The sequence below is a fragment of the Streptomyces mayteni genome, assembly GCF_054783955.1.
This window is the reverse complement of the sequence record NZ_BAAGPR010000061.1, coordinates 1-47,897: the sequence shown is the minus strand read 5'-3', so window position 1 is coordinate 47,897 and position 47,897 is coordinate 1. Positions and strand designations below refer to the sequence as shown.

General features: G+C 73.3%; 42 protein-coding genes and 1 pseudogene. 17 read left to right on the top strand and 26 right to left on the bottom strand.

Annotation, left to right across the window (positions count from 1 at the left end; all coding sequences use genetic code 11):
• Window positions 1–356: 356 nt before the first annotated feature.
• Entirely contained in the window at window positions 357–1,469 is a 1,113-nt protein-coding gene (locus ACYVPE_RS24525) for a glycoside hydrolase family 53 protein (RefSeq protein ID WP_461035860.1), read from the bottom strand.
• Between the two features lie 46 nt (window positions 1,470–1,515).
• Entirely contained in the window at window positions 1,516–3,522 is a 2,007-nt protein-coding gene (locus ACYVPE_RS24520) for a beta-galactosidase (RefSeq protein ID WP_461035859.1), read from the bottom strand.
• 165 nt (window positions 3,523–3,687) lie between these two features.
• Here ACYVPE_RS24520 and ACYVPE_RS24515 point away from each other — a divergent pair, with 165 nt between their 5' ends.
• Genes ACYVPE_RS24515 through ACYVPE_RS24500 form a run of 4 tightly spaced genes read left to right on the top strand, consistent with a single transcriptional unit; the run spans window position 3,688 to window position 7,825 of the window.
• Complete coding sequence (locus tag ACYVPE_RS24515) at window positions 3,688–4,995, top strand: extracellular solute-binding protein (protein WP_461035858.1); 1,308 nt, start codon at window positions 3,688–3,690, stop codon at window positions 4,993–4,995.
• The gene (locus tag ACYVPE_RS24510) at window positions 4,992–5,918 is read left to right on the top strand and encodes a carbohydrate ABC transporter permease (protein WP_461035857.1); all 927 of its coding nucleotides are present in this window, start codon (window positions 4,992–4,994) and stop codon (window positions 5,916–5,918) included. Before ACYVPE_RS24515 ends, ACYVPE_RS24510 begins: the two co-directional genes overlap by 4 nt.
• The gene (locus tag ACYVPE_RS24505; protein WP_461035856.1) at window positions 5,915–6,772 is read left to right on the top strand and encodes a carbohydrate ABC transporter permease; all 858 of its coding nucleotides are present in this window, start codon (window positions 5,915–5,917) and stop codon (window positions 6,770–6,772) included. Before ACYVPE_RS24510 ends, ACYVPE_RS24505 begins: the two co-directional genes overlap by 4 nt.
• Before the next feature lie 18 nt (window positions 6,773–6,790).
• Window positions 6,791–7,825, top strand: coding sequence for a LacI family DNA-binding transcriptional regulator (locus tag ACYVPE_RS24500; protein ID WP_461035855.1), 1,035 nt, complete (start codon window positions 6,791–6,793; stop codon window positions 7,823–7,825).
• A 30-nt stretch (window positions 7,826–7,855) separates the two neighbouring features.
• Here the strand turns inward: ACYVPE_RS24500 and ACYVPE_RS24495 are convergent, their stop codons facing one another.
• A complete protein-coding gene (locus ACYVPE_RS24495; protein WP_461035854.1) occupies window positions 7,856–8,608 on the bottom strand; it encodes an ABC transporter permease in 753 nt (250 codons plus the stop codon).
• Window positions 8,609–8,617: 9 nt separating this feature from the next.
• On the bottom strand, window positions 8,618–9,397 hold the full coding sequence (locus ACYVPE_RS24490; protein ID WP_461035853.1) for an ABC transporter ATP-binding protein: 780 nt from the start codon (window positions 9,395–9,397) through the stop codon (window positions 8,618–8,620).
• A gap of 79 nt (window positions 9,398–9,476) precedes the next feature.
• On the opposite strand from ACYVPE_RS24490, the gene ACYVPE_RS24485 reads away from it, so the two are divergent.
• Both ACYVPE_RS24485 and ACYVPE_RS24480 read left to right on the top strand, forming a co-directional pair.
• The gene (locus ACYVPE_RS24485; RefSeq protein ID WP_461035852.1) at window positions 9,477–10,145 is read left to right on the top strand and encodes a TetR/AcrR family transcriptional regulator; all 669 of its coding nucleotides are present in this window, start codon (window positions 9,477–9,479) and stop codon (window positions 10,143–10,145) included.
• Window positions 10,146–10,147: 2 nt separating this feature from the next.
• Complete coding sequence (locus ACYVPE_RS24480) at window positions 10,148–10,453, top strand: DUF6204 family protein (RefSeq protein ID WP_461035863.1); 306 nt, start codon at window positions 10,148–10,150, stop codon at window positions 10,451–10,453.
• 90 nt (window positions 10,454–10,543) lie between these two features.
• On the opposite strand, the pseudogene ACYVPE_RS24475 reads toward ACYVPE_RS24480, so the two are convergent.
• Window positions 10,544–11,104, bottom strand: a pseudogene (locus ACYVPE_RS24475) (RDD family protein); the annotation flags it as partial.
• 100 nt (window positions 11,105–11,204) lie between these two features.
• On the opposite strand from ACYVPE_RS24475, the gene ACYVPE_RS24470 reads away from it, so the two are divergent.
• From ACYVPE_RS24470 to ACYVPE_RS24455, 4 genes are all read left to right on the top strand, one after another.
• Window positions 11,205–12,884, top strand: coding sequence for a serine/threonine-protein kinase (locus ACYVPE_RS24470; protein WP_461035851.1), 1,680 nt, complete (start codon window positions 11,205–11,207; stop codon window positions 12,882–12,884).
• A gap of 134 nt (window positions 12,885–13,018) precedes the next feature.
• The gene (locus ACYVPE_RS24465) at window positions 13,019–13,840 is read left to right on the top strand and encodes a lipase family protein (RefSeq protein ID WP_461035850.1); all 822 of its coding nucleotides are present in this window, start codon (window positions 13,019–13,021) and stop codon (window positions 13,838–13,840) included.
• 102 nt (window positions 13,841–13,942) lie between these two features.
• On the top strand, window positions 13,943–14,170 hold the full coding sequence (locus ACYVPE_RS24460) for a hypothetical protein (RefSeq protein WP_461035849.1): 228 nt from the start codon (window positions 13,943–13,945) through the stop codon (window positions 14,168–14,170).
• Window positions 14,171–14,317: 147 nt separating this feature from the next.
• The gene (locus ACYVPE_RS24455; protein WP_461035848.1) at window positions 14,318–17,110 is read left to right on the top strand and encodes an AfsR/SARP family transcriptional regulator; all 2,793 of its coding nucleotides are present in this window, start codon (window positions 14,318–14,320) and stop codon (window positions 17,108–17,110) included.
• A gap of 3 nt (window positions 17,111–17,113) precedes the next feature.
• Here ACYVPE_RS24455 and ACYVPE_RS24450 read toward each other — a convergent pair whose 3' ends face one another.
• Complete coding sequence (locus ACYVPE_RS24450) at window positions 17,114–18,091, bottom strand: peptidyl-alpha-hydroxyglycine alpha-amidating lyase family protein (RefSeq protein ID WP_461035847.1); 978 nt, start codon at window positions 18,089–18,091, stop codon at window positions 17,114–17,116.
• Window positions 18,092–18,184: 93 nt separating this feature from the next.
• Here ACYVPE_RS24450 and ACYVPE_RS24445 point away from each other — a divergent pair, with 93 nt between their 5' ends.
• Both ACYVPE_RS24445 and ACYVPE_RS24440 read left to right on the top strand, forming a co-directional pair.
• On the top strand, window positions 18,185–18,664 hold the full coding sequence (locus ACYVPE_RS24445) for an RrF2 family transcriptional regulator (protein WP_461035846.1): 480 nt from the start codon (window positions 18,185–18,187) through the stop codon (window positions 18,662–18,664).
• A gap of 148 nt (window positions 18,665–18,812) precedes the next feature.
• Window positions 18,813–19,214: a carboxymuconolactone decarboxylase family protein gene (locus ACYVPE_RS24440; RefSeq protein WP_461035862.1), complete on the top strand. Its 402-nt coding sequence runs from the start codon at window positions 18,813–18,815 to the stop codon at window positions 19,212–19,214.
• Between the two features lie 25 nt (window positions 19,215–19,239).
• Here the strand turns inward: ACYVPE_RS24440 and ACYVPE_RS24435 are convergent, their stop codons facing one another.
• Window positions 19,240–21,189 carry a PhoX family protein gene (locus tag ACYVPE_RS24435; protein ID WP_461035845.1) on the bottom strand — a complete coding sequence of 650 codons (1,950 nt, stop codon included), beginning with the start codon at window positions 21,187–21,189 and terminating at the stop codon, window positions 19,240–19,242.
• A gap of 170 nt (window positions 21,190–21,359) precedes the next feature.
• Complete coding sequence (locus tag ACYVPE_RS24430) at window positions 21,360–22,889, bottom strand: aldehyde dehydrogenase (NADP(+)) (RefSeq protein WP_461035844.1); 1,530 nt, start codon at window positions 22,887–22,889, stop codon at window positions 21,360–21,362.
• Window positions 22,890–23,002: 113 nt separating this feature from the next.
• Here ACYVPE_RS24430 and ACYVPE_RS24425 point away from each other — a divergent pair, with 113 nt between their 5' ends.
• Entirely contained in the window at window positions 23,003–23,776 is a 774-nt protein-coding gene (locus ACYVPE_RS24425; RefSeq protein WP_461035843.1) for an IclR family transcriptional regulator, read from the top strand.
• Window positions 23,777–23,785: 9 nt separating this feature from the next.
• Here the strand turns inward: ACYVPE_RS24425 and ACYVPE_RS24420 are convergent, their stop codons facing one another.
• From ACYVPE_RS24420 to ACYVPE_RS24405, 4 genes are all read right to left on the bottom strand, one after another.
• Complete coding sequence (locus ACYVPE_RS24420; RefSeq protein ID WP_461035842.1) at window positions 23,786–24,334, bottom strand: Uma2 family endonuclease; 549 nt, start codon at window positions 24,332–24,334, stop codon at window positions 23,786–23,788.
• A 98-nt stretch (window positions 24,335–24,432) separates the two neighbouring features.
• Window positions 24,433–25,842, bottom strand: a complete 1,410-nt coding sequence (locus ACYVPE_RS24415) for an NCS2 family permease (protein WP_461035841.1) — start codon at window positions 25,840–25,842, stop codon at window positions 24,433–24,435.
• Between the two features lie 140 nt (window positions 25,843–25,982).
• Window positions 25,983–27,179 carry a hypothetical protein gene (locus ACYVPE_RS24410; RefSeq protein ID WP_461035840.1) on the bottom strand — a complete coding sequence of 399 codons (1,197 nt, stop codon included), beginning with the start codon at window positions 27,177–27,179 and terminating at the stop codon, window positions 25,983–25,985.
• Window positions 27,179–28,120 (bottom strand): 5-dehydro-4-deoxyglucarate dehydratase, encoded by a 942-nt coding sequence (locus tag ACYVPE_RS24405; protein ID WP_461035839.1) that lies wholly within the window; start codon window positions 28,118–28,120, stop codon window positions 27,179–27,181. The genes ACYVPE_RS24410 and ACYVPE_RS24405 overlap by 1 nt, the downstream gene beginning before the upstream one ends.
• Window positions 28,121–28,263: 143 nt before the next feature.
• Here ACYVPE_RS24405 and ACYVPE_RS24400 point away from each other — a divergent pair, with 143 nt between their 5' ends.
• Window positions 28,264–29,115 (top strand): NAD-dependent epimerase/dehydratase family protein, encoded by an 852-nt coding sequence (locus ACYVPE_RS24400; protein ID WP_461035838.1) that lies wholly within the window; start codon window positions 28,264–28,266, stop codon window positions 29,113–29,115.
• A 656-nt stretch (window positions 29,116–29,771) separates the two neighbouring features.
• On the opposite strand, the gene ACYVPE_RS24395 is transcribed toward ACYVPE_RS24400, so the two are convergent.
• The 11 genes from ACYVPE_RS24395 to ACYVPE_RS24345 form a co-directional block, all read right to left on the bottom strand.
• Window positions 29,772–30,881 carry a serine hydrolase domain-containing protein gene (locus tag ACYVPE_RS24395; protein ID WP_461035837.1) on the bottom strand — a complete coding sequence of 370 codons (1,110 nt, stop codon included), beginning with the start codon at window positions 30,879–30,881 and terminating at the stop codon, window positions 29,772–29,774.
• A 115-nt stretch (window positions 30,882–30,996) separates the two neighbouring features.
• Window positions 30,997–32,295, bottom strand: coding sequence for a pectate lyase family protein (locus ACYVPE_RS24390; protein ID WP_461035836.1), 1,299 nt, complete (start codon window positions 32,293–32,295; stop codon window positions 30,997–30,999).
• A 41-nt stretch (window positions 32,296–32,336) separates the two neighbouring features.
• On the bottom strand, window positions 32,337–33,665 hold the full coding sequence (locus tag ACYVPE_RS24385) for an ABC transporter substrate-binding protein (protein WP_461035835.1): 1,329 nt from the start codon (window positions 33,663–33,665) through the stop codon (window positions 32,337–32,339).
• Window positions 33,666–33,880: 215 nt separating this feature from the next.
• The gene (locus tag ACYVPE_RS24380) at window positions 33,881–35,395 is read right to left on the bottom strand and encodes a glycoside hydrolase family 43 protein (RefSeq protein WP_461035834.1); all 1,515 of its coding nucleotides are present in this window, start codon (window positions 35,393–35,395) and stop codon (window positions 33,881–33,883) included.
• Entirely contained in the window at window positions 35,392–36,585 is a 1,194-nt protein-coding gene (locus tag ACYVPE_RS24375) for a Gfo/Idh/MocA family protein (protein WP_461035833.1), read from the bottom strand. The genes ACYVPE_RS24380 and ACYVPE_RS24375 overlap by 4 nt, the downstream gene beginning before the upstream one ends.
• Window positions 36,586–36,624: 39 nt before the next feature.
• Window positions 36,625–37,533, bottom strand: coding sequence for a carbohydrate ABC transporter permease (locus tag ACYVPE_RS24370; RefSeq protein ID WP_461035832.1), 909 nt, complete (start codon window positions 37,531–37,533; stop codon window positions 36,625–36,627).
• Entirely contained in the window at window positions 37,530–38,462 is a 933-nt protein-coding gene (locus ACYVPE_RS24365) for a carbohydrate ABC transporter permease (RefSeq protein ID WP_461035831.1), read from the bottom strand. Before ACYVPE_RS24365 ends, ACYVPE_RS24370 begins: the two co-directional genes overlap by 4 nt.
• 61 nt (window positions 38,463–38,523) lie before the next feature.
• Window positions 38,524–40,368, bottom strand: a complete 1,845-nt coding sequence (araD, locus tag ACYVPE_RS24360) for an L-arabinonate dehydratase (protein ID WP_461035830.1) — start codon at window positions 40,366–40,368, stop codon at window positions 38,524–38,526.
• Window positions 40,365–41,273, bottom strand: coding sequence for a dihydrodipicolinate synthase family protein (locus ACYVPE_RS24355; RefSeq protein ID WP_461035829.1), 909 nt, complete (start codon window positions 41,271–41,273; stop codon window positions 40,365–40,367). Before ACYVPE_RS24355 ends, araD begins: the two co-directional genes overlap by 4 nt.
• Window positions 41,273–42,079 carry a GntR family transcriptional regulator gene (locus tag ACYVPE_RS24350; RefSeq protein ID WP_461035828.1) on the bottom strand — a complete coding sequence of 269 codons (807 nt, stop codon included), beginning with the start codon at window positions 42,077–42,079 and terminating at the stop codon, window positions 41,273–41,275. Before ACYVPE_RS24350 ends, ACYVPE_RS24355 begins: the two co-directional genes overlap by 1 nt.
• A 168-nt stretch (window positions 42,080–42,247) precedes the next feature.
• Window positions 42,248–43,441, bottom strand: a complete 1,194-nt coding sequence (locus tag ACYVPE_RS24345) for a right-handed parallel beta-helix repeat-containing protein (protein ID WP_461035827.1) — start codon at window positions 43,439–43,441, stop codon at window positions 42,248–42,250.
• Between the two features lie 537 nt (window positions 43,442–43,978).
• Between ACYVPE_RS24345 and ACYVPE_RS24340 the strand changes: the two genes are divergently transcribed.
• Window positions 43,979–44,866, top strand: coding sequence for a class I SAM-dependent methyltransferase (locus ACYVPE_RS24340; protein ID WP_461035826.1), 888 nt, complete (start codon window positions 43,979–43,981; stop codon window positions 44,864–44,866).
• On the opposite strand, the gene ACYVPE_RS24335 is transcribed toward ACYVPE_RS24340, so the two are convergent.
• Complete coding sequence (locus ACYVPE_RS24335; RefSeq protein ID WP_461035825.1) at window positions 44,850–45,326, bottom strand: rhodanese-like domain-containing protein; 477 nt, start codon at window positions 45,324–45,326, stop codon at window positions 44,850–44,852. The two genes, ACYVPE_RS24340 and ACYVPE_RS24335, sit on opposite strands and share 17 nt — an antisense overlap.
• Window positions 45,327–45,419: 93 nt before the next feature.
• Here ACYVPE_RS24335 and ACYVPE_RS24330 point away from each other — a divergent pair, with 93 nt between their 5' ends.
• A complete protein-coding gene (locus ACYVPE_RS24330) occupies window positions 45,420–45,872 on the top strand; it encodes an Lrp/AsnC family transcriptional regulator (RefSeq protein ID WP_461035824.1) in 453 nt (150 codons plus the stop codon).
• Window positions 45,873–45,937: 65 nt separating this feature from the next.
• On the opposite strand, the gene ACYVPE_RS24325 is transcribed toward ACYVPE_RS24330, so the two are convergent.
• Both ACYVPE_RS24325 and ACYVPE_RS24320 read right to left on the bottom strand, forming a co-directional pair.
• A complete protein-coding gene (locus ACYVPE_RS24325; protein WP_461035823.1) occupies window positions 45,938–46,579 on the bottom strand; it encodes a class I SAM-dependent methyltransferase in 642 nt (213 codons plus the stop codon).
• A gap of 12 nt (window positions 46,580–46,591) precedes the next feature.
• Entirely contained in the window at window positions 46,592–47,215 is a 624-nt protein-coding gene (locus ACYVPE_RS24320; RefSeq protein WP_461035822.1) for a Vgb family protein, read from the bottom strand.
• On the opposite strand from ACYVPE_RS24320, the gene ACYVPE_RS24315 reads away from it, so the two are divergent.
• Entirely contained in the window at window positions 47,214–47,828 is a 615-nt protein-coding gene (locus ACYVPE_RS24315; RefSeq protein ID WP_461035861.1) for a TetR/AcrR family transcriptional regulator, read from the top strand. The genes ACYVPE_RS24320 and ACYVPE_RS24315 overlap by 2 nt on opposite strands.
• Window positions 47,829–47,897: the final 69 nt, after the last annotated feature.

Below are 47,897 nucleotides of genomic sequence, written 5' to 3'. Positions count from 1 at the left end.
GCCGACGTGGCGATGGTGGCCGCCGGCATCACCCGCCCCCTTTCCGCGCTTCGCGCGGATGGGGGCCCCGGCCGGGGCCGAAGGCGGCTGCGCCGCCGGGACGGGGCGGGTGCCCCGCGCTCCGCGCGGGGTTTCCCCCACCCACCCGCCCCTTTTCGCGCTTCGCGCGGTGGGGGCCCCGGCCGGGGCCGAAGGCGGCTGCGCCGCGCAAGGCCACCGCCAAGGGCGGGTGGGTGGGCGCGGCGCCGCCGCAGGCCGGCCCGGCCCGCCGGGGCCCCCGACCATGGCGGCGAAGCCGCCCGGTCAGGGCCCGCGCGGAGCGCGGAACGAAAGGGCGGGTGGGTGGGGGAGAACCGTCAGCGCCAAGTAGCGGCCGGCAGCGCGCGGTTGTCGTAGTCGAAGAGGGCCTGGTTCTCCCACGCGTTGCCCGACCTCGGGTCGTACGGGTCCCACCCGTTACCCGTCACGGCCGTCCACGCCGGTTCCCAGTAGAAGACGCCGAGGCCGCGACCGTTCGGCACCCGCGAGACCACCGTGGTGATCGACCGCATCCACTGCAACTGGCCCTCGGGGATGGCCGGCAGGCCCGGCACCGGTTCCTGGGCCGTGATGATCTGCGGGTGGGAGTCCTTGCTGTCGGTCCTGAAGGGGTAGGCGGTCTCGGCGACCAGCACGTCCTTCCCGTAGCGCGCCGAGACGTCGTTCATGTTGAACTGGAGGTCGTCCAACGTGCCGTGCCAGTAGCCGTAGAAGGACAGCGCGATGACGTCGAACGAGACGCCCTGGGCGCGCGCGTTGTCGAACCACCACACCGTGCCGGCGTTGTCGCCGCCCTCGGCGAGGTGGAGGGCGATCAGGATGCCGGGGCTCGCGGCCCTGGCCGCCTGGACGCCGGCGGTCAGCAGGCGGCCGAGCTGGGGCCAGTTGGTGTAGCGGCCGTCCGGCCAGAGCATGCCGCCGTTGATCTCGTTGCCGATCTGCGCCATGGCGGCCGGCGTGCCCTGGGCGCGCAGCGCGGCGAGGACGTCGTAGGTGTGGTCGTAGACGGCCTGTTGGAGCGCGGCGAAGGACAGGTTGCGCCAGGCGGCCGGCTTGGTCTGCTGGCCGGGGTCGGCCCAGGAGTCGGAGTAGTGGAAGTCGATCAGGGTCCGCATGCCGAGGGCCTGGGCGCGGCGGGCCATGGCGAGGAGCTGGGGTGTGCCGTGGTAGCCGTCGGGCGAGTTGACCCAGACCTTGAGGCGGACGTAGTTGGCGCCGCCCTCCTGGAGGATGCGGACGGGGTCGCCCGCGGTGCCGTTGGCGTAGCGGAAGACCGCGCCGTGGGCCTCGCCCTTGGGGATCGACGACAGGTCGACGCCCTGGATCCGCACCGGCGCGGCCTGGGCCGCGCCGGTGTCGAGGGCGCCTAAGGCGACGGGCGCGGCGATGGCCGCCGTGCCGGCCCGGAGGATGGTTCGTCTGCGCATCATGGGTCCCTTCCATGAGTGCCTGAGTGACATATGCCGGGTCGTGCCCTCACTCGGTGAGGTGTCGCACCACCCGCACGGATCCGGCGGGGACGACGAGGCGGCCGGCCACGCGTTCCCCGGTGAGCAGTTCGGTGCCGTGCGCCGCCAGGTCGACCTTGGCCTCGGTGGCGGTGTGGTTGATGGCGAAGAGGTAGTCGCCGTCCGCGCCGCGCCGCCGCACCAGTTCGACGTCGCGCGGCAGGTCGTCGCGCGGGGCGATGCCGGCGTCCGCGGAGGCGGCGGCCAGGACGTGGTCGAGGTCGTCCCGGCCGAGGCGGGACGAGACGTACCAGGCGGTGCCGGCGCCGAGGGCGTGCCGGGTGACGGCCGGGCGGCCGGCGGCCGGGCCCTCGGTGTAGTGCCAGACGGGCTCGGCGCCGCGGGTGGTCAGGGTCTCGGCCCAGACGTCGCCGGTGAGGGCGGGGCCGAGACCGTCGGTGGCGGCCAGCGCGACGCGTTCGCCGGCGCGCAGCGGCTGGAACTCCTCGACGGTCAGGCCGAGCACGTCGCGCAGCGCGCCGGGGTGCGGCCCAGGGTGGACGGCGTCGTGTGCGTCGACGATGCCGGAGAAGTAGGAGACGAGCAGGGTGCCGCCGCCCTCGACGTAGCGGCGCAGGTTCTCGCCGGCGGCCGCGGTGGCGAGGTAGAGCGCGGGGACGACGGCCAGCGGGCGGCCGGTCAGGTCGCCCTCCGGGTGGACGAAGTCGACGGTGAGGTGGCGGTCGTAGAGCGCCGCGTAGAAGGACTCGGCGCGCTCGCGGGTGTCGAGGTCCTGGCTCGGCCGCCACTCGAGGCGCTGCGCCCACCAGGACTCCCAGTCCCAGACCATGGCGACGTCGGCGACCGTGCGGCTGCCCCGCAGTGGCGCCAACGCGCCGATGTCGGCGCCGAGTTGGACGACCTCGCGCCAGACGCGGCTGTCGGTGCCGGCGTGGGGCACCATCGCGGAGTGGAACTTCTCGGCGCCGGAGCGGGAGGCGCGCCACTGGAAGAACATGGCGCCCTCGGAGCCGCGGGCCACGTGTCCGAGGCTGTTGCGGGCCATCTCACCTGGCCGCTTGGCGATGCCGCGGGCCTGCCAGTTGACGCCGCTTGTGGAGTGTTCGAGGAGCAGCCAGGGCCGGCCGCCGGCGACGGAGCGGGTGAGGTCGGCGGCCATGGCGAGGTTGATGTGGTTGCGGTCCTCCTCGGCCACCAGGTAGTGGTCGTTGGTGACGATGTCGACCTCGCGGCCCCACTTCCAGTAGTCGATGGTGTCGCACTGGGTGGGCGAGACCATGAAGTTGGTGGTGACGGGGATGCCGGGCGAGAGCTCGTGCAGGATGTCGCGCTCGCGGACGAAGTTGGCCAGGGCGCTGTCGCTGGCGAAGCGGGCGAAGTCGAGCCGCATGGCCGGGTTGGCGACGGTGGGGGTGAGCCGGGGCGGCTGGATCTCCTCCCAGTCGCCGTAGCCCTGGCCCCAGAAGGCGGTGCCCCAGGCGGCGTTGAGCGCGGCGAGGTCGGAGTAGCGCTCGCGCAGCCAGCGGCGGAAGTCGGCGGCCGAAATATCGCAGTAGCACTCGAGCACGGGCACGCCGTACTCGTTGTGCACGTGCCACATCCGCACGGCGGGGTGCCGGCCGTACCGTTCGCCGAGCGCGGTGGCGACGCGGGCCGCGGCCTCCTGGTAGGCGGGCGAGCTGTGGCAGATCGCGCCGCGTGAGCCGAAGGCCCAGCGCACGCCCTCCCGGCTGACCGGGAGCGCCTCGGGGTGGGCGCGGTAGAACCAGGCGGGCGGCACCACGGTGGGGGTGGCCAGGTCGACGCCGATGCCGGCGTCGTGCAGCTTGGCGATGATCCGGTCGAGCCAGTCGAAGTCGTACTCGCCGGGGGCCGGTTCGAGCCTGGCCCAGGAGAAGATCCCGAGGCTGACGAGCGTCACCCCGGCCTCGCGCATGAGCGCGACGTCCTCGTCCCAGACCTCCTCCGGCCACTGTTCCGGGTTGTAGTCTCCGCCGAACGCGAGACGGTCCATGACCACTCTCCTCGGGCCGCTTCCGGGCCACTCTGGGAACGTACACAGCCTCCGCCGGGCCGCATATCCCCAACATAACCGCACAGCAACAACCATTGACAAGTGTCGGAATGGTTTCTCTACTGTGAACGCTCACAGCCGAGCCCTCATGTCCCGGAGGACGCGATGCCCCCGTTCCCACGCTCGTTCGTGCCCTGCCTCGCCACCGCCCTGGTGGCCGTCGCCGCCACCGCCTGTGGCGGCGGCTCGTCGGACGACGACTCCTCGAGCTCGGGCCCCGTCGAGCTCACCTACTGGGCCTGGGCGCCGGGCATGGAGGCCGTCGTCGAGATCTGGAACGAGGCCAACCCCGACGTCCAGGTGACCGTCACGAAGCAGGCGAGCGGCGACGACCTGGTCACCAGGACCATCACCGCCGCCCAGGCCGGCGAGGGGCCCGACCTGGTGCAGGCCGAGTACCAGGCCATCCCGACCCTGGTCAGCAACGACGTGCTGGCCGACATATCCGGCGAGGTCGAGGACGTCGCCGAGGCGTTCGCGCCCGGCCTCTGGCAGCAGGTGACCCTCGGCACGGACGCCGTCTACGCCCTGCCGCAGGACTCCGGGCCGATGATGTTCTACTACCGCCAGGACCTCTTCGAGGAGTACGGCCTCGACGTCCCCACCACCTGGGACGAGTTCGCCGACACCGCGCGGGCGGTCCGCGAGGCGGCGCCCGACACCTATCTGACCACCTTCTCGGCCAACGACGCCGGCCTGTTCGCCGGCCTCGCCCAGCAGGCCGGCGCCCAGTGGTGGACCACCGAGGGCGAGACCTGGCGGGTCGCCATCGACGACGAGGCCACCCGCCGGGTCGCCGGGTTCTGGGGCGGCCTGGTCGCCGAGGACGCCGTCAGCAACGAGCCGATGTACACCCCGGCGTGGAACCAGGCGCTCAACGAGGGCACCCAGATCGGCTGGGTCAGCGCCGTCTGGGCCCCCGGCACCCTCACCACCGCCGCCCCGGACACCGAGGGTCTGTGGGCGATGGCCCCGCTCCCCCAGTGGTCGGCGGGCGAGAACGCCACCGGCAGCTGGGGCGGTTCGAGCACCGCCGTCACCAACGACGCCGAGGACCAGGCGGCCGCCGCCGAGTTCGCCAGCTGGCTCAACACCGACCCCGAGGCGCTGGCCGCCCTGGTCAGGGAGGGCGGCATCTACCCGGCCGCCACCGCCGCCCAGACCGGCGAGGCGCTCGCCGAGCCGCCGGCCTACTTCGCGAACCAGCCCGACTTCTACCAGCGGGCCGCCGAGATCGCCGCCGGCACCGCGCCCGCCGCCTGGGGCCCGAACGTCAACGTCGCCTACGCCACCTTCAACGACGCCTTCGCCCAGGCCGCCCAGAGCCGCGGCGACTTCGGCGCCGCGCTCGCCACCATGCAGCAGGCCACCGTCGAGGACATGGAGTCGCACGGCTTCCAGGTGGCCGAGTGACCAGGCGCCGCTCGGCGTACGGGGCGCGGCGGCGCGCCCCATACGCCTTCCTCGCCCCCGCCGTCGTGCTCTTCCTGCTCTTCTTCGCGTTGCCCATCGGCTACGCGATCTGGCTCAGCCTGCACCGGATCGAGGTCCAGGGCCTCGGCCTTGGCAGCGGCGCCCGCTCCGAGGTGTGGGCGGGCCTCGGCAACTACGCGGACGCGCTGGGCGATTCCGAGCTGCTGGCCAGCGCCCTGCGGGTGCTCGGCTACGGCCTGATCGTGATCCCGGTGATGCTGGGCCTCGCCCTGCTGTTCGCGCTGCTGCTCGACGCCGAGCGGGTGCGCGGCCGCCGGGTCGGCCGGCTGGTGATCTTCCTGCCCTACGCCGTGCCCGGGATCATCGCCGGCATGCTGTGGGGCTTCCTCTACCTGCCGTCGGTCAGCCCGCTGCACCACGTGCTCGACTCGGTCGGGCTGCCGGCCCCCGACCTGCTCAGCGGCGGCCCGCTCTACGTCGCGATGGCCAACATCGCGGTCTGGGGCGGCACCGGCTTCAACATGATCGTGATCTACACCTCGCTGCGCGCCATCCCCGCCGAGGTCTACGAGGCGGCCCGCCTCGACGGCTGCTCCCAGCTCCAAACCGCGCTGCGGATCAAGATCCCGATGCTGGCGCCCGCCCTGGTGCTCACCTTCTTCTTCTCGGTCATCGCCACCCTCCAGGTGTTCAACGAGCCGACCACCCTCCGGCCGCTCACCAACAGCATCCCGACCAGCTGGAGCCCGATGATGAAGGTCTACCAGGACGCCTTCCGCGGCGGCGACATCCACGCGGCGGCCGCGACCGCCGTGATCATCGCCGTCGTCACGCTGGCGCTCTCTTTCGCCTTCCTGCGCGTGGCCAACTCCCGTAACCGCCAGGAGGAGGCCGCCAGATGAGCCGCCAGACGACCGTCCGGACGCCCCGCCGGATCGCCCTGCTGCCCACCGCCGCGCTGCTGCTCGGCGCCCTGTACTGCCTGCTGCCCGTCGCCTGGGTGCTGGTCGCCGCCACCAAGGCGGGCGACGAGCTGTTCTCCACCTTCACGTTCGCGCCCGGCACCGGACTGCTCGACAACATCGGCGACCTGACCGACTACCGGGACGGCGTCTACTGGCGGTGGATGGCCAACTCGGGCCTCTACGCCGGCCTCGGCGCGCTGCTGTCCTGCGCGGTCTCCGCGCTCGCCGGCTACGGCCTCGCGGTCTACCGCTTCCGGGGCCGGGAGACGGTGTTCTCGGTGCTGCTCGCCGGCGTGCTGATGCCGCCGGTGATCCTGGCCATCCCGCAGTACCTGATGCTGGCCGAGGTCCGACTCACCGACAGCTACCCCTCGGTGCTGCTCCCGCTGGTCCTCTCCCCCTACGGCATCTACCTGGCCAGGATCTACGCCGCCGCGGCCGTGCCCGACGAACTGCTGGAGGCGGCCCGGGTGGACGGCTCGGGCGAGTGGCGGATCTTCCGCACCGTCGCGCTGCCGATGATGCTGCCAGGACTGGTGACGATCTTCCTCTTCCAGTTCGTGGCGATCTGGAACAACTTCCTGCTGCCGTACGTGATGTTGAGCGACGACGAGAAGTTCCCGATCACCCTGGGCCTGTTCACGCTGCTCAACCAGGGCTCCAACACCCCCGCCCTCTACACCCTGGTGATCACCGGCTCGCTGCTCGCGATCGTCCCGCTGATCGCGCTGTTCCTGGTGATCCAGCGGTTCTGGAGCCTCGACCTGCTCTCCGGCGCCGTGAAGGCGTGAGGTCGTAGAGTCATGGTCATGGGCATGAGCACCAAACCGGGAGAGCGCCGCCGGCGGCCGACCATCCACGACGTGGCGCGGGTGGCCGGGGTCTCGCGGGGCACCGTCTCCCGGGTGCTCAACGGCGGCCACCACGTCAGCCCGGCCGCCGCCGAGGCGGTCAACGCGGCCATCAGGAAGACCGGTTACGTCGTCAACCGGCACGCCCGCTCGCTGATCACCGGCCGCTCGGGGTCGGTCGCGTTCCTGCTCACGGAGCCGCAGGACAAGTTCTTCGAGGACCCCAACTTCAACGTGCTGCTGCGCGGTTGCACCGAGGCGCTGGCCGCCCACGACATCCCGCTGCTGCTGATGCTGGCCGGCACGCCGGACGAGCAGCGCCGCATCGTCCGCTACGTCGGCTCGGGGCACGTGGACGGGGTGCTGCTGATCTCCAGCCACGCTGGCAGCCCGGTGGCCGAGCAGCTGGTGCGGGCCGGCGTGCCGGTGGTGGTCTGCGGCACCCCGCAGGGCACCTCGGAACGGCTGGCCCACGTCGCGGCCGACGACCGGGACGGGGCCCGCACCATGGTGCGCCACCTGTTGGCCACCGGGCGCCGCCGGATCGGCATCGTCACGGGCCCGCCCGACACCCCGGGCGGCGTGGAGCGGCTGGCCGGCTACCGCGAGGTGCTGGCCGAGGCCGGGCTCGCGTACGCCCCCGAGCTGGTCGCCGCCGGCGACTACAGCCGGGACAGCGGCGCGCGCGCCGCCACCGAGCTGCTGGCCCGCCGCCCCGACCTGGACGCGCTGTTCGTCGCCTCCGACCTGATGGCGCAGGGCGCGCTCGCGGTGCTGGCCGGCGCCGGCCGCCGGGTCCCCGACGACGTGGCGGTCGGCGGCTTCGACGACTCGGCGGCCGCCGTCGCCGCGCGCCCGACGCTGACCACCATCCGGCAGCCCTGGGACCGGATCAGCGCGGAGATGGTCCGGCTGCTGCTGGCCAGGATCGAGGGCCAGGACACCTCGGCGGTGATCCTGCCGACCGAGCTGGTGCGGCGCGACTCGGCCTGAGCCGCCCAGCCGCGGGGCCGCCGCGCCGGCTCAGGCCGGCTGTCGGCGGAAGGCCCTGGCGCCCGCGAACAGGCAGAGACCGGCCAGGGCGAGGGTGACGGCCGCGCCGACGGCGACCGTGCCGTTGGCGTAGTGGCCGAGGAACGCCTCGCGCACCGCGTCGACCGTGTAGCGGAGCGGCACCACACGGGAGGCGCCGTCCAGCCAGCCGGGCGCCAGCGTCATGGGCAGCAGCAGGCCGGAGAGCAGCATCAGCGGCATGGCCGCGGTGTTGGCGACGGCCGCGAACTCCGGCACGGTGCGGACCCGCATCGCCAGGCCGTGGGAGAGGGCGGAGAGCGCCGCCGCGAGCAGGGTCACCAGGAGCAGGCCGAGCAGCACGCCGCCGAGCGGGGCCCGCAGTCCGAGGGCGAGTCCGAGCAGCACCAGGACGACGGACTGCGCGAGCAGTTGGACGGCGTCGCGCAGGGTGCGCCCGAGCAGCGGGGCCAGCGGGCTCACGGGGGTGGCGCGAATCCGGTCGAGCACGCCCGTGTTGCGGTCCATCAGCAGCCCTATCCCCACGAACGAGCCGCCGAGTAGGACGAGTTGGACGAGCACGCCGGGCACGAGCACCTGCCAGGACGAGCCGCCGGTGCCCAGGTCGAGTTCGGTCAGCAGCGGGCCGAAGAGGGCCAGGAAGAGCAGGGGTTGGAGCATGGCGAAGACCAGCTGGGTGCGGGAGCGGAGCGTGGCGCGCAGCGCGCGGCCGAAGATGACGCCGGTGTCGGTGAGCAGGTTCACGGTGGGTTCCTAGACGGCGAGGGGTGCCTCGGGCGCGCCACGCCCGGTGATGGCGAGGAAGGCGTCCTGGAGGCTGGCGGTCGGGTGGCCGGCGTACCGGCGCTTGAGTTCGGTGGGGGTGCCCTCGGCGACGACGGTGCCGGCGTCGACCACGACGACGCGGTCGGCGAGGGCGTCGGCCTCGTCCAGGTAGTGGGTGGTGAGGAAGACGGTGGTGCCGTGCCGGTCGCGGACGTCCCTGACCAGCTGCCACAGCTCGGCGCGGCTGCCCGGGTCGAGTCCGGTGGTCGGCTCGTCGAGGAAGAGCACCTCGGGTCGGTTGACCAGGCCGAGGCCGATCTCCAGGCGGCGGCGTTGGCCGCCGGAGAGCGTGCCGGCCGGGCGGTCGAGGAGGCCGGTGAGGCCGAGGTCGCCGGCGAGTTCCTCGGCCCGGTCGCGGGCGGTGGCCCGGTCGAGCCGGTGCAGCCGTCCCTGGGTGACCAGTTCCTCGCGGCCCGCGCAGGCGAGGTCGAGGCCGCCGGACTGCGCCACGTAGCCGATGCGGCGGCGGACGCCGGCGGGGTCGCGCAGCAGGTCGTGGCCGGCGATCTCGGCCTCGCCGCCGCTGGGCGGCAGCAGGGTGGTGAGCATGCGGAGGGTGGTGGTCTTGCCGGCGCCGTTGGGGCCGAGGAAGCCGAGGATCTCGCCGCGTCGGACGGTCAGGTCGATGCCGCGCACGGCGTGTACGAGGCCGGTCTTGAGCCGGAAGGTGCGGGTGAGCCCGCGGATCCGGATGACGGTGGTGGACATGGGGCCGATGGAAGCACAGCGCACTTCAAAATTGCAATCGATTCATATTTTGCAGCGCGGTGCGGTTAGACTTGGTCTCATGACCGAGGGCCTGCGGGAACGCAAGAAGCGACAGACGCGCCAGCGCATCGGCGAGGCGGCCAGGGCGCTGTTCCTGGCGCGCGGGTTCGACAACGTGACGATCGCCGAGGTCGCCGAGGCGGCCGAGGTGTCGGTGAACACGCTGTACAACTACGTGGAGGCCAAGGAGGACCTGGTCCTGCCGCCGAGCGAGCTGTTCGCGCGGCGGCTCGCCGACTTCGTCCAGGAGCGCGCGGTCGGCGAGTCCGCCGCGCGGGCGATCCTGTCCCGGCTCAGGGACGAGGTGCACCGCCGGGACGGCAGGCTCGGCCTCACCGAGGGCTTCGCCCCCGTCTACCTGATGATGCGGGCCGCCCCCACGCTGACCGCCAGGCTGGAACTCCTCGGCCGGCAGATGACGGCCGAGCTGGCCACCGTGCTGGCCGAGGAGACGGGCACCGTCCCCGACGATCCGCTGCCCCGCCTGGTGGCCCACCAGCTCGGCGCCCTGCACGCCCTCGTCTTCAGCGAGATCGGCCGGCTGATCTCCGCCGGGCAGGGGCCCGACGCGATCGCCGAGGCCGTGCTCGCGCTGCTCGACGCCGCCGAGTCGACCCTCGGCGACCCGCTGCTCGGCTACGCCACCCGGGAGAGCACCGCCCAAGAGAACACCAACGGAGGGGACTAGCCGTGTTCCGCGTGACCATCCGCGGCAGGTTCGGCGCCCTCAGCGACGCCGACCGCGCCCGACTGACCGCCACCGACCTCTTCCAGGTCGCCTTCACCGAGGCGGGCACCTTCACCCACGACAGCTCCCTGACCGCCTTCACGTTCCGCGCCCAGGTTCCGGCGGCGCGGGAGACGGACGGCGAACCGGAGGCGAAGGACCGCGCCGTCGCGGCCCTGGAGGCGCACGGGTTCCCGCACCGGATCCTGCGGGTCGCCGTCACCGACATGCGGGCCATCAGGATCCGCCGCAAGGGCGGCAGGCGCTGACGGATCCGGCCGCCGCCGCAGCAGCCCGCCGACCCGTCCCAGGGCGGCGCCGACCCGCCACGCGCTGCCGACCGTCGTGCCGGAGAGCCGGTCGGCCAGCGACCGGCGCGAACCCGCGAGCGCCAGCCAGGCGTTGAGGGCGAAGCACAGCACGGCGACGGTCCAGCACAGCACCGAGAGGGTGCCGGCGCCCCCGACCAGCAGACAGCAGGCCAGCGCGTACCAGCCGACGTCGGCCGCCGTCACCACGGCGGCGCGGACGGCGGACCGCCGCGGGCCCGGACGCCCCTCGCCGCCGCGCGGCACGACGGACAGCGCCAGCAACGCCTGCCCAGGGGTGCGGCCCGCCAGCGCCAGCGAGACGAAGTGGTAGACGAAGGTGAGCACGACCAGCGCGGCGAACGCCTGCCAGACGGCGGCGACCGCCGACCACCACACCGACTCCCCGACGTCCCGGCCAGCCCCCACCAGATCGCCGTCCGAGGTGACGACCTCCCAGGCGGTGGTGCCGGCCAGGCCGGTCGCGTCGGTGAGTTGGGCGCTGATCCGGTGGAAGGTGAACACCGCGAGCTGCACCGCCACCAGCACCACGACGGCGTAGTCCACCAGCCAGGCGCAGATCCTCCGCGTGCGAGCCGCACGTGGCACCATCGGCCCTCCCCCGCGAATGTGCCCCACAGTGTAAGCGCCGTAGCCGAACTGATTCATTTCACGCACCGGACGGTTTCCAGCCACGGCTAGATTGAGCGCCGTGGCTGCCCCGTTGAACGCTGAAGACCCGACCACCATCGCCGGATACCGGCTCACCCACCGCCTCGGCGAAGGCGGGATGGGCAAGGTGTACCTCTCCCATACGCCCGGTGGCCGGCCGATCGCCATCAAGGTGATCCGGCCGGAAGTCGCCGGCGACCCCGAGTTCCGACGACGCTTCAGGCAGGAGGTCCAGGCCGCCGAGCGGGTCCAGGGCCTCTACACGGCGCCGGTCATCGACAGCGACGCGGAGGGCCCCCAGCCCTGGCTCGCGACCGCCTACGTGCCCGGCCCCTCGCTGCACAGCGCCATCCGGGACCACGGCCCGCTGCCGGTGTCGGCGGCCGCCCGGGTGCTGGCCGGCGTCGCCGAGGCGCTCCAGGCCATCCACGGCGCGGGCGTCATCCACCGCGACCTCAAGCCGTCCAACGTGCTGCTCGGCGCGGACGGCCCCCGGGTGATCGACTTCGGCATCGCGCGGGCCGCCGACGCGACGTCGTTGACCCGCACCGGAGTGGCCGCCGGCACCCCCGCCTTCATGGCCCCCGAGCAGGCGATGGCCCAACCCGTCACGCCGGCGGCCGACATCTTCGCCCTCGGCCTGATCGCCGTCTTCGTCACCGCCGGCTCCCCGCCGTTCGGGGACGGCTCCTCCCCCGCCGTGCTCTACCGCATCGTCCACGAGGAACCCGACCTCTCCGGGGTGCCGGCGGAGTTGCGCGAACTCGTGACCAGGTGCCTGACCAAGGATCCGGCGGGGCGGCCGTCCCCGGCCCAGATCATCGAGGCGTGCCGGCCGCTGACGGAGGGCGGCCCGACGCCGGCGCGCGGTTGGCTGCCGCCCGCCGTCACCGCAGAGATCGACCACCACGCGGCCACCGTCACCTCCCTGCCGGCGGCCGCCCCGACGCCACCGCCCACGTCGGCGCCGGCCGGGTTCGCGGCCGGCGCGGCCGTGCCGCCGACCTACGCGCCGGGGACCTACGCGCCGCAGACCCACGTTCCGCCGGGCGGGGCGGCTCCGCAGCGGCGTCGCGGCGGGCGGATCGCCCTGCTGGCGGCGGTGGCCGTCGTCGCGGTGGTCGCGGGCGTCGGCATCGGCGTCGTGCTGATGAACGGCGGCGGGGACTCGGACGAGGCGAAGGGCGGCGAAACGTCGCAGACGACCGAGACGACCCAGGACTCGGAGCCCACCCAGGACGACGGGCAGGAGGAGACGGCCCCCACCGACACCGGCTCCGACACCCCGTCGGAACCGCCCGCCGATCCCGAACCGGCGGTCTACGAGGGCGTCTCCATCGCCGACAGCAACGTCATCTCGCTCTACCAGGACCCGCCGAGCCCGACGCAGACCGAACTCGGCCCCGGCTACGAGGGCGACCTCGGCTACACGGGCGCCAGTTTCGTCTCGCTCGATCGCCTCATGCGGACGACCGACGAGAACACCATGGTCCTGCTGCGGCAGGACGAGACCGGCTCGCTGGAGACCTGCCGCTCCGTGACGCGGTACGCCCAGAGCTTCTCCTCCGAGGAGGCGCCGCCCGGCTCGGAGATCTGCCTGACCACCGCCACGGGGGACATCGCCCTGGTCAGCGTCGTCGAGTACGCGCCGACCGACTCCTCCAGCCAGTACGTGACCGTCGACCTCACGGTCTGGCGGGGTGGCGCGCAGACCGGATGAACCGGTGAGCGACCACGCGTCGGGCGGCGGTCCGTCCTTCGGGTGAACCCCGGGGCACGCCGCCCGGCACCTGGCGCCTCCTCGGGGTACGACGGAGCGCGACCGCCTCCGCCCGCCCGAAGGGAGCCCCACCCGTGACCGTCACCGCCACGTTCGACCACGGCATCCGCTCGTACAGCGTGCCGCACGCCTACGCGCTGGCCCTCGCGTCCGCCCTCGCCTACCAGGACGACGCCACCGTCGACGACCAGCTCCACGAGTGGGGCTTCGACCAGGTCAGACACCACATGACCCGGTTCACGCCGCCGTTCCCGCTCCAGGACACCCAGGCGTACACGGCCGCCAGCGACCAGATGATCATCACCGCGTTCCGCGGCACCGAACCGTCCCAGATCAAGGACTGGCTGACCGACGCGACCACCCCGCCCTGGGCGGGGCCGGCCGGCATCGGCTACATCCACTACGGCTTCGGCGAGGCGCTGGAGTCGATCTGGCCGGACGTCAAGGACACGCTCGCCCGGTTCCGCGACAACGACCAGACCATCTGGTTCACCGGCCACAGCCTCGGCGGCGCGCTCGCCATGCTGGCCGGCGCCCGCATGCACCTGGAGGACCCGAGGCTGCGCGCCGACGGCGTCTACACCTACGGCCAACCCCGGGCCTGCGACCGGATGTTGGCCGACGCGTTCGACCAGGGCTTCGGCGAGCGGGCGTTCCGCTTCGTCAACAACAACGACATCGTGCCGCAGCTACCGCCCGAGCCGGCCTACACCCATGTGAAGGCCCTGCGCTACCTCGACAGCGACGGCGAACTCCACGACTCCATGCCGATGCTGACCGGCCTCGCCGACCGCGCCAAGGGCCTGACCGCCGACGCCCTCGCGCCGGCGTCCGACGCCCTCCGGGACCACCCGATCAAGCGCTACCTGGCTGCCCTGGAGAAGAACCTCGACTGAGAGGCGACTCCAAGGTTCCCACAAGGTTTCCTCCGTGCCGGGCCGTGAGACTTGCCGACGTGCCGGCCACCTCGGCCGGCGCGTAGGAGGATTGTGAGGACCATGCGTCTCATTGCCAAGATCTCCGTCACCGCCGCCGTCGCCGGCGTGGCCGTGCTCGGCCTCGCCCCGCTGGCCAGCGCCGATGACAGCCACCTCCCCCCGCCGCCCCCGGTCACCACACTGGAGGAGGGGCACCAGCCCCCGCCGCCCCCGGTCGCCACGGAGGAGGAGCCGCGGCCGGGTGACGGGCACGCGCCGGTCGCCCCGCTGGACGAGCCGATGCCGTAGCGGGACCGGTGCCGGCATGAGCCGGTGGGGCCGGCCCTTCCCCCGGGCCGGTCCCACCGTCCTTCGGCGACATCGGCCGCGCCCCCGGCAACCGCGCGGCGCGCGTTCGGCGTTTCCACTGCCGTGAGGTTTCAGATTCTTTCTCAGGTGGCCGCCTCGACGGCGAGTCGGACCCTCGACCTCGGGCCGCCGAAGCAGCGCGGCGTGCTGGCCGCGCTGCTCGTCGACGTGGGGCGCGTCGTGCCCGTCGAGCGACTGATCGACCGGGTGTGGGCGGACGATCCGCCCAGGACGGCACGCGGCACGCTCTACGGCTACGTGGCTCGGCTCAGGGCCACGCTGCGGGGCGGCGCCGAGCTGACGCAGCGGGCCGGCGGATACCTGCTGGACGCGCCACGGGACTCCGTCGACCTGCACAGGTTCCGCGACCTGGTGGGCCTGGCTCGCGCCGAGGCCGACCAGGAGCGATCCGCCACGCTCCTTCGTGAGGCGCTTGGTTTGTGGGGCGCCGAGCCGCTGGCGGGGCTGCCGGGCGAGTGGGCCGAGGGGTTGCGCACTCGCCTGGCAGAGGAGCGGATCGCGGCCTGGCTGGCCTACGGCGACATCCGGCTCAGTCAGGGGCGAGCCGAGGAGTTACTGCCCGAGCTGAGCGAGCTCACCGCGACGCACCCGCTGGACGAGCGGCTTGGGCAACGGCGGATGCGGGCCCTGTACCGGTGCGGCCGGCAGGCCGAGGCGCTGGGGTTCTACGAGGGGGTTCGCCAGCGACTGGCCGAGGAGCTTGGTGTCGCGCCAGGAACCGGGCTCCAGCAGGAGCACCACCGGATCCTGGCCTTCGAACCGGCCCTCGACGCGCCGAGCGGCCGGTCGTTCGAGGGCCGTCGGCCACCGGAGCCAACCCTGGTGCCGCGTCAACTGCCGCCGTCGCCCTCCCCGTTCGTCGGCCGCGAGGCGGAACTGGCCGAGTTGGACCGGGCGTCGGAGGACCGGCGCGTGGTGGCGGTGGTCGGCGCGGGTGGCGTCGGCAAGACCTGGTTGGCGCTGCACTGGGCGCATCGGCGCCTCGACCGGTTCCCCGACGGGCAGTTGTACGCCGATCTCGCCGGCTTCACGCCGGAGGGCGAGCCCGCCGCTGCCCCCGAGGTCATCGTGCGGGGCTTCCTCAACGCGTTCAGCGTCGCGCCGGCCACGATTCCGGCCGGTGCCGAGGCGCGGCGCGGCCTGTTCAGGTCGCTGGTCGCCGGCCGGCGGCTGCTGATCGTGCTGGACAACGCCCATGACGCCGAGCAGGTCGCGCCGTTGCTGCCCGGCGGCTCGTCGGTGACCGTCCTGGTCACCAGTCGGGACCGGCTCATCGGCCTGTCCGCCACGCAGGGCGCCCTGCCGCTGCCGTTGGACGTGCTCGGTCCCGTCGAGGCCCGGGGGCTGCTCGGCAGCCGCTTGGGCGCCGAGCGGGTAGCGGCCGAACCCGAGGCGGTCGCGGCCCTGTTGAGCCGCTGCGGCGGCATGCCGCTCGCGCTGGGCATCCTGGCGGCGCGGGCCGCCACGCACCCCGGATTCCCGCTCGCCCACCTGGCGGAGGAACTGCGCGACGCCACCGATGTGTTGGACGCCCTGGACGTCGGCGAGCAGCGCACCGGCCTGCGCGCGGTCTTCGCCGCCTCGTACCAGGCGCTGGATCCCGCGGTCGCGAGAGTCTTCGCGCTGGTGGGGCTGGCACCCGGCGGCGAGATCAGTCTGGCGGCGGCCGCGAGCCTCGCCGGCCACCCGCTGTCCCGTGCCCGCGAGGCGCTGCGTGCCCTGGAGGCCGCGCACCTGCTCCACCAGCACAGCCCGGGCCGCTACCGCATGCACGACCTCGTCCGCCTCTATGCCGTCGAGCGTGGCGAGCGGGAGCTGACGACCGAGGCGCGCCACGCGGCCCTGCGTCGCCTCATGGACTACTACCTCCACACCTCGCACGCCGCCGACCGGCTGATCTACCCGCACCGGCCGGTCGTCCCGCTGCCCGCGCCGCCCGAGGGCTGCACGCCGCAACCGCTCGCCGACCTACCGGCGGCCCTGGCCTGGTTCGAGGCCGAGCGGCCCGGGATGCTGGCGCTGATCGGGCTGCGTGAGACGGGGCGGGCCTGCCCACGCGTCTGGCAACTCGCCTGGACGCTCGACACGTTCCTGTGGCGGCAGGGCTACCACCCCGATCGGCTCGCCACCTGGCGGACGGGGTACGCGGCCGCCCAGGAGACGGCCGACCCGGTCGCGATGTCGTTGGCCCACTGGCGTCTCGGGCACGCGTACGTGCGGGAGGGGTCGCGGCCGGTGGCCTTCCGCCACCTCCACCACGCCCTCGACATGTTCGAGACGGCCGGCGACACCGTCCGGCAGGCGTGGGCCCACCAGGCGCTCGCCTGGGCCTGGACGCGCGAGGACGACCACCACCGGGCGCTGTCCCACGCCGAGTCCTCGCTCCTGCTCCACCAAGCGGGGAACGACCGGGTGTGGGAGGCGAACGCCCTCAACGCGGTGGGCTGGTGCCACGCCCAGCTCGGCCGGTTCGAGGCGGCCAGGACGCACTGCCGCAGGGCCCTCGACCTCCTCCGTGACCAGGACGACCCGTACGGCGAGGCCGCGGCGCTGGACAGCCTGGGCTACATCGCCCACCACTCGGGCAACCACGCCGGGGCGCTTGGCTGGTACCGCAGGGCGCTGGTCTTGCGCCGAACCACCGGCGACGCGATCAACGAGGCGGACACCCTGGCCAGGATCGGCGACATCTGCCAGGCCCTCGGCCGGCCGGTCGAGGCACGTCGCGCCTGGCGGCAGGCGCTCGAACGGTACGGGGCCCAGCACCGCGGCGCGGAGGCCGAACACGTCCGCGCCCTGATCGAGGCGTCGTCCGACCCGCGTCGGGAGCAGACGGCCACCGCGCTTGGCGGCGAGTAGTCGTCACCCGCCGTCGGACGACCGGACCCGGACCAGCTTCTGGAAGGGGCGGATCCGGTCGGGGCGTGGGATGCCGGGGAAGAGGTCGGCCCAGTCGGTGACGCCGACGTCGCCGACGTAGAGGTCGCCGTGCGAGTCGAGGGCGAGGGCGTGCGGGGAGAGGAACTGGCCGGGGCCGGTGCCCCGGCTGGGCTCGGCGGCCAGGGTGGAGACGACGGTGCCGTCCGCGCGGACGAGGGTGACGCGGGGGCCGAGGTGGTGGCTGTCGTGGTTGACGGCGAGGTAGGGAGCCAACTCGCCGACCAGGATGAGGGGTTCCGGGCCGCCGGTGAGGGTCATGCCGCTGGGGCGGTGCACGCTGGTGACGCTCGACAGGTAGGTGCCGTCGGCGGCGAAGATCTGCACCCGGTGGTTCTCCCGGTCGGCGACGTAGACCCGGCCGCGCTCGTCGCAGGCGATGTTGTGAGGCAGGTTGAACTGGCCGTGCCTGGCGCCGGGTTCGCCCCAGCCGCCGACGAGGCGGCCGTCGGGCGAGAAGACGTGGACCCGGGCGTTGCCGTAGCCGTCGGAGACGTAGATCTCGCCGCCGGGACCGACCGCGCTGTGGGTGCAGCGGTGGAAGGGGGTGCCGCTCAGGAACGGGGACGGCCGCCCGGGTATGCCGATCTCCAGCAGCGGTTCGCCGTCGAGGGTGAACCGCCGCACCGTGTGGTCGCCGTTGTCGGTGAGGAGGATCGTGCCGTCGGGGCCGAGGGCGGCGCCGTGCGGGTTGGTGAAGAGGCCTGCGCCCCAGGTGGCGACGAAGGTGCCGTCGCGTTCGAGGACCACGACCGGGTGCGGGCCGCGGTTGAAGAGATAGACCCGGTCGTCGTCGTCCACGGCGATGCCCGCCACCTCGCCGAGCGTGAGGTCGGCGGGCAGCCGGGCCCACGACTCCTGGGGCACGAAGCGGAAGTCGCCCTGTCCTACGGTGATCGTCATCGATCTCGCCCTTCTCCCCCCCCTGCCTCTCTGATCGCACGCGACCCGGGGTTGCGAAACCAATTCTGGATGTCTAGAGTCCAGATTGTGAGGATGAGCGAGGGCGTCGAGTGGGCGCTGCACAGCTGCCTGAACCTGGCCTGGGTCGAGCCCGGCGAGGCGATGACGGCGAAGCGGCTCGCGGCGTTCTACGAACTGCCCGCGGCCTACCTGAACAAGCAGCTCCAGGCGCTGGCCAGGGCGGGGATCGTCACGTCGACGCCCGGGCCACGTGGCGGCTTCCGGTTGGCGCGGGCTCTTGAGCAGATCACCCTCTTGGACGTCGTGACGGCGATCGAGGGGCCAGGCGAGGCGTTCCGGTGCGAGCAGGTACTACGCAAGGGGCCCGATGGCCGGGAGGACGTCGACTACCGGCTGACGTGCGCGATCTCGCAGTCCATGCGGCGGGCCGAGCTGGTCTGGCGCAAGGAGCTGGCCGGCCAGACCCTGGCCGACATCAGGGCCACGGTCGAGCGGCGCCATCCGCGCACCCCGCAGCGGACCCGCGACTGGTTCGCCAGCCGCCGGGGGTAGCGGGCCCGGCGGCGGGCGCTCGACGCGCGCCACCGCACCCAGAATTCTGGATATCAATCATCCTGGACATCCAGGAAACAGAAGGAGAGCAGGAGACATGCAGGCACGGATGAGCATCCGGAAGTCGGCGGCCAAGGGGATCCAGGGCATGATGGCGCTGGAGGCGTACGTCAGGTCCACCCCGTTGCCGGACGCCGTCAAGGAGTTGGTGAAACTCCGGGTCAGCCAGATCAACGGCTGCGGCTACTGCGTGGACATGCACGCCAAGGAGGCCAAGCAGGCCGGCGAGACCGACGAGCGGCTGTTCTCGGTCGCGGCCTGGCGGGAGGCGCCGTACTACTCGGACGCCGAACGGGCCGCGCTGGCGCTCGCCGAGTCGGCGACCAGGATCGCCGACAACCCCGAGGGCGTCCCGGCCGAGGTGTGGGACGAGGCGACGAAGCACTACGACGAGGAGCAGCTGGCCGGTCTCGTCATGGCCATCGCGGCGATCAACGCCTGGAACCGGCTGAACGTCACCCTGCGCCAGCCGGCCGGGGCCCCGATGTAGACGGCCCCGGCCGGCCCGGCAAGGGCTACGCGCCGATCACGCCGCCGTCGGTGCGGGTGATGACGACGGTGGCGGACCTGGGGCGGCCCTCCGGGTCGAAGTCGGGCCAGTTGCTGACCGCGCGGGGGTTCTCCGGGGACGGGGCGCCCCAGGCGGTGGTGGCCTCACCGGGGTGCTGGACGTTGACGAAGAGGGTCTTCTGGTCCGGCGTGAAGGCCACGCCCGTGATCTCGGCGCCGCGCGGGCCGGTCAGGAAGCGGCGGATCTCACCGGTGTCGGGGTCGGCGACCAGGAGTTGGTTGTTGCCGATGTTGTCGTAGCCCCTGGAGGGCAGGTTCTGCGCGGAGTTGGAGACGTCGGTGAGGATCCAGAGCCGGCCGTCCTCGTCGAACGCCAGGCCGTCGGGCGAGCCGAAGATGTTGCTCTCGTCCAACTCGACGGCCGGGTCGTACTCGGGGTCGCCCGCGAGCACGAAGATGTCCCACTCGAAGGTGGTCGAGGTGTTGTCGCGCCGCTTCTCGGTCCACCGCACGATGTGGCCGTACGGGTTGGGCTTGCGCGGGTTGACCGCGTTGTTCCAGCCGCTGCCGTTGGTCAGCGTGCAGTAGACGTCCTGGTTGCGCGGGTTGACCGCGATCCACTCGGGGCGGTCCATCCTGGTGGCGCCCACCGCGTCGGCGGCCTCGCGGGTGCGGAGCAGCACGTCGGCCTGGTCGGCCCAGCCGTTCTGCCGGGTCAGCGGGCCGCGGCCGTGGACGAGCGGCAGCCACTCGCCTGAGCCGTCGTCCTCGAAGCGGGCGACGTAGAGCGTGCCGTGGTCGAGCGGGCTGCGGCCGAGCGCCCGCTGCACCCGCCAGTTGCCGTCGCCGACGAACTTGTAGATGTAGTCGCCGTCCTGGTCGTCACCGGTGTAGGCGACGACGCGGCCGCGGGACTCGGTGACCGTGCAGCCCTCGTGCTTGACGCGGCCGAGCGCGGTGCGCTTGACGGGCTTGGCGTCCGGCTTCATCGGGTCGATCTCGACGACCCAGCCGAAGCGGTTGACCTCGTTCGGGTTGGCGGCCAGGTCGAAGCGCGGGTCGGCCTCGTGCCAGCGGTAGCCGCCGCCCGAGCTGCTGACGCCGTAGCGGGCCTGGCTGGGGGTGGGCTCCCAGTCGGCGTCCTCGGTGCCGAAGTAGTTGTTCCAGTTCTCCTCGCACGTCAGGTACGTGCCCCACGGGGTGTAGCCGTTGGAGCAGTTGTTGAGCGTGCCAGCGGGCTGGTCGGCGGCGCGGAGGCTGGGGTGCGAGGCGCGGACCGGGCCGGAGAAGTCGACGGGGGTGTCGCCGGTGATCCGGCGGGCGCGGCGGGACTCGGCGACCCGCCAACCGCCGTCGCGGCGCTCGATCTCGACGACGCTGACGCCGTGCGCGGCGACCGCCTTGTCGACCTTCTCCGCGGTCATCTCGTCGTCGCCGTCGGGGAAGAGGAGCTGCTGGTCGACGTACTCGTGGTTGACGACGAGCATGCCGCGGCGGCTGCCCTCGCGCCCGTTGCCGAGCGGGAAGAAGTGCATGCCGTCGTGGTTCATGCCGACCTGCTGGGCCTGCTCGGCCGCGGAGTTGGCGGCGTCCTTGCTCCAGCGCGGGCCGCTCGGGCGGATCGGGGTGCCCCAGGGGATCAGGACCTGGGTCTGGTAGCCCTCGGGGACGACGAGGGTGTCGTCGCGGCTGACCGGGACCGGGTCGAAGCCGAGCAGTGGGCGGCGGCCGCCGCCCCCGCCGGCGGGGGCCGCGGTGGTGGGCTCGGCGGCGACGGCGGTGGAGCCGAGCTGGGCCGCGACCAGGAAGCCGGCGGCGGCCACCGTGCCGCCCTTGAGGGCCGCGCGGCGGGACATCCGCCGCTCGACGACCTCCCCGAACGTGCGGTTGGCCGAGGGGTTGGAGCTCACCTCGTCCGGGTCGACCTCGGGAAAGACCGGGCGCTGTGCTGACATCGCGAGCCTCACGTCCTGATGAGTCTGGGGCAATCGGTGACGTGGAGGCTAGGAGGAGTCGGTGGCATCGAGAAGCCCTGAAGGTGAACGGAAGACCACCGTCATACATCCGGCCTATTCACCGGAATGGTGAACTCCGCCGTCTGTATGACGGTGCGTGGACATTCCGTTCAGTGCTCGCGGCGGCCGTCGACCCGGCGCGGCAGGCCGAGCGGGTTGTCGTCCCGCAGTTCGGGCGGCAGCAGGGCGGGCGGCGCGCTCTGGTAGCTGACCGGCCGCAACCAGCGCTCGATGGCGGTGGCGCCGACCGAGGTCGAGGTGGAGGTGGTGGCCGGGTAGGGGCCGCCGTGGTGCTGGGCGGGCGTGACGGCGACGCCGGTGGGCCAGCCGTTGACCAGGATCCGGCCGGCGACCGGGGTGAGTTCGGCGAGCAGCCGGCCGCCCTGGCCGCCGTCCCCCGCGCCCTCGGCCTCGCTGAGGTGGACGGTGGCGGTGAGGTTGCCGGGGAGCCGGGAGAGCACGGCGGTGATCTGGTCGGCGTCGGCGTAGCGGACGACGACGGTGAGCGGGCCGAAGCACTCCTCGAGCAGCAGGTCGTGCGGCCCTTCGGCGGCGAGCCGGTCGGCGTCGACGGTGAGGAAGCCGGCGGCCACCGTGTTCTCGTCACCCGGGCCGGCCGCGACCGGGGCCTCGACGCCGGCCAGGGCGGCGCGTTCGCCGACGCCGGCCAGGAACGCGTCCCGCATCCGGCCGTCGAGCAGCACGCCAGGGGCGGTCTCGCCGACCTGCCGGGTGAGCGCGGCGAGGAGTTCGTCGCCTGCGGCGCCGGCGGGCGCGAAGACCAGGCCCGGCTTGGTGCAGAACTGGCCGACGCCCATGGTCATGGAGCCGGCGAGGCCGCCGCCGATCTCGCCGGCCCGCTCGCCCGCCGCGGCCTCGGTGACGACCACCGGGTTGAGGCTGCCGAGCTCGCCGTAGAACGGGATGGGCGTGGGGCGGGCGGCGGCGGCGTCGAACAGCGCCCGGCCGCCGCGGATCGAGCCGGTGAAGCCGGCCGCGCCCACCAGCGGGTGGCTGATCAGCTCGACGCCGGCCTCGAAGCCGTGCAGGACGGTGACGACGTCCTCGGGGAGCCCCACCTGGGCGGCGGCGCGGCGCAGCGCGGCGCCGGTGAGCTCGGAGGTGGCCGGGTGGTCGGGGTGCGCCTTGACGACGACGGGGCAGCCGGCGGCGAGCGCGCTCGCGGTGTCGCCGCCTGGGACGGAGAACGCGAGCGGGAAGTTGGAGGCCGAGTAGACGGCGGCGACGCCCAGCGGGATCTTGTAGCGGCGCAGGTCGGGGCGGGGCGGGGTGAGCGAGCCGTCGGCGTGGTCGATGATCACGTCCAGGTAGCCGCCGTCCGCGACCTCGTCCGCGAAGGCGCGCAACTGCCCCGTGGTGCGGGCGAGTTCGCCGGTGAGGCGGGCGCTGCCGAGGGCGGTCTCGGCGTCGGCGGCCGCGAGGATCGCGTCGCCCTCGGCCTCCAACTGGTCGGCGGCGGCGCGCAGCAGCGCGATCCGGGTGTCGCGGTCGGCGAGGGCGGCGCGGGTGGCGTGCGCGGCGCGGACCGCGGCGTCCACCTCCGCCGCCGTGGCCTCGGTCGCGGCCTGTTCCCGCTGCTTTCCGGTTCGCGGGTCCACGCTCCACACTGGTACTGCCACCGGAATCGATCCTCCTGCCGGACGCATGCTACTGTTCGGGATTCTGAACATCGTCCCTGTATGTGAATATCCGTGGGGACTCTATAGCGGCTCGAACAAGGGGGTCAAGGTCGATGTCAGCGAGCGAGACGCCGGGGGCGCCCCAGGTCAAGTCGGCGGTGCGCACCGTGGAGCTGCTGGAGTTCTTCGCCGGGCGGCCCGGCATGCACTCCCTCGCGGACGTCCAGGCGTCGGTCGGCTACCCCAAGTCCAGCCTGTACATGCTGCTGCGCACCCTGGTCGAACTCGGCTGGGTGGAGACGGACGCCACCGGCACCCGCTACGGCATCGGCGTGCGGGCCCTGTTGGTCGGCACCTCGTACATCGACGGCGACGAGGTGGTCGCGGCGGCGCGGCCGACGCTCGACCGGCTCTCCGACGACACCACCGAGACCATCCACCTGGCCAGGCTGGACGGCACCAACGTCGTCTATCTCGCGACCCGCGCCTCGGAGCACTACCTGCGCCCCTTCACCCGGGTCGGCCGCCGGCTGCCGGCGCACTCCACCTCGCTCGGCAAGGCGCTGCTCGCCACCTATCCCGACGAGCAGGTGCGCAGGCTGCTGCCGGAGAAGCTGGAGCGGCTGACGGAGCACACGATCACCGACCGGGAGCGGCTGATCGAGGAGCTGCGCGAGGTGCGGGAGCGTGGCTACGCGGTGGACCGCGAGGAGAACACGCTGGGGCTCAGCTGCTTCGGCGTCGCCGTCCCCTACCGCAACCCCGCCAGGGACGCGCTCAGTTGCTCCGTCCCGGTGGCCCGCCTCACGCCGGCGCACGAACAGCTCGTCAAGGAGGCCCTGTTCGACGCCCGCGACCGGCTGGCGATGGCGACCCGGCATCTGTGACGGTGGTCGTCAGGGACGCTCGAACGTGGATGTGTCGATGTCGAAGGCCGTGTCACCAGCCACGATGCTGATCATGTCCCCGAACTTGAACTGGCGTGTGAAGAAGTAGCGGCCCTCGCGGGGGTTTTCTCGCAGTTCACACAAGCCCTTGGCGTCATCGACGATCAGATAGGCGGGAATACCCTCGGCCGCATACGCGTCGGACTTGACCCCGTAGTCGGCGGTGCGGCTGTCCGGCGACACGACCTCGGCGATGAAGTCCAGGTCCTCGGCATCGAACTTGTCGTTCTCCGCCCGCCTGGCCTCCTGCTTCGGAATCGCCACATCTGGCGCGTAGCCGATTTCCTTGCCCGGGAAGTTGAGCCGGACGTCCTCCAGCGCCGGCCGATCCCAGCCGTATCGCTCGACAAAGGCTCGCACCACCATACGGCTGATGCGATTGTGCTGCTCGCGCTGCGGCGACAAGATGATCCGTCCGTCTTCGATCTCGGCGACGAAGCCCTCCGGGATCGGCAGCTGAGTCAGGATACGCTCCAGGTCCTCAACGCTTTCGGTCATAACCGTCATGGTATTCGGGCCTCCCCTCACTGAGTGGCGTTCGTGGTCCACGCAGCCCAACGAACGGATCATCCGAAGGTCACGCCGGCTCGCCGTCGTCAGTCGACACCGAGCGCCTGGCGGATCGGGTCGATGGCGAAGTAGACGGCGAAGAGCGCCGCGGTGATCCACAGCAGCCAGTTGACCTCGCGGGCCCGGCCGCCCACGACCTTCATCAGGACGTAGGCGATGAAGCCGGCGCCGATGCCGTTGGTGATGGAGTAGGTGAACGGCATCACGACGATGGTCACGAAGGCCGGGACGGCCAGCGTGTGGTCGCTCCAGTCGATCGCGCCGACCTGGACCATCATCAGGAAGCCGACCACCACGAGGGCGGGGGCCGCGGCCTGCGAGGGGACGACGGCGGCCAGCGGCGAGAAGAACAGGGCGAGCGCGAAGAGGCCGCCGGTGACGAGGTTGGCGAAGCCGGTGCGGGCGCCCTCGCCGACGCCGGCGGCCGACTCGATGTACGAGGTGTTGGAGGACGCCGAGGCGGCGCCGCCGGCCGCGGCCGCGAGGCCGTCGACGAACAGCATCCGGCCGAGCCGCGGCACCCGGCCGCGCTCGTCGAGCAGCCCGGCCTCGCCGCTGACGGCGACGGCGGTGCCCATGGTGTCGAAGAAGTCGGTGAGGAAGAGGGTGAAGATCAGCAGCACCACGGTGAGGAAGGTGATCTCGCCGAACGCGCCGAACAGGCTGAACTGGCCGAGCAGGCCGAAGTCGGGGCTGGCCACGATCTCGTCCGGCACCGTGGGCACCGACAGGCCCCAGGCCGCGTCGTCGATGTCGGCGATCGCGTTGATGACCATGGCCAGCACGGTGGTGGCCAGGATGCTGATCAGGATGGCGCCCTTGACCTTGCGGGCCAGCAGCGCGAACGTCAGCAGCACGCCGACGCAGAAGACGAGGGCCGGCCAGCCCCGCAGCTCGCCCGTGCCGCCGAGGGAGAGCGGCGGGGCGCCCTCGTGGCCGGCGACGAAGCCGGCGTCCACGAAGCCGATCAGGGCGATGAAGAGGCCGATGCCGACGCCGATGGCCTGCTTGAGCGCCATCGGGATCGCGTTCATCACGGACTCCCGGAGGCCCGTGGCGGAGAGCGCGCACAGGATGATGCCCTCCAGCACCACCAGGCCCATCGCCTCCGGCCAGGTCATCCGGGGCGCGATCTGGAAGGCCACCATGGCGTTGATGCCGAGGCCGGCGGCGAGCGCCAGCGGCAGGTTGGCGGTGACGCCCATCAGCACGGTCATCACGGCCGCGACCAGCGCCGTGACGGTCACCAGCTGCGGGAAGGAGAGCTGGTCGCCGTTGATGTCGGTGGCGCCACTCAGGATGATCGGGTTCAACACCAGTATGTAGGCCATGGTGAAGAACGTGGCGAAACCGCCGCGTATCTCCCGACCCACGGTGGAGCCCCGCTCGGTTATCTGGAAGTAGGAGTCCAGGCGGGAGAGCGCCGGTGACGACATCGTTGAATCCTTGACGACTGACGGGAGGGGACTGAGGGATTGTGCCTGCTCAGTGGGGTTGGTGGGTTTTCAACGTGTAACACGATGCCGCACCGTTACCGAATCGCCGCCTGCGCGCCCTCGGTCGGTCCCCGTCCGTTTCAGGGCTTCGCCAGCGCCTCCCGGACCGCCGTCAGGTCGTCGTCGCTGGCCAGGCCCGCGTGGTAGAGCCGCAGCTCGGTGGCGCCGAGCGCCGCGGCGTGCGCGGCGTCGGTGGCCAGCTCGCGGGGCCGGCCGCCCATGCCGGCGACCACCTGGAAGTTCGCGGCGAGCGTAGTGCCAGGACCGCGATGCGGGACGAAGGGCCCGAGCCCGGCGGCCCGGACGGCGTCGTCGCCGGTGCAGGGCACCACCACGCCGTCGGCGTGCGCGAGGACGTCGGCCGGGTCGACGCCCACGTTGGCGCCGAGCCGGTGCGGGAGCGGCTCGGCGTGCAGCAGCACCCGGAAGCCGGCGGGCGCCGCGGCCCGGACGGCGGCGACCGTCTCCCGCTGGAAGGAGCGGGCGACGGCGGCGCGCGAGCTGGCGGCCGCGGCGGCGAGGGCGCCGCCGAGCAGTTCGACGACGGCCGCCCACTCGCCGCCGGCGGCCGGGGCAGCGGGGCGGCCCACGCCCGTCCAGAACGGGGCGAGCGCCCGCACGACGGCCGCGCGCAGCTCCTCGGGGTCGGCGCCGTGCTCGGCGTAGCCGGCGCGGCAGACCGGGCAGAAGCAGAGCGACATCAGCTGGCCGCCGACCGGGCCGAGCGAGGCGCCGCCGATCTTGTCGTGGGCGTGCAGGTGGTCGAGGCCGTACCAGCCGCAGGACTCCAGCTCGACGCCGGCCGCCCCCGGCCGGACGGCGGCCTCGACGGCCAGCGCCGCCGCGTACTCCCGCACCTCGGGGCGGGCCACGCAGGGCGCCCACGGGTAGCGGTCGCCGTGCGCGTCGACCACGGTGGACTCGGGGTGCTCGGCGCCGAGCCGGCCGTTGTGGGCGAGGATCACCCAGCTGTGCGTCTCCAGGCCGGCGGCGGCGAGCCGCTCGGCGGCCGCGCCGTAGGGGTCGTCGCCCGGCACCCAGTCCTGGCGGTACGGCCGCAGCCGGCGGCCGGCCCAGCGGGCCTCGTCTGGCGGGTAGTAGACGGCGGAGTGCCGGGCGGTGACGATCCGGTGCGCGGGGTGGCGCGGGGTCAGGGCCCGGGTGGAGTGGTAGGCCGAGGCGAGGGTGACGGAGGCCACGCCGAGCTCGGCGACCCGGTCGGCGGCGGCGGGGTCGCCCACCACGTCCCAGGGGTAGAGGAAGGCGGCTGCGCGCATCAGGCGGTCACTCCGTCCAGCAGGCCGAGGCCGCTCTCGATCAGGGTGGCGAGCTCGGCGAGGTGCGCCGGCTCCGGCTCGGCCAGCGGGGCGCGGACCTCGCCGACGTCCAGGCCGCGGATCCGGACCCCGGCCTTGACGAGGGAGATCGCGTAGCCGGCGCCCCGGTCGCGCAGTTCGACCAACGGCCGGTAGAAGCCGTCGAGCAGCCGGCCGACGGTGTCGTGGTCGTCCCGGCCGAGGGCGGCGTGGAAGGCGAGGGCGATCTCGGGGACGAAGCAGAAAGCGGCCGAGGAGTAGAGCGTGACGCCGAGCCCCCGGTAGGCGGGGCCGGTGAGTTCGGCGGTGGGCAGCCCGTTGAAGTAGCGGAACCCCGGGCGTTCCGGGTGGGCGGTGCGCACGGCGGAGATCACCCGCTGCAGCAGGTCGAGGTCGCCGAGGCCGTCCTTGAGGCCGATGATCCGCGGGTCGCCGGCGAGTTGGGCGACGGACTCGGGGGTGAGGACGGCGTTGTCCCGCTGGTAGACGATGAGTTGCAGCCGGGTCGCGGCGGCCAGCTCGGCGTAGTGGCGCAGCAGGCCGCGCTGGCCGGCGCGCACCAGGTAGGGCGGCAGCACGAGCAGCCCGTCGGCGCCGGCCACTTCGGCCCGGCGGGCGAGGTCGGCGGCGACGGCGGTGCCGTGCCCGACGCCCGCGACCACCGGCACCCGGCCGGCGGCCTCCTCGGCGGCGGTGGCCACGCAGCGCTGGTACTCGTCGGGCGTCAGGGCGTGGAACTCGCCGGTGCCGCAGGCGGCGAACACGGCGCCGGCGCCCGCGTCGAGGCCGGCCCGCAGATGCGCGCGGTAGGCGTCGAGGTTGAGGGCGCCGGTGGCGTCGAAGGGCGTCACGGGAAAGAAGAGCAGTCCTTCGAGTCGCCCGGCCAACCCGGCTTCCGTCATGCGCTTCTCCCTGTGAGGGTTCCACCCTGTGCACGTCCGTGACAGGTGTCCACATTCCTGAACGAACACGCTAGATGAGCGACAATTCGGCGGTCAAGGTGTCGTTGACGAGGGGGGAGCCACGCCCTAGGTTGTTTCCATATATGAACGATACAGACGGGACGGAGCTGAAGATGGCCGCGGCTCAGCACGCTGAACGCACCGTTCTCCTCACCGGCGCCGCGGGGGGCGTCGGCACGCTGATGCGTGAGCTGCTGCCGCAGTTCGGTTACCGACTGCGCTGCCTCGACCTGGTGCCGGTGCCCGGCGAGCCCGACGCGATCGTCGCCGACCTGGGGGACCGTCAGGCGCTGCGGGACGCGGTGCGCGGCGTGGACGCGGTGCTCCATCTCGCGGGCATCTCCCTGGAGTCCACGTTCGAGAAGATCCTACGGGCCAACATCGAGGGCACGTACCACCTCTACGAGGCGGCCCGCGAGGAGGGCGTGCGGCGCGTGGTGTTCGCCTCCAGCAACCACGCCGTGGGCTTCACCCCCTGGCCCGCCCCCGGCGAACCGCCCGTCCCGGTCGACACCCCGAGCCGGCCCGACACCTTCTACGGCCTCTCCAAGTGCTTCGGCGAGGACCTGGCCCAGCTCTACTGGGACAAGCACCGCATCGAGACCGTCTCGGTCCGCATCGGCTCCTGCTTCCCCGAGCCCACCTCGGTGCGGATGCTCTCGGTCTGGCTCAGCCCCTCCGACGGCGCCCGCCTCTTCGACGCGGCACTCAGCGCGCCGGGCGTGGGCCACACCGTCGTCTACGGCTCCTCCGCCAACACCCGCTCCGTCTGGGACCTCTCGACCGCCGAGGCCATCGGCTACCGGCCCCAGGACGACTCGGAACCGTTCGCCGACAAGCTGCTCGCCGAACACGGCGACCTCGACCTCACGAGGCCCGAACAGGCCCGCCTCGGCGGCCACTTCGTCACCGAACCGCCCATCTGGCCCCACTGAGCCGGGCGGCTCCGCGCCGGCCGTGTCCCACGAAGCGACGCCGACTGCCGCCGGGGGCCGGTCCACCGCGGGTCCGCGGCACGGCAAACCGGCGCGGCCGGAGCGCGCGGCTCCGCCGCGGGCGGCACGGGCCGGGGCGCGGAGATCCGCCCGGCCGGTGTCGGGGTGCCAGTCGCCGCGCCGCACGGTGGAACGACGGCCCGGCTACGCCGGCCTCATGCCGGTGCCGGTCGGGCCGGCGGCCGGCCCGCCGTTCCGGCCTTCTCGGCGTCCGCGACTGCGCGAGCCTCGCGCTGCGGCCAGCGCGGCCCCGCCGCAGGCGTGTCGAGGGGCGCGGCCGCCCGCGGTGAACCGACCGGCATCGGCCGCACCAACGCCCCGACGCGCGAGGCTCGTTCACCGAGGTGACGCCCCCCGCGCGCCGCGGCGCCACCGGCGCCCGCCAATCAGCGGTACGCGGCCCGGCCGCGCGGGCTCCCAAGCGACCACCCGGCCAACGACCCGACGGACGCGACTCGTTCACCGAACCGCACAGCAACGCCGCACGTACGCGGGCGGCCCGGGCCCACGGCTGCGCCGTGCGGCAGTCAGCCGGCCGAGGCAGCGGGGCCGTCCGCGGGCGCGGGCGCGAGCCGCCCGCCGGGCGAGGCGGCGGGTCACCGCCGCAGCCGCTTCGCGCAGGTGCGGGCGGTCGTGACCAGGGGTTCGGTGTCGGAGCCCGTGCCGCGGGGGGTGGGAACGCGGCGGCGGGTGTAGCCGAAGGCGAGGCCGGCGGCGGGGTCGGCGAAGGCCAGGGAGCCGCCTGCACCGTCGTGGCCGAAGGCGCGAGCGCCGAGGTGGGGCGTGGCGACCATGAAGCCGAGGCCGTAGGCGCGTTCCGTGCCGAGCACCAGGTCCCGGCCGGTCGAGTAGGGCTGGGCGCACTCGGCCTGGGTGTCGGGCGTCAGCAGGGTCAGCGCGGCCGCGTAGAGCGCGGCGAGGCCGCAGGCCGAGCCGATGCCGCCGACCGAGGCGGGGCCGCCGGCCCTGATCTCCGGCAGGTTGGGCAGCGCCACCAGGTCGACGTACGCCGGGTGCTGGAGGTTGTAGGCGATGCCGGCCAGGCTGTCGGGCTCGACCGATGCCGGCTCGACGGCCGGCGGCCGCGGCGGCAACACGTCCAGCACCCGCGGCAGTTCGCTCGCCGGCACGCCGAGGTGGAAGTCGACGGCGAAGCGGGCGCGGAAGACGTCCCGCAGGGTGGCGCCCGAGACGCGCCGCACCAGTTCGGCGGCGAGCGCGCCGATGGTCAGAGAGTGGTAGCCGAAGGCGGTGCCCGGCCGCCAGTAGGGCCGCTGCGCGGCGAGCCGCTCCGCGATCGCGGCGTCGTCGGCCAGCTCGGCCGGCGAGAAGCCGCCGTCGACGCCGACCAGCCCGGCCCGGTGGCCGAGCAGCTCCCGCACGGTGACGCCGGCCTTGCCGGCGGCCGCGAACTCCGGCCAGTACGCCGCGACCTCGCGGTCGAGGTCGAGCGCGCCCTCCTGGGCCAGCAGGGCGACCACCAGGAACGCGGCCCCCTTGGTCGAGGAGAACACGCCGAGCAGCGAGTCCCCCGCCATGCCGGGCCCGCCCCACAGGTCGACCACCCGCCGGCCGTCCACGTGGGCGGCGACCTGGGCGGCGAGCCCCGGCTCCCCGGCGAGCAGCGCCGCGAACTCCTCGCGCACCGGCTCGTATCCCTGGGCCACCGTGCCCTGGACCACCGGGGCGCTGGTCTCCGTCGTCATGTTCCCTACTCCTTCGTGCGTGCGCGGCGTGCGCGGCGTGCCGGCCGAGCCGTCGACGGTGCAACGGCGCGGCCGGCACGCCTCGTTCCCGGGCCCCGGGGCCCGGAGACGGCTGTCAGGCCCCGGCCCAGACGGCCAGCAGCGCCGGGACCACCAGCGGGTGGTCGACGCGGGCCCGCAGCGTCGGCGTCCAGCCGGCGCCGGAGCCGATCCGGGCGTCCGGGTTGGCGGCGTTGTGCGCGGCCAGCAGGTCGACGGGGCGGCCGTTGACCCGGTTGCCGTGCTCGGTCATCGAGGTGTTCGGGTTCCAGCGGTGGATGACCTCGGCCGGCGCGGTGCCGGCGGGCAGCGTCACCGCGTTGTACTCGGCGACCAGCGCCGACTCGAGGCCGATCCCCCAGTGGTAGCTGTAGGCCGCGCCAGGGTCCTGCCTGAAGTGGTTGTTGTAGGCGTCGACCTGACCGAACCTGACGCGCGGCGTGCGGGAGTTGACGTTGTGGAACAGGTTGTGGTGCAGCGTCACCCGCAGTCGGCCGCGGTCGTCGGCGCCCGCGCCGTCCCCGTTGCCGATCAGCATGGTCTTGTCGTGCTCGGTGAACACGTTCCAGCTGATGGTGACGAGGTCGGTGCCGCGCACCACGTCCAGTTGGCCGTCGTGCTGCTGGAAGAGCCGGCCGAAGTACTCGGGTTGCTCGGCGTCGGGGCGGCGGCCGTCGGTGAACGTGTTGTGGTCCACCCAGACCCGGCGCGAGCCGTAGAGCACCAGGCTGTCGTACTCGGAGTTCCAGGCGCCGAACTCGCCGTCGGTCGGGTCCCACTGCGGGAAGCAGTCGAAGGTGTCCTCGAAGGTCAGCTCGCGGACGATGACGTTCTCCCGGCGCCGGACGTCGAGCGTGGCACCGAGCAGCCGGGCGCCGCGGCCCTCGCCGACGATGGTGGTGTCGGAGGGCACCGAGAGCACCACCCGCTCCCGCTGGCGGAGTTCGGAGGCGACGCGGGCCTCCTCCATCGGCCCCGACGGGTCGGCGTCGCCCCAGGTCTCGGGGTCGTAGGCGGCCAGGTAGCCGTCCAGGGTGTAGCCGTCGGTGGCGTAGTCCTCGCAGCTCAGCGCGAGCTTGTCGGCGTCGGTGTTGGCGTCGATGGTGCCGCGGACCCGGATGATCCGCGGCGCGCCGGGATCGTCGGCCAGGGCGGCGGCCAGTTCCTCCCTGGTGGTGACGGTGTAGTCGTGCTCGGCGTCCGCCGCCGAGCCTCCGGTGACCGGGCCCTCGGCCGAGCCCCAGCCGTCGCCGGCCCGGAGCACGGCGCGCGCCGGGTCGGGCGGGGCGGCGGACGTGGTGGAGGCGGCGGCGGGTGGCAGCAGGCCGAGGCCGAGGGCCGCGCAACCGAGCACGGCGAGGCGTCTGACGAACATGGCGGCTCCAGGGGAGGAGAGAGGAGAGGGGACGGGTCGGGTCAGCCGCGGTACTCGAGCCATTCGGCCTGGGCCTCGTTCAGCCGCTCGGCCAGGTCGTCGGCGAACTCCTGGGCGGTGATCTCGCCGAGCAGCAGCCGCTGGAAGTTGGGCTCGGTGTCGGCCTTGCTGATGTTGTTCCAGTCCGGCAGGTAGTAGGGCAGCTGGACGATGGTGGTGGCCTCGTCGCTCAGCGCCTCGACGGCGGCGGCGGTCGGCGGGGCGGCGGCGATCCACGGATCGGCCAGCGCCTCGGTGTTGGCGGGGATCTGGCCCGCGGACTCGTTCCAGAGGCTGTTCATCTCGTGGGAGACGGCGAACTCGACGAACCGCCAGGCCGCCTCCTTGTTCTCGCTCGACCGGAAGACGCCGAGGCCGTCGACCGGGTTGGAGACGAAGGTGTGCGCGCCGTTCGCGTCGTCCGCCGGCATCGGGACGCCGGCCACGCCGTCCGCGCCGAAGGCGGCGACGTGGTCGGGGTAGGAGCCGAGGTTGTGCTGGAGCATGCCGACCGTGCCGCCGGTGAAGGTGGCGACCATGTTGGTGAAGTCGTTGCTCAGGTCGGCCTCGGGGGTGGCCGTGTCGTAGAGCCCGACGTAGCGCTCCAACGCCTCGACGTTCGCCGGGTCGTTGACGGTGGTCTCGTCGCCGTCCCAGAACGAGTCGATGCCGGACTGGGCGTACATCATGTCCAGCGCCTGGGCGACGGAGCCCTCACCGCCGCGGATGGTGAAGCCGAACTCGTTGTTACCGGCGTCGGTCAGCTCGTCCGCCGCGGTGAAGAACGCGTCCCAGGTGGCGGGCGGTTCGAGGCCGGCCGCCTCGAACAGGTCGGTGCGGTACCAGAGGACGCCCTGGTTGGCCGAGGTGGGCACCGAGTACATCTCGTCGCCCTCGCCGGTGGTGGCGCGGACGCTCTCCACCATCGCCGGCAGCAGGCCGTCCGCCAGGCCGCTCTCCGTGACCCGGTCGCCCAGCGGTTCCAGGGCCTCCTGGGCGACGAGGTTGGCGAGGTAGGCGGTGGAGACGCCGCCCACGTCGGGCAGCCCGTCGCCGCCCTGGATCGCGGCGTCGTACTTGGACTGCACCTCGCCGATCGGCACGCCCACGTACTCGACCTCGATGTCCGGGTTGGCCGCCTCGAAGGCGTCGATGATCTCGTTCCACACGTCGGTGCGGACACCGCCGTTGTTGTCCCAGAACACGATCCGGCCGGTGCCGTCGCCGTCCGCGCCCGCCGAGTCGCCCGAGTCGCCGCAGGCGGTGGCGGTGGCGGCCAGCGCGAGCGCGGTGAGGGCGGCGGCCGCGCCGCGGGTCAGGTGTGTGCTCATCGTGCGGCTCCCTGGGGTTGAGGAAGGTGGGGGTTCGCTCTGATGTGCGAGTTGCTCCGCAGGAAGTGCCGCGATGGGCCCGTCGATCGTCCGCGGGTCCGTCGTCGCTGGTCGCGCCCACGCGGCGGAGCCGCACACGAGCGCTTCCCCGCGCCCCCTGGGGCACGGGCGGTACGCCGTCCTTCCTTCAGACGCGGTCGATCGGTCATGGGTGATCAGGTGACGCGGAACGTGGTGAAGGTGGCGGTGCCGGCGGCCTCGCCGACGCCGTCGGGGGCGGCGGCGAACAGGCCGAGTTGGGCGCCGGTCCAGCCCCAGCCGGCGGCCGCGAAGTCGAAGCCCGAGCCGGCGGGTTCGGTCTCGTCGCCGACCGCGGCGGCGAACCGGCAGCGGCCGTCGGCGGTGATGTCGATCACCAGCAGCGCCCGGCCGTCGGGCGCGGGGCGGGGCGGGGCGGCGTCCCTCTCCGGCTGGGCGACGGGTTCGTTGAAGCGGTGGACGAGGTGGGTGGCGCCGTCGGGGTCGCGCTCCAGGCCGATCCAGGAGTACACGTTCCCGAGGACCGTGAGCCCGGCCCTGGCGCCGGGCGCCGTGGCGTCCAGGGCCAGTTCGACGGTGACCCGGCGGGGGCCGACCGGCAGCCGCTGGGCCAGCACGTGGGGCAGCAGCCGCAGGTCACGCACGTCCGCGGTGGGCAGGCAGGCGAGCCGCAGGCCCTCGGCAGGGCCGGGGCATGTCCAGCCGGGGCGCGGGTTGGCCAGCCAGGACCACTGGAGTCCGTGGCCGCCGTCGGGGAAGTCGTCGTCGGTGGCCGGCCTGGCGGCTGGCTGGCCGTCGACGGGGAGCGGCCCGCCGGCCACCGGCCGGCCGGCGTCGCCGAGCACCGGCCAGCCGTCCGCGTCCCAGCGCATGGGTTGCAGGTGCGCCACCCGGCCGAAGGCGCCGCGCTGCTGGAAGTGCAGGAACCAGTCGGAGCCGGCGGCCGTGGTCACCCAGGCACCCTGGTGCGGGCCGTTGACGTCGGTGTCGCCCTGGGCGAGCACCATCCGCTCCTCGTAGGGGCCGAAGACCGAGCGGGAGCGGAACGCGCCCTGCCAGCCGGTCTCCACCGAGCCGGCCGGGGCGAAGATCCAGTACCAGCCGTCCCGGCGGTGGAACTTGGGCCCTTCCAGGGTGAACCAGCCCGGCAGCGTGTCCCCGTCCACGACGACCCGGCCCTCGTCGAGCACCGCCGTGCCGTCCGGGCTCATCCGGTGGCAGGTGAGCCGGTTCTTGACCCCGGAGCGCGATCTGGCCCAGCCGTGCACCAGGTAGGCGGTGCCGTCCTCGTCCCACAGCGGGCAGGGGTCGATCAGCCCCTTGCCGGCCTTGACCAGGTGCGGCTCGGTCCAGGGGCCGGTGATGGCGGGCGCGTTGACCTGCTGGATCCCGAAGTCCGGGTCGCCCCAGAAGATCCAGAACCGGCCGGCGTGGTGCCGCAGCGCCGGCGCCCAGACGCCGTCGCCGGGGCGGGGCACGGTGAACTCGTCGGCCGGTTCGAGGCGGTGCAGCGCGTGGCCGACGAACCGCCAGTTGACCAGGTCGCGGGAGTGCAGCAGCGGCAGCCCCGGCACCCGGCTGAAGCTGGAGGCGGTCAGGTAGAAGTCGTCGCCGACCCGGATGACGTCCGGGTCGGACCAGTCGGCCGCCAGCACCGGGTTGCGGTAGGTGCCGTCGTGGGGCTCGGTCACGCGCCACTCCCCAGGACCTTGCCGGCCCACGGGGCGCCGAGTTCGGCGTAGCCGGCCAGTTCGGCGGCGCCGCGCGCCGTCAGCTCGTCGACGCCGGGGATGACGCGGCGCGGGCCGCGCTCGCCCTCCTCGACGCGCCAGGCGTCGGCCGGCAGCTCGACCGGCTCGGGGGCGGTGCGCACCGCCTCCACCAGCCTGGTGAAGGCGCCGGTGCGCTCCAGCGGCACCAACAGCGGCTCGTCGTCCCGTAGATGGGCGACCAGGTTCTCCAGCAGGTCGGTGCGGCCGTGCCGGCTGGTCACCGGCTCGTGCCCGTCGCGTTCGAGCAGCACCTCGTCGGCCTTGTACCAGAAGGTGATCCGGCCGTGCTCGCCGTGCACCACCACGTACGGCTCGCCGGGGCGCTCCGCGCACAGCGTGACGGCGGTGAGGATCGTCCCGCCCGAGGCGGTGCGGATCCGGGCGCAGGAGGTGTCGTCGGCGGCGATGTCGTTGATCCGGTACAGCTCCAGGTCGACGCCGGCGACGTCCTCGACCCGGTCGGCGCCCTCGATCCGCAGCGCGGTGGCGGTGGCGTGGGCGAGGGGGTTGGTGAGCACGCCGTCCACCACCTCCCGGCCGTCGAGGACGCGGTGCCCGCCCCAGGGGGCGCGCCGCCAGTACGCCTCGTCGCGGACCCAGGCGCCGGCGGCGCCGATGCCGGTGACCGCGCCGATGGCGCCGTCCGCGACGAGGCGGCGGATGGCCTCGACGGCGTGCGAGCCGAGCGACTGGAAGCCGATCTGGCAGGCGGTGCCGGCCGTGGCGACGCCGGCCGCCAGCTGTTCGAAGGCCGCCATCGAGGGGGTGGGCGGCTTCTCGAGCAGCAGGTGGACGCCGTGCCCGGCGGCCAGCAGGCCGAGCTGCTCGTGGGTGTGGATCGGGGTGCAGACCACGGCGATCAGGGCGCCGGTGCGGTCGAGGAGCCCCGCCAGGTCGGGGGACTGTTCGACGCCCGCCGGGTCGAGCCCCGGCGCGTCGAACTCGGCGGGCTCCAGCGGCGCGAGCTCGCAGATCCCGGCGAGCCGCACCACGCCGCGCTCGGCGAGCCGGCCGATGTTACGCAGGTGCCACCTTCCGTGGCCCCGGGCGCCGGCGAGCACCACGGGCAACGGTTCGGCCGCCCCTTCGGTCAGGATGCTGTCGTTCATCGTGCGGTGCGAACTCTCTTTCTGGTGTCTCGTGGCAGGTCACCCCTTCACCGCCCCGGCGCTGAAGCCGGTGATCAGCCAGCGCTGGATGAAGGCGAAGACGATGACGACGGGCACGGCCGCCACCACCCCGCCGGCGGCGAGCGCGCCGAGGTCGACGCTGTCGGAGCCGATCAGGGTGTTGAGGCCGACCGGGATGGTCTGCTTGTCGTTGGAGTTGAGGAACATCAGGGCGAACAGGAAGTGGTTCCAGCTGTGCACGAAGGCGAAGGAGCCGACCGCCACCAGACCCGGCCGCAGCAGCGGCAGCACGATGGCGAGGAAGCCGCGCAGCCGGGAGCAGCCGTCCACCCAGGCGGCCTCCTCAAGCGAGGGCGGCACGTTCCTGATGAAGCCGCTGATCAGGATCATCGAGAGCGGCAGTTGGAAGACGGTCTCGGCGAGGATCACGCTCCACAGCGAGTTGAGCAGTTGGAGCTCGCGGAACACCTCGAAGAGCGGCACCAGCATCAGCGCGCCGGGGATGAACTGGGAGCAGAGCAGGGCGAGCAGGAACGGCATCCGCAGCCGGAACCTGAACCGGGCGAGGGCGTAGCCGCCGGAGAGCGCCACCAGCATCGTCATCAGCATGGTGGCGATTCCGACCTGGACGCTGTTGACGACGTAGGTGTCGAAGCCGCGCTCGTTCCACACCTTCTCGAAGTGCTGGCCGGTGACGGGCCAGGGCAGCAGCGAGTCGGAGCCCGGCTCGCGCAGCGCGAACAGCAGCATCCAGTAGAAGGGGATCAGGGTGAAGAGCAGGTAGAGGCCGAGCGGCAGGAGGACCTGCCAGCGCGGCGGCTCGTCGTTCGGGCGGCGGCGCCGGCGGCGGGCCCGGCCGGCGGGCGGCCCGGGCGGCGGCTCCTCGGTCGCCGGCGCGGTGTCGTGACCGAGGCTGACGGTGGTCACCTGTCGTCACCTCCGAACTTGCTCAGGCGCAGGTAGAGGATCGAGCAGAACACCAGGATCACGAAGGCGACCGTGGTCAGCGCGGCGGCGTAGCCGAACTCGTTGCCGTCGATGCCGGTCTGGGCGACGTACAGCGGCAGGGTGGTGGTCCCACCGGCCGGGCCGCCGCCGGTGAGGGTGTAGAGCAGGTCGACGTTGTTGAACTCCCAGACCGCGCGGAGCAGGGTGGAGAGGACGATGGCGTCCCGGAGGTGCGGCAGCGTGATGTGCCAGAAGCGGCGCAGCCGGCCGGCGCCGTCGACGCCGGCCGCCTCGTACAGGTCCTTGGAGACGGACTGCAGGTCGGCCAGGATGAGGATCGCGAAGAACGGGACGCCGCGCCAGAGTTCGGCGACCACCGCGCCCCAGAAGACCGTGTCGGGGTTGGAGATGACCGAGGTGCCGTACTCGCCGATGCCGGCGTCGGCCAGGTAGCGGCTGACGCCGGTGGACGAGTTGTAGAGCAGCAGCCAGATGGTGCTGGTCAGCACACCGGACACGGCCCACGGCGAGAAGACCAGGGCGCGGGCCAGGCCGCGCCCGACGAAGGTCTGGTTGATCAGCAGCGCCAGGACCAGGCCGAAGGCGAGTTGGAGGCCGACCTCGACGAGCACCCAGCGGGCGCTGAACGCCAGGGTGTCCCAGAAGAACGGGTCGTCGGTGAGGATCTCCCGGAAGTTGTCGAGGCCGGCGAACCCGTTCCGCCAGGGCTTGGTGACGTTGTAGTCCCGCAGGCTGTAGTAGAGGACGCTGAGCATCGGGTAGGCGATGAAGCCCAGCATCAGCAGCCCGGCGGGGGCGATCAGCAGGTAGGGCAGATAGCGTGACGTGCTTCCGGCTCGGCGGCGGCGCTTGGGCCTTGCCGGCCGTTCTTGGTGCGCGATTGCCATCGTTACCTCTCGAAGCCTTCAAGCTGTCGTGGCCTTCCCGGCCGATCGGCCGCCCGGCCGTTCAGCCGGCGTAGGGCTCCGGCACCTCCCCGGGTCGGGACAGGAACGCGAAGTCGCAGCCGGTGTCGGCCTGGGTGATGTGCTCCTGGTAGAGCGCGCCGTAGCCGCGCCCGTACCGCTCGGGCGGCGCGGTCCAGGCCGCGCGGCGGCGGGCCAGCTCCTCGTCGTCGACCTCCAGGCGCAGCACCCGGGCCTCGACGTCGAGCGTGATCAGGTCGCCGTTCTCCACCAGGGCGAGCGGGCCGCCGACGTGCGACTCGGGCGCGATGTGCAGCACGCACGCGCCGTAACTGGTGCCGCTCATCCGGGCGTCGGAGAGCCGCACCATGTCGGTGACGCCCTCCTTCAGCAGGTAGTCGGGGATCGGCAGCATGCCGTACTCCGGCATGCCGGGGCCGCCGAGCGGGCCCGAGCCGCGCAGCACCAGCACGTGGTCCCTGGTGATGTTCAGCTCGGGGTCGTTGATGGTGCGCTGCATCGTGCGGTAGTCGTCGAACACGACGGCGGGGCCGGTGTGTCGGTGCAGGTCCGGCTCGGCGGAGATGTGCTTGATCACGGCGCCGTCGGGGGCGAGGTTGCCGCGCAGCACGGCCAGGCCGCCCTGCTCGGCGAGGGGGTTGTCGACGGTGCGGATCACCTCGTCGTCGTGGACCAGCGCGTCCGCCAGCTGCTCGCGCATCGAGGCGTGCGCGATGGTGGGCCGGTCCAGGTGCAGCACCCCGGCCTCGCCGAGCCTGGCGAGCAGCCCGGGCAGCCCGCCCGCGTAGTAGAAGTCCTCCATCAGGAACCGGCCGCCCGGGCGGACGTCGGCAAGCACCGGCACGGTCCGCGCGATGCGGTCGAAGTCGTCGAGGTCGAGCGGCACCTGGGAGCGGCCGGCCATCGCGACCAGGTGGATCACGGCGTTGGTCGAGCCGCCGAGGGCCAGCACGGTGGCGATGGCGTCCTCGTACGCCTCGCGGGTGAGGAAGCGGGAGAGCGTGGCGCCCTCCTCGACCAGCTTCACCACGCGCAGCCCGGCGGCGGCCGCCATCCGTTCGTGGCCCGAGTCGACGGCCGGGATGGCCGCCGCGCCCGGCATGGTCACGCCCAGCACCTCGGCGGCCGAGGTCATGGTGGAGGCGGTGCCCATCGTCATGCAGGTGCCGGCCGAGCGGGCCAGCCCGTTCTCCAGCTCCGCCATCTCCCGGTCGCCGATCCGGCCGGCGCGCTTCTCGTCCCAGTACTTCCACATGTCCGTGCCGGAGCCGAGCGTCTCGCGCCGCCAGTGGCCGCGCAGCATCGGCCCGGCGGGCACGAACACGGTGGGCAGGTCGGCGCTTGCCGCGCCCATCAGCAGCGCGGGCGTCGTCTTGTCGCAACCGCCCATCAGCACGACGCCGTCGACCGGGTAGGAACGCAGCAGCTCCTCGGTCTCCATGGCGAGGAGGTTGCGGTAGAGCATCGGCGTCGGCTTCTGGAACGTCTCCGACAGCGTCGCCACCGGGAACTCCAGCGGATAGCCGCCGGCCTGCCACACCCCGCGCTTCACGGCCTGCGCGCGCTCGCGGAGGTGCTGGTGGCAGGGGTTGATGTCCGACCAGGTGTTGAGGATCGCGATGACCGGCTTCCCGAGGTGCTCCTCGGGCAGATAGCCGAGCTGCCTGGTCCTGGCCCGGTGGCTGAACGTCCGCAGCCCGTCGGTGCCGTACCACTGGTGGCTGCGGAGGGTCTCCGACGGCCGACCCGAGCCGGCCCCGGCCTGGCGTCCGGCGCGTTCCGCGTCGGCCTGGCCGGCCGGGCCGGCCGCGGGGGGCTCGGGGGCGTGAGGGCTCCGCCCCCGCACCGCGGTTGTCGTGGGGCTCACGCGACCTCCCACCCCTCGACTATCGCCGCGACCGCCGCCCGCGAGGGCTCCGGCAGGACCGCGCTCGGCGGGCGGACGTCGCGCCGGCACAGGCCGAGCGCGGCCAGCGCCTCCTTGACGACCGTCACGTTGTTCGCCGACTGGCGCGCCGCCCGCAGCTCCTCGAAGCCGCGGATCCGGTCCCACACCCGCATCGCCGCCGGGTAGTCGCCGGCGCGCAGCGCGGCCAGCATCTCCCGCGAGATCGCCGGCGCGACGCCGACCAGTCCTGACGTGAAGCCCGTGGCGCCGCACGCGAAGTACGCCGGCGCGTACAGCTCGGCGAGCCCGGCCACCCAGACGAAGCGGTCGAGGCCGGCGTCCCGCGCGAAGGTCGAGAACCGCACCGGGTCCGGCACCGCGTACTTCACGCCGATCACGTTGGGGCTCGACTCGGCGAGCCGCGCCAGCGAGGCGCCCTCGATCGCCGGGTTCCGCACGTAGGGGACGACGCCGAGCTCCGGCACCGCCTCGGCGATCAGCCGGTGGTACTCCACCCAACCGTCCTGCGAGACGTACGGGTTGACCGGCTGGTGCACCATCACCATCGACGCGCCGGCCTCCGCCGCGTGCCGGGCCGCGGCGACCGCCGTCGTCGCGTCCTGGCCGACGCCGACGATGACCTGCGCCGCGTCGCCCGCCTCGGCGACCGTCAGCTCGGTCTGGACGCGCCGCTCCTCCAGGGTCAGGGAGTAGAACTCGCTGGTGTTGCCGTTGGCGGTGAGGGTGCGGACCCCGCCGTCCAGCAGCCGGCGGACCAGCGTCCGGTAGACGTCCCCGTCGAACGCGCCGTTCGCGTCGAAGGGGCTGACGGTGATGGCCACCACATCGGCGAGTGCGGCTCGCTGCGCCGCGAAGTCGTTCATCACGCCTCTTCCTGTTCCTGTTCCCTTGCCTGTGCCTGTGCCTGTGCCTGTGCCTGTGCCTGTGCCTGTGCGTGTCGGTCGTGCTCAGGTGCTCGCGGCCCGCCGTCCATGGCCGACGCCTCCTCCGGGAAGGCGCGGCGGACGAAGGCCAGGATGTGTGCGCGCAGCAGCTCGGCCGCGCCCGGCGCGTCGCCGGCCTCGGCCCGCGCCAGGATCGCCCGGTGCTCCTCGGCCTCCCGGTCCCAGGTCGGCCTGGCCTGCCAGGCCACGGAGGAGACCAGCGCCGCCTGGTCGCGCAGCTCGTCGAGCATCCTGGCCAGCAGCGGGTTCCCGCAGGGCAGGTAGAGCGCCCGGTGGAAGTCGCGGTTGGCCAGGGAGCGCTCCGCGGTGTCCGTCGCGGTGTCCGCCTGGGTCAGCGCGGCGTGCGCGGCCGCCAGGTCGGCGCCGGAGCTCACGGTGCGGCTCAGCGCCTCGGGTTCGAGCAGCAGCCGGACGTCGTAGACCGAGCGGGCCATGGCGGCGTCCACGGTCCGCACCGAGGCGCCGCGGTACTCGCTCATCACGACGAGCCCCCGGCCGGCCAGCGTCTTCAACGCCTCCCTGACCGGCGTCTTGGAGACGCCGAACCGGGCGGCCAGCTCGTTCTCGACCAGCGGCGAACCCGGTTCGAGCACACCGGTCAGGATCGCCCGCGTCAGGTGCTCGAGGACGAACTGGGTGCGGGAGGGGATAGGCACCGGCGCGGCGCCGGACAGCGGAGCGTTCACGCGCGTCGTTTCTCGTGTCTCGTATCTCGTATATGACATCTGGTGTACGGCATACGCCATATGACGCGTGCCGCCGACGAACGTAGGTCGGCCCAGGGACGGCGTCAACGGTTCTGACAGAAATCGCTTGCCGTCCCGGCGGCGCGCGGCGTGCCGCGCCACCGGGACGGGACCGCCGGTGGGATCACCGTCGGGATCACCGGCGAATCAACTGCAGGTGCTGCGGCTGCTGTTGTTCAGCGTGAGGTTGCGGTAAGTGATCCGCACGCCGCACGGGTTCTCGGTGAGCGAGTTGTTGGTGAGCGTGAGGTTCTGCAGCGTGACGTCGCTGGTGTTCGCGAACTCGGTGCGGGCCGCGATCCGCACCCCGCCACCGCCGGTGATCGTGCCGCCCTGGGTGGCGATGTTCACGCCGTAGCAGTTCTCGATCAGGATGGCGTTGTTCCCGGTGTTGGAGATGGTGACCCGGTCGATCTGCGCGCCGCCGCTCTCCGAGACGCAGAAGACGCCGCGCCCGCCGCCCCTGGCGATCACCTCGCCGACCCGGATGTTCACCGGGTAGCTGCTGCCGATCCGGCCGTTCCGGTTGGCCATCCGGAACGCGGCGTAGCCGGTGCCGGTGCCGGCGTTCTCGGCGTCGACCCGGGTGATGGTGGCGTTGATCGTGTCGTTGAGCAGCAGCCCCGACTCGCCGACGTTGCGGGCCGTGACGGTGCCGATGGTGATGCCGTCCACGCCGTAGGTCTCCACGGCGTGGCTGCCGCTGCCGGAGACGAAGACGTTGTCGATCCGCACGTTGCGGGTGCGGACGTTGCGGTTGGCGTGGTTGTCGATCCGGATGCCGAGACCCCCGGAGAGCTGCATGTTGATCTGGCCGAGGGTGATGTTGGTGCCGTTCCGCACGAAGATGCCGAAGTAGGGCGCGCCGGTGATGGAGACGTTCTGCACCTCGACGTCGGTGGTGTTCTGGGTGCGGATCGGCGCCTGGTTGGCGGCCATGGTGCCGGTGTAGTTGATCGTGCCGCAGACGTCGAGCACGGTGTAACTGGGCAGGTCGAGCGACTGGTTGGCCGGTACCTGGCCAGAACCGCGCACCACCACACGCTGCTTGGAGGTGCGGCCGGGCGTCAGGCTGTTCACGGCCGCGCGCATCGCGGAGAGCATGTCGGTGCCGGAGTAGCCGGGCGCGGTCCAGGTGTTGCCGTTGCGCACGGCCTCCGCCTGGTACGAACCGTCGCCGCAGGCCGCGACGCCGATGTCGTCGGCGGCGACGGCCGGACCGCTCATGGTGGCCCCGGCGGTGACGAGGGCGACCACGGCGGAGAGGAGAAGGGTGACCTTGCGCTTCGCGCGGGGCTTGCCCGTGGACTTACTGATGGGGGTTGCGGCTCTGCGTCCCATCGTTCACTCCTGAAGGTGGGGGCGTGTGGGGGCTGGGGACCGCGCGCCACCTCGTCGAACATGAATCGATTCACGACCGGCCTGTCCTCGACCGGGGAGTGACATGGACCCAGGGAGATCGAGCGGCGCCACGGCGATTTCTGGCGGGACGGCGCGAGATGCGGCGCCGGCCGGGAAAGCGCTTGCCGAGCCTTGCTGAACCGCGAGTATGGCAACGGCCCAACGGCCCGTCAATAACCGGTAAAGCGGGGACGCGTGCGCTGGCTTCGGGCGCCGGGCGGCGGCCGCGATCCCGGGCGACCGGCGGGCCCCACCCGCCACGTGCGCCTGCGGCGTGCGATCTCGGAGTCCAGGCGAACGGCACATCAACTGGCCCTGGCGTGTGGGGTCGAGGACCGTACGGTCTCCCCTCCCCCGGAGGGGACCGGCGGCGGGTACGGGAGCGCGGCGGCGGTCCGCCGACGCTCGGCGGGGCGACGTGGGATCATCTGCCGCCGGATGGGGCGATGGCCCTGATGACGGAGGGACGGTGGCGGCATGGTGGCCGGGTGGGAATGGGACGAGACGTTGTTCGCGGGTACGGCCGCGTACTACCGGCGGGGGCGGCTGCCCTACGCGCCGGGGCTGGCGGACGTGCTCGCGGGGGCGCTGGGGCTCGACCGGCGGGGGCGGCTGCTCGACGTGGGGTGTGGCCCCGGGGTCGTCGCCCTCACGTTGGCGGACCTGTTCGCCGAGGTCGTCGGGGTGGATCCGGACGCCGGGATGGTCGCCGAGGCCGAGCGCGAGGCCACCAGGGCCGGGGTGGCGGGGAAGACGCGGTGGGTGCGGGCCAGGGCCGAGGAGTTGCCGGCGGGGCTCGGGACGTTCACCGTCGCGACCCTCGCCCAGTCGTTCCACTGGATGGATCAGGAGCTGGTGGCCGCCACCCTCCGCGACCTGCTGCGGCCCGGCGGGGCGCTGGTGCACATCTCGGACCTCAAGACGGAGACGGAGACGGAGACGGCGCCCCGGTCGGTCGGCGGTCTCCCCCACCCGGCCGTGCCCTACCCGGCGGTGGAGGAGCTGGTGCGGCGGTATCTGGGGCCGGTCAGGCGGGCCGGGCGCGGGGTGCTGCCGCGGGGAACTCCCGGCGGGGAGGCCGAGGTTCTCCGTCGGGCCGGGTTCGCCGGGCCCGACCGCCATGTGGTGCCCGGTGGCCGCGCGTTGGAGCGCACGGTGGAGGACGTCGTCGCCGGCGTGTTCTCGATGTCGTTCTCGGCCCCGCACCTGTTCGGCGCGCGTCGCGACGACTTCGAGGCGGAGCTGCGTCGGCTGCTCGGCGACGCGTCCACCTCGGGGCGATTCTCCGAACGCCAGCCGAGCACGGAGGTCTTCGTCTGGTGGCGGGAAGCCGCCGAAGGCCGCGGCGTCAGCAGTCGCAGCTGACGGAGGAGACCGGGACCGTCAGCGGGTCGGCCGCGCGCCGCTCGGTGCCGGCCGCGGTCTCGACCGGGAAGCCCTCGCGGATCCAGTACTCGATGCCGCCGATCATCTCCTTGACCCGGTAGCCGAGTCGGGCGAGGGCGAGCGCCGCGCGGGTGGCGCCGTCGCAGCCGGGGCCCCAGCAGTAGGTGACGACCGGGACCTCCGGGTCGAGGAGGGCCGCGGCCCGGCTCGGGATGTCGGCCGTGGGCAGGTGGACGGCGCCCGGCACATGGCCCTGCCGCCAGCCGGCGTCGCCGCGCGAGTCGACCAGGGCGAAGCCGGGGGTGCCTGAGACGAGCGAGGCGTGGACGTCGGAGACGTCCGCCTGGCAAGCGAGTCGGGCGGCGAAGAAGGTGGCGGCCTCGGCGGGCGCCGCCGGTGGCGTGCGCAGGGCGGGGCTCGCGGAGCGGGTGTCGGTCATGGCGGAAACGCTACGGGCGGCGGGCCGGGGACGGAACGGGCGATCGATGGCGTTCCCCGGGCTCGGCCGTGGATGCCGTGGTAGGAATCGTCCATGACCGCTGATTCCCTCGACGAGACCGACATGCGCGTGCTGGAAGCCCTCCAGCGGGAGGGGCGGGCCAGCTACGCCGAGTTGGCCCGCGCCGTCTCCATGTCGGCCAGTGCCGTCGCCGAGCGCGTGCGGCGCCTCGAGGAGAGCGGCGTGATCCGGGGGTACGCGGCCGTGGTGGACCCGGAACGACTCGGCTACGGCATCCTCGCGTTCGTCCGCCTCCGCTACCCGACGCCCAACTACAAGCCGTTCCACGACCTGGTGGCGGTGATGCCCGAGATCCTGGAGGCCCACCACGTGACCGGCGAGGACTGCTTCGTGCTCAAGGTGGCCGCCCGTGACATGCGCGATCTGGAGGCGACGGTGGGCCGGATCGCCGGGCTCGGCTCCGTCACGACGAGCGTCGTCTACTCCAGCCCGCTGCCCAGCCGCGCGATCACGGTGCGGGCCTGACGTGTCGGGCCTGACGTGTCGGGCCTCACGCGTCGGGCCCGAGCGCGCCAGGTTCGGGGCGGCGGTCACCCGCGGCGGGCGAGCAGGTAGGCGCGCCGGGTCTCGGCCTCGTGCGGGTAGTGGACGCGCTCCAGGCGCGCCTCGACGGTGAAGCCGGCCGCCGTCAACAGCCCGGCGACGTGGGATGGGTCGAGGAAGTGGAAGTCCACGTCCACCGGGTGGCCCCACCACTCCCCCAGGTGCCGGACCTCGTCGCCGACGTGGAAGGCGAGCAGCAGGAGGCCGGCCGGGCGCAGCACCCGTCGGGCCTCCGCGAGGGCGCGCGGCAGGTCGGCGGGGGCGAGGTGGATGAGCGAGTAGAGGGCGACGGCGGCGCCGAACTCGCCGTCCTCGGCGGGCAGCGCGCGCAGGTCGCCCTCCCGGAACTCGACCCCGGGGTAGCGCTCGCGGCCGAGGGCCACCATGCGGCTCGACAGGTCGACGCCGACCGTGCGGGCGCCTCGTGCGGCGAGCCAGGCCGCCACCTGGCCGGGGCCGCAGCCGAGGTCGGCGATCGCGGCGCCCGGTTCGAGCCCCTCAGTGAGCGCGGTGAGCAGGGCCCGGTCGAGCGGCTTGCCGGCCAACTCGTCGTGCAGCCGGCGCGCGTATTCCTCGGCCACGGTGTCGTAGCTGCGCCGCACCCCGTCGTCGTTGGCCTGTTCGTCCATGGGGGCAGGATGTCAGGGCGCGACCCACCGGGCGATCACCCCGATCTCCAGCGCGGTGTGCACCGCGCCGTCCCGGCCGACGGTCAGGCCGTGCGGCTCGGGGTTGGCCGGTCCCGGCAGCTGGTGCTCCTCGACGCGGCCGGCCGGCGTGATGGCGGTGAGCCGGCCGGCGCCCCACTCGGTGAGCCAGAGGCGGTCGCCCGCCGCGGCGATGGCGTGCGGGCGGCAGGCGCGGTCGGGCAGTGGGAACTCGGTCACGGCGCCGTCGACCGTGATCCGGCCGATCCGGTCGGCGTTGAGCTCGGTGAACCAGAGCGCGCCGTCGGGACCGGCCGCGATGCCGTAGGGGCCGGCTTCCGGGGTCGGGACGGGGTAGGTGGTCGTCTCTCCCGTGACGGTGATCCTGCCGATGGCGTGGGCACGGTTGAGGGTGAACCACAGGGCGCCGTCCGGCCCGGTGGTGATGACGGTGGGGCCGCCGGCCGGGTCCACGGGGAAGCGGTCGACCCGGCCGTCGGGCGCGAGGCGGCCGATCTCGCCGGCGTGGACCAGGGTGAACCAGAGGGCGCCGTCCGGGCCGACGGTGATGCCGTAGGGGCCGGCGGCGAGTTCCGAGACGGTGGTCAGGGTGAGCATGAATGCCGGCGCGATGGCCACCGCCCGCCGCCCGGGTGGCCGCGCCGCACGGGTCCGCGCCCAGGTGCTGGACGCGGTGCGCGCGCTGCTGGTGGAGGGTGGCTACGACACGCTCACGATGGACGCGGTGGCCGAGCGGTCCGGCGTCCACCGCACCACGGTGTACCGGCGGTGGCGCGAGGTCGGCGGCCTGCTGGCCGATGTGCTGGCCGCGGCGCGCGACGACGACTGGCGGCCGCCCGACACGGGCTCGCTCCTCGGCGATCTCACGGCGCTCAACGAGGAGGTGCGGGCGGGGCTGACGGGGGACCCGCCGCTCACGCCGGCGCTGATCGCGGCCTCGTTCCGCTCCCCGGCGGCCGCGGCGGCCCTCGGGCGGTTCTGGGACGACAGGTACGCGCGCTGCGAGGTGATCGTCGCCCGGGCCGTCGAGCGCGGCGAGGCGCCGCCCGGGGCCGACGCGCGGCGGCTGCTGGTGGCCGCGACCGCGCCGCTCTACCACCAGCTGGTGCTGCTCGGGCTGCCGGACGACCCGGCGCTGCCGGCGAGCGCGGCCCGTGCCGCCGCGCTCGCGGCCGCCGCGGGCGCCTTCGAGGCGGGCGCCCTCGAGTGAACCGTGGGGGTCGGGCGCGGCCGGTCAGACCCGCGGCTGGCCCTGCGGCGGGTACGGCTGCCAAGTCGG

Bases quoted from the DNA above. Each gene is read 5' to 3' on its own strand.
- ACYVPE_RS24525 (WP_461035860.1), bottom strand. From the start codon at position 1,469: ATGATGCGCAGACGAACCATCCTCCGGGCCGGCACGGCGGCCATCGCC.
- ACYVPE_RS24520 (WP_461035859.1), bottom strand. From the start codon at position 3,522: ATGGACCGTCTCGCGTTCGGCGGAGACTACAACCCGGAACAGTGGCCG.
- ACYVPE_RS24515 (WP_461035858.1), top strand. From the start codon at position 3,688: ATGCCCCCGTTCCCACGCTCGTTCGTGCCCTGCCTCGCCACCGCCCTG.
- ACYVPE_RS24505 (WP_461035856.1), top strand. From the start codon at position 5,915: ATGAGCCGCCAGACGACCGTCCGGACGCCCCGCCGGATCGCCCTGCTG.
- ACYVPE_RS24500 (WP_461035855.1), top strand. From the start codon at position 6,791: ATGGGCATGAGCACCAAACCGGGAGAGCGCCGCCGGCGGCCGACCATC.
- ACYVPE_RS24490 (WP_461035853.1), bottom strand. From the start codon at position 9,397: ATGTCCACCACCGTCATCCGGATCCGCGGGCTCACCCGCACCTTCCGG.
- ACYVPE_RS24485 (WP_461035852.1), top strand. From the start codon at position 9,477: ATGACCGAGGGCCTGCGGGAACGCAAGAAGCGACAGACGCGCCAGCGC.
- ACYVPE_RS24460 (WP_461035849.1), top strand. From the start codon at position 13,943: ATGCGTCTCATTGCCAAGATCTCCGTCACCGCCGCCGTCGCCGGCGTG.
- ACYVPE_RS24450 (WP_461035847.1), bottom strand. From the start codon at position 18,091: ATGACGATCACCGTAGGACAGGGCGACTTCCGCTTCGTGCCCCAGGAG.
- ACYVPE_RS24445 (WP_461035846.1), top strand. From the start codon at position 18,185: ATGAGCGAGGGCGTCGAGTGGGCGCTGCACAGCTGCCTGAACCTGGCC.
- ACYVPE_RS24440 (WP_461035862.1), top strand. From the start codon at position 18,813: ATGATGGCGCTGGAGGCGTACGTCAGGTCCACCCCGTTGCCGGACGCC.
- ACYVPE_RS24435 (WP_461035845.1), bottom strand. From the start codon at position 21,189: ATGTCAGCACAGCGCCCGGTCTTTCCCGAGGTCGACCCGGACGAGGTG.
- ACYVPE_RS24425 (WP_461035843.1), top strand. From the start codon at position 23,003: ATGTCAGCGAGCGAGACGCCGGGGGCGCCCCAGGTCAAGTCGGCGGTG.
- ACYVPE_RS24420 (WP_461035842.1), bottom strand. From the start codon at position 24,334: ATGACCGAAAGCGTTGAGGACCTGGAGCGTATCCTGACTCAGCTGCCG.
- ACYVPE_RS24415 (WP_461035841.1), bottom strand. From the start codon at position 25,842: ATGTCGTCACCGGCGCTCTCCCGCCTGGACTCCTACTTCCAGATAACC.
- ACYVPE_RS24410 (WP_461035840.1), bottom strand. From the start codon at position 27,179: ATGCGCGCAGCCGCCTTCCTCTACCCCTGGGACGTGGTGGGCGACCCC.
- ACYVPE_RS24405 (WP_461035839.1), bottom strand. From the start codon at position 28,120: ATGACGGAAGCCGGGTTGGCCGGGCGACTCGAAGGACTGCTCTTCTTT.
- ACYVPE_RS24400 (WP_461035838.1), top strand. From the start codon at position 28,264: ATGAACGATACAGACGGGACGGAGCTGAAGATGGCCGCGGCTCAGCAC.
- ACYVPE_RS24395 (WP_461035837.1), bottom strand. From the start codon at position 30,881: ATGACGACGGAGACCAGCGCCCCGGTGGTCCAGGGCACGGTGGCCCAG.
- ACYVPE_RS24390 (WP_461035836.1), bottom strand. From the start codon at position 32,295: ATGTTCGTCAGACGCCTCGCCGTGCTCGGTTGCGCGGCCCTCGGCCTC.
- ACYVPE_RS24385 (WP_461035835.1), bottom strand. From the start codon at position 33,665: ATGAGCACACACCTGACCCGCGGCGCGGCCGCCGCCCTCACCGCGCTC.
- ACYVPE_RS24375 (WP_461035833.1), bottom strand. From the start codon at position 36,585: ATGAACGACAGCATCCTGACCGAAGGGGCGGCCGAACCGTTGCCCGTG.
- ACYVPE_RS24365 (WP_461035831.1), bottom strand. From the start codon at position 38,462: ATGGCAATCGCGCACCAAGAACGGCCGGCAAGGCCCAAGCGCCGCCGC.
- ACYVPE_RS24355 (WP_461035829.1), bottom strand. From the start codon at position 41,273: ATGAACGACTTCGCGGCGCAGCGAGCCGCACTCGCCGATGTGGTGGCC.
- ACYVPE_RS24350 (WP_461035828.1), bottom strand. From the start codon at position 42,079: ATGTCATATACGAGATACGAGACACGAGAAACGACGCGCGTGAACGCT.
- ACYVPE_RS24345 (WP_461035827.1), bottom strand. From the start codon at position 43,441: ATGGGACGCAGAGCCGCAACCCCCATCAGTAAGTCCACGGGCAAGCCC.
- ACYVPE_RS24340 (WP_461035826.1), top strand. From the start codon at position 43,979: ATGGTGGCCGGGTGGGAATGGGACGAGACGTTGTTCGCGGGTACGGCC.
- ACYVPE_RS24335 (WP_461035825.1), bottom strand. From the start codon at position 45,326: ATGACCGACACCCGCTCCGCGAGCCCCGCCCTGCGCACGCCACCGGCG.
- ACYVPE_RS24330 (WP_461035824.1), top strand. From the start codon at position 45,420: ATGACCGCTGATTCCCTCGACGAGACCGACATGCGCGTGCTGGAAGCC.
- ACYVPE_RS24325 (WP_461035823.1), bottom strand. From the start codon at position 46,579: ATGGACGAACAGGCCAACGACGACGGGGTGCGGCGCAGCTACGACACC.
- ACYVPE_RS24315 (WP_461035861.1), top strand. From the start codon at position 47,214: ATGAATGCCGGCGCGATGGCCACCGCCCGCCGCCCGGGTGGCCGCGCC.
- ACYVPE_RS24320 (WP_461035822.1), bottom strand. From the start codon at position 47,215: ATGCTCACCCTGACCACCGTCTCGGAACTCGCCGCCGGCCCCTACGGC.